Source organism: Paenibacillus radicis (ex Gao et al. 2016) (assembly GCF_014641555.1).
GTDB classification, from domain to species: domain Bacteria; phylum Bacillota; class Bacilli; order Paenibacillales; family Paenibacillaceae; genus Pristimantibacillus; species Pristimantibacillus radicis.
The window spans coordinates 1-45,914 of the sequence record NZ_BMHY01000020.1; the positions used below are offsets into that span (position 1 = coordinate 1).

The 45,914-nt window shown below is 44.2% G+C and carries 43 protein-coding genes; 29 read left to right on the top strand and 14 right to left on the bottom strand.

Features of this window, described 5'->3' with window-relative positions:
- The first annotated feature begins 656 nt into the window (after nt 1-656).
- From IEX98_RS26825 to IEX98_RS26855, 7 genes are all read left to right on the top strand, one after another.
- Entirely contained in the window at nt 657-1,844 is a 1,188-nt protein-coding gene (locus IEX98_RS26825) for a carboxylate--amine ligase (RefSeq protein ID WP_188892767.1), read from the top strand.
- A gap of 38 nt (nt 1,845-1,882) precedes the next feature.
- Nucleotides 1,883-3,424 carry a UDP-N-acetylmuramoyl-L-alanyl-D-glutamate--2,6-diaminopimelate ligase gene (locus IEX98_RS26830; RefSeq protein WP_188892768.1) on the top strand — a complete coding sequence of 514 codons (1,542 nt, stop codon included), beginning with the start codon at nt 1,883-1,885 and terminating at the stop codon, nt 3,422-3,424.
- Between the two features lie 2 nt (nt 3,425-3,426).
- Nucleotides 3,427-4,212, top strand: coding sequence for an aspartate/glutamate racemase family protein (locus IEX98_RS26835; protein ID WP_188892769.1), 786 nt, complete (start codon nt 3,427-3,429; stop codon nt 4,210-4,212).
- A 249-nt stretch (nt 4,213-4,461) separates the two neighbouring features.
- Nucleotides 4,462-5,235, top strand: a complete 774-nt coding sequence (locus IEX98_RS26840; protein WP_188892770.1) for an SDR family NAD(P)-dependent oxidoreductase — start codon at nt 4,462-4,464, stop codon at nt 5,233-5,235.
- Nucleotides 5,236-5,308: 73 nt separating this feature from the next.
- Entirely contained in the window at nt 5,309-6,121 is an 813-nt protein-coding gene (locus IEX98_RS26845) for an SDR family NAD(P)-dependent oxidoreductase (RefSeq protein WP_188892771.1), read from the top strand.
- A 172-nt stretch (nt 6,122-6,293) separates the two neighbouring features.
- Nucleotides 6,294-6,869 carry a TetR/AcrR family transcriptional regulator gene (locus IEX98_RS26850; RefSeq protein ID WP_188892772.1) on the top strand — a complete coding sequence of 192 codons (576 nt, stop codon included), beginning with the start codon at nt 6,294-6,296 and terminating at the stop codon, nt 6,867-6,869.
- Nucleotides 6,870-7,040: 171 nt separating this feature from the next.
- Complete coding sequence (locus IEX98_RS26855) at nt 7,041-7,946, top strand: NmrA/HSCARG family protein (protein WP_188892773.1); 906 nt, start codon at nt 7,041-7,043, stop codon at nt 7,944-7,946.
- Nucleotides 7,947-8,073: 127 nt separating this feature from the next.
- Here the strand turns inward: IEX98_RS26855 and IEX98_RS26860 are convergent, their stop codons facing one another.
- Both IEX98_RS26860 and IEX98_RS26865 read right to left on the bottom strand, forming a co-directional pair.
- On the bottom strand, nt 8,074-9,465 hold the full coding sequence (locus IEX98_RS26860) for a sensor histidine kinase (RefSeq protein ID WP_188892774.1): 1,392 nt from the start codon (nt 9,463-9,465) through the stop codon (nt 8,074-8,076).
- Nucleotide 9,466: 1 nt separating this feature from the next.
- On the bottom strand, nt 9,467-10,177 hold the full coding sequence (locus IEX98_RS26865; protein ID WP_188892775.1) for a response regulator transcription factor: 711 nt from the start codon (nt 10,175-10,177) through the stop codon (nt 9,467-9,469).
- A 177-nt stretch (nt 10,178-10,354) separates the two neighbouring features.
- On the opposite strand from IEX98_RS26865, the gene IEX98_RS26870 reads away from it, so the two are divergent.
- The 3 genes from IEX98_RS26870 to IEX98_RS26880 are packed head-to-tail and all read left to right on the top strand — an operon-like array spanning nt 10,355 to nt 12,771.
- Nucleotides 10,355-11,266, top strand: a complete 912-nt coding sequence (locus IEX98_RS26870) for an ABC transporter ATP-binding protein (RefSeq protein ID WP_188892776.1) — start codon at nt 10,355-10,357, stop codon at nt 11,264-11,266.
- Nucleotides 11,266-12,015 (top strand): ABC transporter permease, encoded by a 750-nt coding sequence (locus IEX98_RS26875; protein ID WP_188892777.1) that lies wholly within the window; start codon nt 11,266-11,268, stop codon nt 12,013-12,015. The genes IEX98_RS26870 and IEX98_RS26875 overlap by 1 nt, the downstream gene beginning before the upstream one ends.
- 24 nt (nt 12,016-12,039) lie before the next feature.
- Nucleotides 12,040-12,771 (top strand): ABC transporter permease, encoded by a 732-nt coding sequence (locus IEX98_RS26880; protein WP_188892778.1) that lies wholly within the window; start codon nt 12,040-12,042, stop codon nt 12,769-12,771.
- Between the two features lie 25 nt (nt 12,772-12,796).
- On the opposite strand, the gene IEX98_RS26885 is transcribed toward IEX98_RS26880, so the two are convergent.
- The 6 genes from IEX98_RS26885 to IEX98_RS26910 form a co-directional block, all read right to left on the bottom strand.
- Nucleotides 12,797-13,906, bottom strand: a complete 1,110-nt coding sequence (locus tag IEX98_RS26885; protein ID WP_188892779.1) for a GerAB/ArcD/ProY family transporter — start codon at nt 13,904-13,906, stop codon at nt 12,797-12,799.
- Between the two features lie 26 nt (nt 13,907-13,932).
- Nucleotides 13,933-14,175, bottom strand: a complete 243-nt coding sequence (locus tag IEX98_RS26890) for a hypothetical protein (RefSeq protein ID WP_188892780.1) — start codon at nt 14,173-14,175, stop codon at nt 13,933-13,935.
- Between the two features lie 2 nt (nt 14,176-14,177).
- Nucleotides 14,178-15,350, bottom strand: coding sequence for a Ger(x)C family spore germination protein (locus IEX98_RS26895; RefSeq protein ID WP_188892781.1), 1,173 nt, complete (start codon nt 15,348-15,350; stop codon nt 14,178-14,180).
- On the bottom strand, nt 15,350-16,894 hold the full coding sequence (locus IEX98_RS26900) for a spore germination protein (RefSeq protein ID WP_188892782.1): 1,545 nt from the start codon (nt 16,892-16,894) through the stop codon (nt 15,350-15,352). The genes IEX98_RS26895 and IEX98_RS26900 overlap by 1 nt, the downstream gene beginning before the upstream one ends.
- Before the next feature lie 184 nt (nt 16,895-17,078).
- The gene (locus IEX98_RS26905) at nt 17,079-18,038 is read right to left on the bottom strand and encodes an ABC transporter substrate-binding protein (RefSeq protein ID WP_188892783.1); all 960 of its coding nucleotides are present in this window, start codon (nt 18,036-18,038) and stop codon (nt 17,079-17,081) included.
- 105 nt (nt 18,039-18,143) lie between these two features.
- Entirely contained in the window at nt 18,144-19,685 is a 1,542-nt protein-coding gene (locus IEX98_RS26910) for a helix-turn-helix domain-containing protein (RefSeq protein ID WP_188892784.1), read from the bottom strand.
- Between the two features lie 267 nt (nt 19,686-19,952).
- Between IEX98_RS26910 and IEX98_RS26915 the strand changes: the two genes are divergently transcribed.
- The 8 genes from IEX98_RS26915 to IEX98_RS26950 all read left to right on the top strand — a co-directional run bounded on the left by IEX98_RS26915 (nt 19,953) and on the right by IEX98_RS26950 (nt 29,693).
- A complete protein-coding gene (locus IEX98_RS26915) occupies nt 19,953-20,663 on the top strand; it encodes a response regulator transcription factor (RefSeq protein ID WP_188892785.1) in 711 nt (236 codons plus the stop codon).
- A 3-nt stretch (nt 20,664-20,666) separates the two neighbouring features.
- Nucleotides 20,667-22,076 carry a sensor histidine kinase gene (locus IEX98_RS26920; protein WP_188892786.1) on the top strand — a complete coding sequence of 470 codons (1,410 nt, stop codon included), beginning with the start codon at nt 20,667-20,669 and terminating at the stop codon, nt 22,074-22,076.
- Nucleotides 22,077-22,139: 63 nt separating this feature from the next.
- Nucleotides 22,140-22,679, top strand: coding sequence for a hypothetical protein (locus IEX98_RS26925; RefSeq protein ID WP_188892787.1), 540 nt, complete (start codon nt 22,140-22,142; stop codon nt 22,677-22,679).
- Between the two features lie 119 nt (nt 22,680-22,798).
- Complete coding sequence (locus IEX98_RS26930) at nt 22,799-23,917, top strand: FtsW/RodA/SpoVE family cell cycle protein (protein ID WP_188892788.1); 1,119 nt, start codon at nt 22,799-22,801, stop codon at nt 23,915-23,917.
- 26 nt (nt 23,918-23,943) lie between these two features.
- Nucleotides 23,944-24,966: an LCP family protein gene (locus IEX98_RS26935; protein WP_229692417.1), complete on the top strand. Its 1,023-nt coding sequence runs from the start codon at nt 23,944-23,946 to the stop codon at nt 24,964-24,966.
- 141 nt (nt 24,967-25,107) lie between these two features.
- Nucleotides 25,108-25,629, top strand: coding sequence for a hypothetical protein (locus tag IEX98_RS26940; protein WP_188892789.1), 522 nt, complete (start codon nt 25,108-25,110; stop codon nt 25,627-25,629).
- Nucleotides 25,630-25,658: 29 nt separating this feature from the next.
- Nucleotides 25,659-28,802, top strand: coding sequence for a GNAT family N-acetyltransferase (locus IEX98_RS26945; protein WP_188892790.1), 3,144 nt, complete (start codon nt 25,659-25,661; stop codon nt 28,800-28,802).
- Between the two features lie 12 nt (nt 28,803-28,814).
- On the top strand, nt 28,815-29,693 hold the full coding sequence (locus tag IEX98_RS26950) for an amidohydrolase family protein (protein WP_188892791.1): 879 nt from the start codon (nt 28,815-28,817) through the stop codon (nt 29,691-29,693).
- Nucleotides 29,694-29,812: 119 nt separating this feature from the next.
- Here IEX98_RS26950 and IEX98_RS26955 read toward each other — a convergent pair whose 3' ends face one another.
- Complete coding sequence (locus tag IEX98_RS26955; RefSeq protein ID WP_188892792.1) at nt 29,813-30,304, bottom strand: hypothetical protein; 492 nt, start codon at nt 30,302-30,304, stop codon at nt 29,813-29,815.
- 481 nt (nt 30,305-30,785) lie between these two features.
- On the opposite strand from IEX98_RS26955, the gene IEX98_RS26960 reads away from it, so the two are divergent.
- Together IEX98_RS26960 and IEX98_RS26965 are read left to right on the top strand one after the other, a co-directional pair.
- Nucleotides 30,786-31,859, top strand: a complete 1,074-nt coding sequence (locus tag IEX98_RS26960) for a hypothetical protein (RefSeq protein ID WP_188892793.1) — start codon at nt 30,786-30,788, stop codon at nt 31,857-31,859.
- A 196-nt stretch (nt 31,860-32,055) separates the two neighbouring features.
- On the top strand, nt 32,056-32,934 hold the full coding sequence (locus IEX98_RS26965) for a DUF6414 family protein (RefSeq protein ID WP_188892794.1): 879 nt from the start codon (nt 32,056-32,058) through the stop codon (nt 32,932-32,934).
- A 221-nt stretch (nt 32,935-33,155) separates the two neighbouring features.
- Here the strand turns inward: IEX98_RS26965 and IEX98_RS26970 are convergent, their stop codons facing one another.
- The 4 genes from IEX98_RS26970 to IEX98_RS26985 all read right to left on the bottom strand — a co-directional run bounded on the left by IEX98_RS26970 (nt 33,156) and on the right by IEX98_RS26985 (nt 35,714).
- A complete protein-coding gene (locus IEX98_RS26970; protein WP_188892795.1) occupies nt 33,156-33,812 on the bottom strand; it encodes an AfsR/SARP family transcriptional regulator in 657 nt (218 codons plus the stop codon).
- A 27-nt stretch (nt 33,813-33,839) separates the two neighbouring features.
- A complete protein-coding gene (locus IEX98_RS26975) occupies nt 33,840-34,361 on the bottom strand; it encodes a hypothetical protein (RefSeq protein WP_188892796.1) in 522 nt (173 codons plus the stop codon).
- Nucleotides 34,362-34,539: 178 nt separating this feature from the next.
- Nucleotides 34,540-35,400: an IS3 family transposase gene (locus IEX98_RS26980; protein ID WP_188892836.1), complete on the bottom strand. Its 861-nt coding sequence runs from the start codon at nt 35,398-35,400 to the stop codon at nt 34,540-34,542.
- A 23-nt stretch (nt 35,401-35,423) separates the two neighbouring features.
- Nucleotides 35,424-35,714 (bottom strand): transposase, encoded by a 291-nt coding sequence (locus IEX98_RS26985; RefSeq protein ID WP_188892797.1) that lies wholly within the window; start codon nt 35,712-35,714, stop codon nt 35,424-35,426.
- Nucleotides 35,715-36,245: 531 nt separating this feature from the next.
- Here IEX98_RS26985 and IEX98_RS26990 point away from each other — a divergent pair.
- The 7 genes from IEX98_RS26990 to IEX98_RS27020 all read left to right on the top strand — a co-directional run bounded on the left by IEX98_RS26990 (nt 36,246) and on the right by IEX98_RS27020 (nt 41,796).
- On the top strand, nt 36,246-37,319 hold the full coding sequence (locus IEX98_RS26990; RefSeq protein WP_188892798.1) for a YecA family protein: 1,074 nt from the start codon (nt 36,246-36,248) through the stop codon (nt 37,317-37,319).
- Between the two features lie 160 nt (nt 37,320-37,479).
- A complete protein-coding gene (locus IEX98_RS26995; protein ID WP_188892799.1) occupies nt 37,480-37,665 on the top strand; it encodes a hypothetical protein in 186 nt (61 codons plus the stop codon).
- A 15-nt stretch (nt 37,666-37,680) separates the two neighbouring features.
- Entirely contained in the window at nt 37,681-38,217 is a 537-nt protein-coding gene (locus IEX98_RS27000) for a hypothetical protein (RefSeq protein WP_188892800.1), read from the top strand.
- A 155-nt stretch (nt 38,218-38,372) separates the two neighbouring features.
- The gene (locus IEX98_RS27005) at nt 38,373-38,891 is read left to right on the top strand and encodes a hypothetical protein (RefSeq protein WP_188892801.1); all 519 of its coding nucleotides are present in this window, start codon (nt 38,373-38,375) and stop codon (nt 38,889-38,891) included.
- A 35-nt stretch (nt 38,892-38,926) separates the two neighbouring features.
- Nucleotides 38,927-39,124 carry a hypothetical protein gene (locus IEX98_RS27010; RefSeq protein WP_188892802.1) on the top strand — a complete coding sequence of 66 codons (198 nt, stop codon included), beginning with the start codon at nt 38,927-38,929 and terminating at the stop codon, nt 39,122-39,124.
- 329 nt (nt 39,125-39,453) lie between these two features.
- Complete coding sequence (locus tag IEX98_RS27015) at nt 39,454-40,440, top strand: helix-turn-helix transcriptional regulator (protein ID WP_188892803.1); 987 nt, start codon at nt 39,454-39,456, stop codon at nt 40,438-40,440.
- 177 nt (nt 40,441-40,617) lie between these two features.
- Nucleotides 40,618-41,796, top strand: coding sequence for an MFS transporter (locus IEX98_RS27020; RefSeq protein WP_188892804.1), 1,179 nt, complete (start codon nt 40,618-40,620; stop codon nt 41,794-41,796).
- Between the two features lie 139 nt (nt 41,797-41,935).
- Here the strand turns inward: IEX98_RS27020 and IEX98_RS27025 are convergent, their stop codons facing one another.
- Nucleotides 41,936-42,742, bottom strand: coding sequence for a lipase family protein (locus IEX98_RS27025; protein ID WP_188892805.1), 807 nt, complete (start codon nt 42,740-42,742; stop codon nt 41,936-41,938).
- Between the two features lie 309 nt (nt 42,743-43,051).
- On the opposite strand from IEX98_RS27025, the gene IEX98_RS27030 reads away from it, so the two are divergent.
- Together IEX98_RS27030 and IEX98_RS27035 are read left to right on the top strand one after the other, a co-directional pair.
- Nucleotides 43,052-44,218, top strand: coding sequence for a hypothetical protein (locus IEX98_RS27030; RefSeq protein ID WP_188892806.1), 1,167 nt, complete (start codon nt 43,052-43,054; stop codon nt 44,216-44,218).
- Nucleotides 44,219-45,120: 902 nt separating this feature from the next.
- Complete coding sequence (locus IEX98_RS27035) at nt 45,121-45,684, top strand: hypothetical protein (RefSeq protein WP_229692418.1); 564 nt, start codon at nt 45,121-45,123, stop codon at nt 45,682-45,684.
- The last annotated feature ends 230 nt before the right edge of the window (nt 45,685-45,914 follow it).

Here is a 45,914-nt window from a genome sequence, read left to right on the forward strand (position 1 = left end):
TGAGCTTTTCTTCAAGCACCTGTTATTTGTAGGGTAAAACTCCGGATTACGGGGGCCTAACCGCTTTTGCATTTTGAGGGCTGTTTTGGGCAGTTTGCGGCTGATCAAAATGCACTTTTGCATTTTGTTCCTCATTAACGCAGGCAGGGGTATGGTGAATGGTTACTGGTTCGTGACATCATGCGTATCGTATGTCGAGCGTGTTGAATTGTCCCAGACTTTTAACATCACAATATGATGTGTAAACCCTCCACAAAGTCAATTTGAGGAGGGTTTTTTATAGTTAATGGGGAGCATTTTGGCGTTTTCAGACCATTTCCTTCAGTCTGCCATCCATCTTTTAACCTCCCTCTATGCCCGGGGGTTGCATCACTTTCGGATGCCAAACGATAAACGGGATAAACTAAGCAGAAATCTCTCTTCTCGTGTATCCTCACAGTTCCAAGCACATAAGCCAACACACGCGGTGTAGCGTCGCAGATCGGAGGCAGCCTCTCCGGTTTCTTCTTTTTTTAAGTCCTTAGTCACTTGCGCAACAAATTTACATTGTAGATACAAGTTTGAAATATGTATCTGTTTAAATACATACAGGACCAACAAGCGATGCCGGTCAATCACGCGGGATACTTATTTAGATGAAAATAGGATGTGCTTACATGAAACATAAAGCGGTCATTTTGGGCTGTAATTATTATATAGGCCTTAGCACGATTCGCTGCCTGGGTCTACACGGTATTCATACGGTAGCGGTGGACTATTCCAGCAAGCAGGCTTACGGTGCCAAGTCGAAGTTTTGCTCGGAGCAGCTAATCGCTCCTCATTACAAGGAGGACAAAGAAGGCTTTGTCCGGTTTTTGATCGATTATGCCAGCAAGCAAAGCCACCCGCCAGTTCTTATTCCTTGCCATGATTCCTATGTTGAGATCGTGGATGAGCATTTGGCGAAGCTGAAGCGCTATTACTTGATTCCGCAGACGGAACAAGGGCTGTATACGAAGGTCATGGATAAAGGGACGCTTCATCTTCTGGCAACACAAAACAATGTTCGTGTACCAGAAACGGTGAAGCTGAATGACGAGCATTTTTTCGAGAAAATTGAAAATATTATTCAATATCCCTGTATCGTCAAACCGGTTGATTCTCCGGCCTTTGTTGCCCACTTCCGGCGCAAGCTCTTCAAAGTACATAACAAGGTGGAGCTGATCAAGGCATTGGATGAGGCAGAGCAGGCCGGGCTGGAAGTGATCGTGCAGCGCATTATTCCAGGATTCGACGATCATATGTACACCTTTGACGCTTACCTTAATCAACAATCTCAGGTAACGAATTGGGTAAGCTGCCGCAAGCTTCGCCAGTATCCGGTTAATTTTGGAGCCTCGGTCTATACCGAGTATAAGAAGACACCGGAATTGTATGAGATTGGTGCGAAATTTCTGGAGCACATTGGATGGAAGGGGTTCGCGGAAATTGAGTTCAAGAAGGATGCGGAAACCGGTCAATTTTATTTAATTGAGATTAATGTCCGCATTACAAATTTGAACGTCTTGCTCCAGCAGGCGGGGATGAATATTCCGTACCTTACTTATTGTGAATTGACTGGAAACGTTCAGCGCCAATCCGCAGAAGCAAGAGCAACAAAGCGTGTATTCTGGTACGCCTACGAAGATCTGCTCGCGATACGCGATTATTGGAGATCGGGACAGCTGACACGCACCCAAGTTGTTCGTTCGTTGCTATTCCGGCCTAAGGCTTATGCGATATGGGATTGGAAGGATCCGCAGCCAGCCCTCGCATACATGGGGATACTGTTAGGCAAATTTCTTAGGAAAGCACGCAAAGGCTAACCCATATGACACAGATGCTTACAGAGGAGGTTCGCTTTATGTTGTTGTCATCCATCGTTGCCAGTCTCGAACATACCCTTATGCAAGGTGATCCGCAAATTGAGATAACTGGAATTGCCTTTGACTCGAGGGAAGTGAAAAAGGGTAGTCTATTTGTTGCTATCACAGGCTTCGAAACAGACGGGCACCAGTATATTGATCAAGCTATCGAGCGTGGAGCTGTTGCCGTCATAGTTGAAAAGAAAGTCGAGGTTAGAGCCGGAATTCCGATTCTAATGGTGCAGGATGCTAGAGAAGCCCTTGCCAAGCTCTCGGCTGTCTTTTACGGGAATCCCACTGCGGATATGAATCTTATTGGTGTTACGGGGACGAATGGCAAAACCTCCATCACGTATCTCATTCAAGCGATATTGGAGCAAGCAGGCCGTTCGGTAGGACTGATTGGCACAATGGGCAGCCAGATCAAGGGCGACGCGGTTGAAACCCGGAATACAACACCTGAATCTCTTCATTTGCAGCAATTGTTTGCAACGATGAGGGAGTCGGGAGTAGAGGATTGCGTCATGGAGGTCTCTTCCCATGCTTTGCACTTGAAGCGTACGGCGTACAGCCGGTTCAATACGGGTATCTTCACGAATTTAACGCCAGATCATCTGGAGCTTCATCAGTCCATGGAAAATTATTTTGAAGCGAAGGCCCAATTATTCGAGCAAACGACCGAGATGAACATTATTAATGCAGATGATCCTTACGGTCTGCTGCTCATCAAGAGGCTGAATGATCGCAACGCTCCAGTCCTTTCTTACGGCATTCATCCTTCATGCGACATCTATGCCACTCATATTCAATGTTTGGAAAACCGCTCTGTATTCACCGCACATACTCCGGCTGGGGAGATTGCCATTCAGATTCATTTTCCGGGGATGATCTATGTTTATAATGCATTGGCGGCGATTGCCTATGGGGTCAGCCAAGGAATCAGTCTCTCCACGATTCAGCTTGGACTCCATAACCTAACCGGTATTCGAGGAAGAATGGAGACCGTGTACGAGGACGCAGCCAATAAAGTAGTCGTCGATTTCGCTCACACGGAAGACGGTTTGGAGCAGGTGCTTACAACGATTCGTTCTTTTGCAAGCGGCAGAGTTATTCTAGTATTCGGCGTTTACGGAGCGGATGGCATTCATGGGGAACGGAAGCGCAGAGCGATGGGCAAGGTGGCTGGAACATATGCGGATATATCTGTCGTTACCTCGGATAACCCGAAACGTCAAAATCCTGTGCGTCTCATTCATGAAATCACTAGAGGAGTTAAGCAGGCGGGGGGCAGTTATCACTCCTTCGTTGACCGTAAGGAAGCCATTCATTTTGCATTATCTCAATGTCTGCCGGGAGATATCGTCCTCATTACGGGCAAAGGCCATGAGACAACTCAGCTATTAGGAAGCACGCTAGCGCCCTTTAATGAGAAAGAAATTGTCAATGCGTTTATGACAGCGAAAAATCTGGCTGGATCTGCAATTATCCATTCTATTCATGCAGCAGAATTGGACACGCTAGAAATTGTCAGGGGGAAATAAGGATGTCGATACGGGGGGTAGCAGCGGTTACGGCACGTCAGCGGTTAGGCGTACTTGGCGGAATGGGGCCACAAGCTACGGCTGTATTTATGGAACGGGTGATCGCGAGAACGGCTGCAAAGCAAGATCAGGAGCATATTGATATGATCGTTCTGAATCATGCTTCGTTGCCTGATCGAACGGACGCCATAACGAGCGGCGATCATGTTGCTTTTATAGAGGCGGTTCGTAAAGATCTGGAGCTGCTCGAGCTGGCGGGAACGGCAAATATCGCGATTCCTTGCAATACTTCGCATTTCTTCTATGAGCAAATGCAGCGGTTGACGTCTGTTCCGATCATTCATATGGTCAATGAAACGGTTCAGGAAGTAAGCAAGTCGGGCGACCCGGTTAGTCGTGTTGGTCTGCTCGCTACGGACGGTACGATCAAGAGCGGCGTGTATGCCGAAAGCTGCGAGCGCTATGGCTTGGAATATGTGATTCCGGCACAATCCCTTCAACGGAAGGTATCGCAAATCATTTATGAGCAAGTCAAACGAGATGGAAATTTAAATGCTGTTGAATTGATAAAAGTTGTGCAGCAAATGAGAGAGACGTATCGCTGTGACCGGATCATTCTGGCATGTACGGAGTTGTCTTGCATTCCGCTGCCGCTGCAAATAAGAAGCTATGTAATAGATGCGATGGATGTTCTGGTCGAGCGTGCGATTGAGCGGTCCGGAGGAGCTTATTTGGCCAAAGGCAATTTCCGCGAGAGAATTAAAGCCTATGAAGCCGGCATCATTTGACTATTGAGAACAATCGGTAAAAAATAATTATTTACTGATCGTTCTCAATATGTTATTATCGAAATTGTGAGAAGGATGACGGCCTTCGCGGCCAAAATTTCTCTAATAGATCTAACAAGTTTTGAAGTGGTCCGGTAGAAATTTTTTTACTCTTTTTAGAATGATCGTTCCCAATTGAGGACGATGGATACAACAGGTTCATTAAGTACAACAGTTGTTCACTAATAAAAGCAAAGGGAGCGGATTAGCATGGGAAGACTGAATGGAAAAGTAGCATTAATTACAGGCGGAAATAGCGGAATTGGACTCGCGACGGCCAAGCGGTTTGTAGAAGAAGGTGCAAAGGTTATTATTACAGGACGGAATCAATCCACGTTGGATGCAGCCGTTCAACAGCTTGGTTCGAACGTTCTGGCCGTCCAAGCAGATGCTACTGATCCGGCAAGCGCAGAAAAAGCGGTAGCTGCGGCAGTCGATACATTCGGCGGACTGGATATTGTGTTCGCGAATGCTGGTATTTCGGCTCAAACACCGGTGGGAGGGACGGAGTTATCCGTTTTCGAAGAAGTGCTCAAAGTAAACGTAACTGGCGTATTCTTTCTTGTTCAAGCAGCAGCAGCACATTTAAGATCAGGTGGTTCCGTCATATTGAACACATCCGTTCTGGCTAAAGCGGGCAGCCCGGGCTATGCGGCATATGCAGCTAGCAAAGGTGCTATTAGCAGCATGGCACGAGTGTTGGCATCGGAATTGTCACCGCGAGGCATTCGTGTGAACTCCGTTTCTCCTGGCGCAACACGCACCCCAATCTGGGGACAGTCGACAGATGAAGGCTTTGCGAAGCTGGAGTCCGTACTTTCGCGCAGCATTCCGCTGAAGCGATTGGGTGAGCCTGAAGAAATTGCGAATGTCGCATTGTTTCTGGCGTCGGATGAATCCTCATTTGTCCAAGGTGCTGAGATCAGCGCAGATGGAGGCGCAGGGGCATCTCCACTGGGCGCTCCGATTTATCGCCAAGGGTAACATGGATCGGCTGATCCGCAACCATTAACAACAACATGAAGTAATATTTTATTATAGAATAGGATGGTTATTAATGAGTAAAGTATGGTTTATTACAGGGACATCTTCAGGATTTGGCCGTAAGTTTGTCGAGCAATTGCTGGATACCGGGGACAAAATTGTAGCAACCGCACGGAAGCTGGAGGACATTGCCGATCTGAAGGCAAAATCACCTGACAATGTCCATCTTGCGGTGCTGGATGTAACGAATAAGGAGCAAATTCAAGCTGCGGTTCAAGAGGCGGTAGCCAAATTCGGCACGATTGATATTGTCGTCAACAACGCAGGCTATGGGCTGTTTGGGATGCTAGAGGAATATACCGACGAGCAAATTCGTCATCAATTTGACGTCAATGTATTTGGAATGCTGGACGTCATCCGCGAGACGCTGCCGGTCTTCAAGAAACAGGGCTCCGGCCATTACGTAAATATCTCATCCGTGTTCGGCGTGTGGGCCGTACCGGCATACAGCATTTATGCAGCTTCTAAGTTTGCTGTTGAGGGCTTCTCCAAAGCGATGTCCGCTGAGCTTGCTCCATTCGGCATCAAGACAACGATCGTGGAGCCAGGTGTGTTCGAAACGGAATTTATGGGACAATCCCAAAAACAGTCCAACCCGCTTCCGGAATATGCTCCAGTCTATGAGGCTTTCTACCAAAGCTACAACTCGCTTCAATTAGGCAAACAGGACAAAGCGGTGGAAGCAATGATCGCGATGATCAACAGCGACAATCCTCCGCTGCATTTCCCAGTCGGCTCGATGGCTACCTACAGTATCAGCGATGCTCTGAGCAAACGGATCGAAGAAGTGAAGGAATGGGAGAACGTCTCCCATATTGCAGAATAAGTTGAATGATTGCTGGCAAATGGCCGCTCCGTTACTACGGGGCGGCTGTTTTTGTTACTGGAAGGGATACATCTCATTAATACCATAAACATAAAAAACCTTACTACGGTTATGTGCTACTTTTTCATGGTCACATGTTTTATAATATGGACAAAGGAGCTGGGAGCATATTATGAGTGCAAGAGGTGCAACCAAAGAAGCCATTTTGAATGTAAGCATCAATTTATTTAATAAATATGGGTTCGATCAAGTCACGATCAATCAAATTTGTAAAGAGATCAGTGTGACCAAAACTGCGTTTTACTACCACTTCAAGTCCAAGGATCAGTTGATAACCGAATTATTTTCCTTTGACAACATGATATCCAATGATGATTTACTGGATATTCTGTCGGTCAACGATTATGCAGACCAGGCCATGAAAGTCATGGAGATTTATGTGAAGCACAGCGTTCGCTTGGGCGTCGAAATGACGAAGGAAAACTACAGAGTTCACCTTCGGAACCAAATACTCCCTCTAGATAAGAGCAAATCATCCTTATTGGGCAATATTATTCCCACTCTGATCCAACGGGCCAAAGATGAAGGCCAGATTAGGAATCCAGCGAGTGCCGAGGATTTGCTCGATTCGATGTGCATTATTGCCAACGGTATTATTCTGAATTGGGCGACTATGGGTGGCAGCTTCGATATTCTGGAAGAAACGAAGAAGCGATTCGAAATTTTGTTGGTTGTTAAAGCAGAATAGGTGAATCAATTTGGAACGCTCCGCACAGCAGTTGTGGAGCGTTTTTTTTAATTTGTATGTTCCGTGTCAGCTCATCCTCCTGAATTACATTACCATAGTGTTGACAAAACTTTACCTCGGTAATATAATTCGATTGTTCTATAAACGATATTTAGACGGGAGAGGTTCGATATGGAGTCCAACAAAACAAAACCAATATTGGTTATAGGAGGCACAGGAACCCAGGGAGGAAATGTAGCCCGTGAGTTGCTGAAGCATGGTCATCATGTGCGGATCCTGACCAGAAATCTGGAGTCTTCAGCTGCCAAGGCGATGGCTATCCTGGGGGCGGAGATGATACAAGGTGACATGGCCGATCCAGCATCGTTGGAACCAGCCATGCAGAATGTATCGGCGATTTTTTCAGCGCAGTACGCCGACCCCTATGATCCAACGGTCGAGCCGCGTAATGCTGCAAACATTGTACAGGCTGCAAGGAAATTCGGAATTGAACAAATCGTACACACCTCGGTCGCCGGCAGCAATTTATTTCCTTGGTGGGATAAATATGAGTTAATGGTTCAGACTTGGGAGAATAAATACGTCATCGAAGAGCTTGTACGTAATGGCGGTTTCCCATATTGGACGATTCTACATCCTTGCTGGTTTATGGAGAATTTTTTGGAGCCTAATTCAGTCTATATGGCACCGGAACTTAAGAACGGAGTTTTGTTTGGCTCGATGAAAGCAGATACCCCGTTGAAATTGAATTCCGGGGAGGATACAGCCCAGTTCGCTCGTGCAGCTTTTGAGAATCCGGTGAAGTTTAATAGAAAGGACATTAATATCGCAAGCGACGAGCTTTCCATGACTCAGATTGCTCAAACGCTGAGTCGTTTTCTTCATAAGGAAGTGGTTTTTGAAACGCTTAGCGCTGAGGAAACCGTGAAACGCGGCATGCTCGAGGGAACAGTTAATTTCATGGAGTGGTTAGAGGTCGTCCCCGGTTACGGATTTGATATAAATGAAACGAGGGAGTATGACGTGCCGCTTAAGTCCTTTGAGGTGTGGGTTGAAGAGAACAAACATCGGTTTTAAATGAACCGAGAGGAGCTTTAAGAAAATGGATATTCTGCTTTCAATGCGGAATGGTTAAATGGTCTGATTTGAAGTGCCGGCAATAAGCCACAATTCGCATGACGACTTGTGGCTTATTGCCTCACTTTTAAGTACAAGCATCCGCGGCTGGCAGTTCAATGATGACTTCCAAGCCTTGTCCGATTTTACTCCTCAAAATGAGCTGTCCTTGATGTGCTTTAGCAATTCTTGCGACCATCGGCAATCCTAGCCCATGACCGTTGTGTACAGGATGTTTTCTTCTTGAAGAATAAGGCAATTCGAGCAAATCGGGCAGGACGCTTGCGGACACGCCTTTCCCGTTGTCGGTTACAATTAACCGGCAAACTTCCCGATCCGAAGAAGCCTGCGTTTGCAGCTTGATACGGCATCCTTCCGCGTTGTGGGCAACGCTGTTTTGCACCAGGTTGGTGATGGCGCGCAACAGCAGCTTTTCATCCCCGTTAACTTTCAACTGCTCATCTGCAAATTCCAGCTCCAAGGAGAATCGTTCATCCAAACCGTTGTTCATAAAATCAGCGGCAGCTTGACGCGCTAGTGCAGATAGCCGGATCGGCTTGATATGCAGCGGCTGCATTTCGTACTCCAGCATGGAGACTAAGTTTAAATCATGAATAAGAGAACGAAGCTTCTCTCCCTGTTGCCGGATAATGCCGGCTTTCTGTTGTTGTTCGGAAGGGAGCGAGTCGCTCTCCTCTAATTCACTAGCGTATCCAAGCACCATGGACAGCGGCGTGCGAATATCGTGGGAGATGCCGGCAATCCAGTTCGAGCGTGCTTCATCTCTGGCTTTAAGCGCAACGTTCTGCTGCTGCAGCAATTCCGATGTGTGGTTAATGCTTGCAGCCAGACTGCTCAAAACTCCCTTAGGCTCTACATGTGCACTTTGTTTATCAGCCAGAGCATGAATGCCCCGAATAAGCGGCGCTATCGATCTGATGAGACGAGAGCCGATGAAGAGAGAGAGCAGCAATGCCAAAGCAATATTTCCAACGAGTAAAATAAAAGAGCGGAAAGGGATATCCTGTATCCAGCTAACCGAATAATTAAATTGATATTTCACGTAGCTGTCCTTGGGATAACCGATGACAGCAAGTCCGCCTTCATGCTCCCATACGTACACCGGATAATCCATTAAATAATGGCGGGAAAACTTCGCTACATCGGTAAGGGAGTAAGAGCGGGGCAGCTCATCCGGCAGAGCGTAGCTCCACATCACCTTTCCATCCTCGTTAAGGAGCATCGTCCAAACCTTATTTTGCTGCAACAGCTCTTCCGCTTCGGGATCTAGCGTGATGCTTCCGTTATTCAGATGCAGATGTTTCATCATGCTTTGGGTAACGCTTTTGGGAGATGGCGATTCATTCATGCCATTAAATACCCAGGCTCCAAGTGTAATCAGATTGAGGACGAGCAGGAAGATAGAGATAAGAATAGTCGATCCTACGAAACGCCGTAAAATGCGGACGGCTCCGTCCATATTACGCCTCCTTCACCATCAGTTTATAGCCAAGTCCCCGTACCGTAAGCAGGTGTTCAGGACTGGAGGGAGCCGCCTCGATTTTTTCCCGTATCCGCCTGATATGTACCATCAACGTGTTCTCATAGCCGTAGTAATCGTCACCCCACACGGATTGACATAATGCATCGCTCGTCACAATACGCCCCCGGTTCTCATAAAGCTTCTTAAGCAGCGTATTTTCTTTCGCTGTTAAGCTTTGCTCCCCTGAGCTGCTATGTACGACTGAGCCTTCGAGATCGACGGTATACGTCCCCAGTTTAAATTGCGGCTGTGGCTCATGCCTTGGCGGAGCATATACCCTTCGTAATATGATCATTAGCCGAAGTACAAGTTCCCGCGGCAGAAAGGGCTTGACCATATAATCATCTGCGCCTAGTCCGAGGCCTAGCAGCCTATCTTCGTCTTCACCTCTAGCGGACAGAAACAGAACCGGTATTTGTGAAAATTGACGTATAGAAGAAAGGAGGGCAAATCCGTCGCTATCCGGAAGCATAACGTCTAGAATCGCGATATCGGGCTTGTTGGTAACAAGATTCGCCATCGTTTCCTGACCATTGGCCGCATGATAGATACGGGTAAAACCTTCCTTGCGCAGAAAACCGTCAATCATCGTACGAATTTCAAGCTCATCATCTACGATGAGAATTTTTTTATGCTTCAAATTGTCCATACCAATCACCCCTATTCATTATACTAGGTACTTCCTGTCATTCCACATTATTCACGTCTTTGAAGATCATTTAAGGTTATCGTAAGGCTCGTTTAAGTTGGCTGTAGGGTCGCTTCCTTACACTCTAATTACGGAATAAGAGAAGCCGAATACAATCCACTAGGAGTGAGCAAGACGATGAATACGATTATTTCCACGCAAAATCTATCCAAGCGCTATGGTGATGCCTATCGGGTTAACAAGGTGAACTTAACGGTATATGAAGGCGATGTATATGGTTTCTTAGGTCCGAATGGAGCGGGAAAATCGACAACTTTGAAAATGCTGCTGGGACTTGCCAAGCCTTCTGGCGGTAAAGTTGTAGTCTTTGGCAAGGAGTTTAATCGAAACCGCCGGCTGATTCTGAGCCAAACCGGATCGCTGATTGAATCCCCCTCTTATTACGGTCATCTGACCGGGCTGGAGAACATGCGTATTGTACAGCGTCTGCGCAATGTGCCGGATAAAAATGTGCATGACGCCTTGAAAATCGTCCGGTTGGATAATCAAAAGAACAAGCAAGTCGGGCAATATTCGCTTGGCATGAAGCAGAGGCTTGGCATTGCGATGGCACTGGTATCTTTTCCAAAACTATTAATACTTGATGAGCCGACCAACGGCCTTGATCCGGCTGGCATTGGTGAAATCCGCGAGCTGATTCAATCTTTGCCGCAGCGTTACGGGATTACCGTCTTAATCTCCAGTCATTTGTTATCCGAGATTGAGCAAATTGCCACTTCAGTTGGCATTATAAGTGAGGGGCAACTGTTGTTTCAAGGCAGTATGGACCTGCTTCAAAGCAAAAGCCAGTCATCTATCGCGATGAAAACAACAGATAACGCGGCAGCGCAAAAACTGCTTTATCGTCATGGACTGCAGCCGGTCATCAGCGACGATTACTTGACGCTCCAAGCTCTGAATGATGTCCAAGTAGCGGAGGCGAACAGGATGCTCCTTGGGGCTGGGCTGGATGTTATTCGAATCGAAGAGCATAAGAAAAGTTTAGAGCGCATTTTCCTTGAGCTTACGGGAAAGGAGAGAAGTCTCTAATGAAAATGATTGGGCTTGAGTTTTTCAAACTGCGACGCAAGCGTCTGTTTCTCATGATTAGCTTGTTTCTATGCGTGGAGCTAGCGTGGGCTTTCATGGCATCCAGTATGTCGATGTCCCGGAATCCGGACAATGCGGGGTGGGAGGTTCTGATTATGCTGCTTGCCTCGATGAATGGACTGTTTCTGCCTATTATTTCGGCGGTAGTCGCTTCACGCATATGCGATATGGAGTACAAAGGCAGTACGTGGAAGCTGTTGATGGCTGCCTCTGTCAAGCGAAGTCATATTTATGCGGCTAAATATAGCTGCGCTTGCATATTGATGTTATTTGCTATACTGCTGCAATTCTTGGCCATGTTAGGCTTTGGTGTTATGCATGGCTTCGAGCCTTCTATTCCTTTTGTTCTGTTGATCCGGTTTTGGGGCGGCACGATGATAACAACGATGGTTATTATCGCCTTGCAGCAGTGGATCTCTCTAGCTGTCAAAAACCAAGCCTTTGGGCTTTGTCTGGGGATGATTGGCGGCTTTATCGGCATCACGGTGGATTTCTTTCCGGCGGTGGTACGCCGTCTCTTTATTTGGTCCTATTATACAGGGCTGAGCCCCGTAGCCAGTCATTATGCAGACAATACGATGGAGCTTGTTGTCCGGGACATCGGAGCAAGCTTGCCCCTTACGCTTGTTATCATGGGGGCAGTGGTGTATTTCGCGGGAAGCATTCATGTATCCCGGCAGGATGTTTAGGTGGATGAGAAGGAGGAATTAGAGATGTTGAAAAGATGTATTCAGGCAGAATGGCTGAAGCTTCGTCATTCCCGTATGTGGCTTATACTTGTGGTGCTGCCTGTATTTAGCGTTCTGATCGGCTGCGCCAACTATTATTTTAACCAAGCGGTTCTGCAAAATGGCTGGTACAGCCTGTGGACGCAGGTAAGTCTGTTTTATGGGCAGTTTTTTCTTCCTGTGCTTATTGCGATCTGCAGCGCCTATGTCTGCAGGCTGGAGCATATGAACAGAAACTGGAATGCGGTGATGACGGCGCCCGTATCCGTTGCCTCTATTTTTGCTTCAAAATTGGTGATCGTCGGTTTACTTCTTCTTTTTGTGCAGCTATTTTTTATCGCTCTTTATTTCGGAGCCGGGAAGCTGTTTGGATTGCAGCAGCCATTTCCTCTGGAGACGGTCGGATGGATCATTCGCGGCTGGTTTGCATCGCTTGCAATCGGCGCTATACAGCTTCGGCTTTCCATGCAAATCCGCAGCTTTGCCATACCTATTGGTATTAGCGTATGTGCGGTATTTATCGGCTTGGGCATGTATGTAATGAAGCTGGGCCTCTATTTTCCCTATTCGCTTCTAACAATCGGCATGGGCGTTATAAGCCAGGAGAGTCTGTCAGCTAGCGATAGGATCCGATTCTGGACGATGTGTATCCTGTTTATCGTTATCGTTGCCGGAATGACGATTCGCCGACTGAAGAAGGTGGACGTAACAGCTTGACTGGCTGATTAATCACAACGTACAACTATTGCTCTTTACTTCCCTTGCTATGATGTCTTATAACGGTGACCAACAGAATGAGAAGAACGGGTATGGTATAGGCGAGAGTATTGAGCAGCGGCCAGGTCACATTGACGAATTCCTCCAATTGAGATTCCTTCGTATAAGTGGTCACGGACAGTAATAGGCAGATGAAGGCAACAGGGAATACGACCAAGCGCTCATTTTTCAAGCCTAGCAATTCTTTCAATAGTTTAATCAGGATGAGCAGGAGGATAGAGGCTTTGAAATAAAAGCCGACGATGAGCGAGAATCCGATGACGGATTCGATTCGCTCGATCACCTCCTGAAACGAGATTAACCTGGCTAATTGGTACAAAGAGTATTTCAAATCTCCAGACAGTGGTCCAAGCACCATAATGCTGCTGATGACCGAAGCAATTAACGTCAAGGAATTGATAATAAGCGCGACGTACATATGTTTGCGCAGCTGAGCATTCTCGTCCTTACGTACAAACGAGAAGATGACCGAGAATACGACCAACTCAGAGTAAGGGAAACCATATACCACGTAAGAAGCGTTTAGGATGGGGCCTATGCCGTCTGGCATCACGGGTAGCAAGTATTGCGGGTGGTACAGGTTAGCAACCAGAATCCAGATCAGGACAATACAGCCGAACATCAGGAACATGAATACAGCAGCCATCCGGGCAATGACCTCGATTCCTGCCATTGCGGTTAGTCCGATCATAATAAAAAACAAGGTGCTTACAGCGTAAGTAGGAGTTTCTTTCAGCATCGTGTTCTTGAAGAAGATTCCGATCTCAATCACAACGCCTGAAATATTCCACAGCAATACGCAGCTGAAGGGGATCAACAACAGGAAGGTAAGTCCTTTTCCCATTGCGGACCGGCTTTGTCCGACCAGCGAGAGCTCGGGGGCCAGCCGATTTAGATAGAGAACAGCAGCCAGCAGAAGCATTCCTATCGCTGTGGCAAGGAGAAGAGAAATCCACGCTCCATTGCCTGCAATGTTCGTTAAGGGCGCAGGGACGATGACGATGGAGGAGCCTGTCATGAAAAAAAGGAACAGCATGGACATTTGAATCGAACTGACGCGTTCTTGTTGTTTCATGGGGTCTCCTCCAACTGTTATAGAGCTTACGTATGCATGGGATTGAGCCAGCGAATGAATAATTTAGCCGGCCCGGTAAACAAATTGAAAATCCTGTCGAGGTTAGGCCAAGGCTGGGCTGTTAGAAAGACAACAGCAAGATAGAGGAGCGGCGCCAACATCGCGATGTACACTAGCCGATCCCGATTGCTGGCGGCCTTCACTTTCGGAATGTCATGGATCAGCATCGCGGAAGCGAGCAGTAGGACGCAGATGGTTTTTCCTAACACAGTTAATTATTCTCCTTCTTCCCAAATATGGTGCCTGCGTTCATGCCCGTACTTAACACATGAACTTGGACATGGGTTTGAAACTGCATTTGGGCAAGCTTGTCATTCCAATCGGGCTCCAGCTGTTTCCAGAGCTTCGGATTGTTCCGGTAAATTTGATTGCCGATTCCGAGCACATCCACTTTTTTGGCTTTAAAGGTACGAATAGCATGTTGAATCTGTTGCTCCACCTGATCCTTAATCGTCTGTTCGAAACGCTCCATATCTTGCTTGGTTTTTAGATTAGAGCATCGCAGTTCACCGGTTGTACCTTCAATCGACATATGGACGTCGACGGTTACCTTATCATTTTTCACTTTGGAGACCAATTGACTGTTGAAATTGATAATCTCAAGCGATTCTTTATTATAGATCTGCTTCTTCTCATGATTCATGCAAGGGAATTCAAACACCCCATACTTATATTTATCTGTCAGCATCATCAGCGTTTCGGTATCTTTCTCCTTAAGAAGCCCTACCATTTTCCCGTCTTGAATTAATGCAACCCCGGATATTGCCGCCTTATTATCTAAGCTGTTCTTATGCAGGTAAGGCATAGCAGAGGTTTTGGAGGGACTGCTTAGCTGTATCGCGAGATCATAAAGCGGAAGACTAGATGTCTTTGCGGAATAAAGAGATCCGGTCGTCTCCATCTTTCTATACTGTTGACCGATGGTCTGCTCGATAAATGGTTTGATATCCAGAAAATCTGCCGCCGATTTCTCAGCAATGATAGGAAGAATTGTGCCCCGCGGTTCATGGTCTCTTGAGAAAAAATCAAGCACTTCCCGGATGTTCAACGTTCTAGCCAATTTCTCTCCAATGATAATGACGCGCATATGATCCCACTTGGCCTTACGCCCGAATTTTGTAGGGATCTCACGCATCGCTTCAAAAAAGGTTTCTCCCGTTGTACGAATATTAATTCCTTGAGCTGCTGCGCTCGTTGCCATATCGGATTGCATTTTACTGGATGGGTTGTAAAAGTGGGTTGTAATATCGATAAAGTCACCCTCGCCTTGATCAATCGATATCGCTTGCACATAGCCATATTCATCCAGTTCATTATTATCCCAGCATCCGGTAATCACGCAAAGCACAAGAAATGAAGCGAGAAAGGAGAAGAGTGGCTTCACTATGATTTCTTCCTTCCCGCAGATTTTTTATGCAGATGCCGGCTTCGAGGCGAATGAACTAACAAACGTCTGGGCAACACGAAAATCGTGTCTCGCAGCCTTTTTACATCCAGTGGAGCTAACGAATCCAGATAAGGCTCCCCCAAGGAGCGCAGCGTAGCCAGGTGAAGGTAAATGAGAATAAAGCCTACCATGATGCCTAGTCCGCCAAACGTCGCGGCCAGAAACATTAACGGAAAGCGCAGAATTCGCAGTGCGACGGCCATATTGTATTGAGGAAGCGCGAAGGAGGCAATGCCCGTCAAGGCCACGACAATGACCATAACCGGAGAAGCAATCTGTGATTGAATAGCGGCTTGGCCGATAACCAACGCTCCAACGATGCTAACGGCCGAACCGATCGGCCGGGGCAGACGAATGCCTGCCTCCCGCAGCAGCTCAAAGAAAAACTCCATAATCAATGCCTCGATCATAGCCGGAAAGGGGATTCCTTCCCGCGTATCTAATATGGCTAGCAAGAGAACCGTCGGTATGAGTTCGGAGTGGAACGTTGATAACGCAATGTAGGTGCTGGGCAGCATCAGCGCTATGAGGAACGCAGCCAGACGAATCAATCGGATTAGCGAAGAGAAAATCGTCCGGTAGTAATAATCCTCACTGTTTGTAAAAAATTCAATGAATTTGCCCGGACAGATTAGCACCGCAGGGCTTCCATCGACTAAGGCAATGATTTTGCCATCCAGCAGAGAGGTAATTGCCGTATCTGGGCGTTCTGTATACCGGACTTGCGGAAAAGGAGAATAATTCGAATCATTAACCCACTCTTCCAGATAGGAAACTTCAATAATTTCCTCTTGATCAATACCCTTAATCTTTTGTTTAAACACTTCTAATGTCTCCGGCTTGACGACGCCATCCAAATAACCATAGGACACGGTTCTATGAGCTTTCTCCCCGGATGTGAAATACTCAAATTTAAGATCATGCGATTTCAGCAGACTTCGAATAACACCGATATTGCGGTCCAAGCTTTCAATGAAGCTGACATGCGGACCTTGAACGGTAGGCTCCGTGATGGGCTCGGAGGTTTGGCGCTGTTCGACATCAAGGGCGAAATAGGCGATTGCTTTAGGCCATCCGTTGAAAAAAATGACGACTTTACCGTCTAGAATGCCTCTGACGGCTTGCTGCATATCGCTCATAAGCTCCACGTTAGGGGAAGCTATGCCATGATTTTCAAAATAATGGACAATATCCTTAATCGTAACCGTCTCGGCAGGCCCCAGCTCATGCGGGACCAGATTTTGCAGCGTATCCTTTGCAAAGTTCGTAACGGTCGTTTTAGTTAACGTATCAAAGTAAACGGTAAAGGCCGAATGCTCCAAGCCTTGTCCATAATTCCATGGGTAGATTTTTAAATCTTTGCAGTTGGCAAAAAAGCCTTCGATCGACTTCAAGTTTTCTTCCAGGCGGGAAGAAATGTCCGGATAAGAAGGCTTGTCGGATGTAGGGTAGTCAGGTGAAGGATTAGGCAATTTCCGCATGCGAGTCTCCTGTCCGAATTGAAATATCGATTCATTTACATCTTTTCCCTGATGAGGGAAAGATATTCGGCAGCCATTGGAGCAGAGGAGCGGGGGAGCGGGCGGACTTTGTTCTGCTGGCTATAGTAGAATTAATAAAGCCGACTCCCATAGAGAAGTCGGCTTGTTGTTGTATGAAGCTATTTTATGGGTTTGCCAGCAGTTTTTGAACATCATCTGCGATCTTTAGGTTCGCATTAAGGCCCGTGTTGATCCAATAATCCCGGTCAACGCTGTAGACATGTCCAGACTTGACTGCATCAAGATTTTTCCATACGGAAGTGTTATAGATCGTTGAAAGCTCCGTGTTCTTCAAAGGATCGGCGCCATCCACCTGCATAAGGAAGATGTAATCGGCTTTCAACTCTGGCAGGTTTTCCAGAGAAAGCTCCTTCCAGTCGTTGCCCTCTGCTCCTGCCGGTACTTGCATCCCAAGCTCACCGTATACGACTTTGCCGCTGTACGTATTCTCCTGCATCAGCGAAAATGACTTGTCCGAGATGAGCATGATGGCTGCACGTTTGCCGGCTGTCTTGTCTTGTAGTGCTGATTTGATTTCAGCCATTTTGGTGTCATATTGCTTAAGCGCCTCATTCGCTTGATCTGTTTTGTTCAGCAGGTCAGCAAGGGTTAGCAATGTTTTTTTCCAATCCTTCGTTGCATCTTGGAAGACGTAGGTTGGAGCGACATTGGCGTACTGATCGTAAGCGCCATTCTGAACCCGTGCAGCGAACGGTATGATAAACAGATCGGGAGAGAAGCTTAATACGGCTTCGGGATCCAGACTGACGAAGTCCAGCTTAGGAACATCCTTAAGTTGAGGCTGCAAATAATTGAGCAGCAAATTGCCTGCCGACCATTGTGCTGCCGGTGTGACGCCGAGTGCCAGCAGAGCATCCTCCAGGTAAGGAGCAACGATGCGTTGAGGGTTGGCCGGAATCTTGACTTGGTTGCCCAGATCATCATTGACCGTTCGGGGTGAAGCTTGTGGCGTTGCCGTTTCATTGGCGGCGGGCGCAGTATTGTTCGCACTGCTGCAGCCGTAAAGCGCCGTAGCAAGAAGCAAGATTGCGGCAATAAGACGATATTTTTGTACGTAAAACATGGTTGCCCTCCTGAGACTGAAATTGAGAATCAATATTACTTAAGCTAGCATACTCGCTGCAGTAAGGGCTGACCATAGTCAATGCTAGGGATTAGAATGGACGATTTAAGGAAAAAGCCGAGCAACCTCACGGAGAATCCGCTCATGTCCCATCGCAGAGTATTCGAACCAGGGGTCCGGTTGAATCCGGTGCACCTTGCCGTTACGGACAGCGGACATCCATTGCCATTCGGGTCTTCCAGTCATATCCTTCCAAAGCTGCTGCGAGAGGGGATCGCTGCTGCTTGCTATTAACAGATGATCGGGATCGAGAGTGAGCAACTGCTCGGCAGTCAATGGTTCATAGACTTGTCCTGCAATATGATTGCCGGGATCCCGGAGCTGCAAATCCCCGTATAGTACGGTTCCAAGATTGCGGCTGCCAAACCGATGAATCTCACCATTTAGAATATAAATAGCCATAATCGTACTCTCGCGGAGCTGTGCGTTCAGTTTGCCCCGCAGCTTTGCCGCCTTGACCTCATAATGGTCAAGCCAGCGTTCTGCCTGGGTCGTTTCGCCAAGAAATTCGGCCACAATGAACAGATGCTGCCGCCAATCTTTATCCCACCAAGGAACGTAGAGCGTAGGAGCGATTCCGTCCAGACCGCTGCGATCGCTCTCTGGCAGCCAGTCCCCGGCGACAATGAGATCCGGTTTGGATTGTTGCAGCGCTTCAAGATTGAAGTCTCGATTCTCCTCCATGGATGGGTCGCGCAGATGAACCGGTATTTGCAGCTCGTATTTTTGTTTATAGAAAAGACAGAATTCCCGGTCCAGCGGAGCAGCATAGGGAATGTTCTGAAGTGCCAGTATTTGTCCCGTTATGGGGTAGTGAAAGGAGACAATCCGTTTATTGTCTCTTCTGGCATAGCGGGAAGGCGACATGCCTGTCGCTTGCTTGAACTGGCGGCTGAAATAGAAAGGGTCCCGATAGCCGACCGCTTGAGCAACTTGACGGGCCGGCGCATCGGTATTCTCAATGAGCCGGCGGGCGGCAGCAATCCGGACAGAGGTCAAATATTCGATGGGACTTTGGCCTACCAGCTTTTTGAACAATTCCATATAGTAAGAGGGACTGATGCTGGCCATGTTAGCCAGGCTTTGTACCGTCATTGCCTCATCATAATGAGAATTGATATATTCCTTCGTCTGCTCCACGGAGGTTCTGGCGTCAAGAGCAACCTGCCCACTGGATATCCGGTATAGCTCGTACATTAGTTCTTGAAAGTGAATCTGGGCACGGAAACGAACTAGAGGATCATCTGATCTGCTTAATTCTAAGACCTTATCGCAAAGCCTTACAATAGAAGCGATGTCAGAAAGCAATAGCTCTGCAGCTTTATGAGAACTCTCATGTTCCATTAGAAACAGATAGCCCTCTACACGTTCCGTCTCCGATAAAGCTTGTACGCTTTCTATATTATTATGCTGTGCTAAAAAATAGGCTGTGCTGCTCCGCCAGCGGGGCGAATGCGATCTCGTTACGATAAAAAGCATATCAGTGAAAGGGATAGCCGGCGTTGTAGGATATCCGGCACCATCCTTTAGCTGGAGTGAATCGATTAACTTGCGTATTACAGGCTTGAGAGTAGAGGCTTCCTTCATGCTGGTTGCTGGCTCCGATCAAATATATGACGTAATAGAAAGGTGAACACAATGTTCTTTTAATAAATGATAATATTTCTCAATTGGATCTGTCAAAGCGGAATTAAAAATACCTGTTTTAAAACGTATCTAACCGCTCTGGATTTTGACAAGTCCATCAATTTAGAGTAATATCCACATGTAATAATTTCGTATGGTATCAGAATGTGAAGCTCTCTTTAGTAGGAGAGCTTTTTTGCATTTCTGCTTGATAGAAATCCGGTTAGGATGGTGGCAGTCATAGTTAAAGCGAATCGGAATCAAGTGCTTATTGTTGAAGACGATGCTAATATTAGACGGTTTATATCGATTAATTTGATAAACAACGGATTCGTGGTGAGTGAGGCTGCAAGCGGGGAAGAGTCATTACAGCGTTTCACCGAGCATCGGCCGGGTGTTGTCGTTCTGGACATTATGCTACCTGATGCGGATGGGTTTGAGATCTGCCGGCAATTAAGAGAGCGGGAGCCCTCGGTGATCATCGTGTTCTTAACGGCGAGGGGACAAGATTTGGACAAAATCAAAGGGCTGGAAATCGGTGCGGATGATTATATAGTGAAGCCATTCAACCCGCTTGAGCTTGTAGCCCGAATTAAAGCGATATTGCGCCGGACAGAAACGGCTCTAAAGCCTGTAAGCTCTGTCATCGGCTCCGGTCCGATCCGAATGGATCTGAATGCGAATCAAGTATTCAAGCATGACAGCATGATCGAATTAACGCCGAAGGAATTTCAGCTGGTCCGAACGTTTCTCGAACACCCCGATACTGCACTATCCCGCAATGAATTGCTTAATCTCGTATGGGGAGAGGATTTTGTCGGAGACCCCAAGACAGTTGATGTTCATGTGCGGAAATTACGAGAGAAGATCGAAGAGGACAGCTCTAATCCGCAGCGGATCGAGACGGTATGGGGATTAGGGTACCGGTGGAGGAATTGAACAGTGAGTATTCAGAAACGATTAGTCGGAAGTTATGTGGCGGTTATATGTATTACTGTCCTCATTCTTGAAATTTTTCTCATTGTGTACGTCCGGTATTATTACCTTCATAATGTAGAGCGGAGTCTGATGAATCAAGCAGAGCTTTCTGCTTCCTTCTACGAGCAATACTTTGCGGATGCAGATCTCGAGGAGCAAGCGGAGCGATTGTTGAAAGGCTTTGCCCATAATTCAGATGCGCAAGTTCAGATTATTAACGCTTCGGGCCGGCTCCTCCAGGACTCAATAGGACTCCCTCAAGGCGACCTGACCATGACGAACTATTTAGATGTAAGAACCGCACTTCAAGGACATGCCGGAGCTTGGAGAGGGAAGGATCCATCCACGCAGGAATCGATATTAGCGGTATCTTTTCCATTGCGGTCACATGATGTTATTGTGGGGGAAGTCCGATTCGTTACATCCTTGACGGATACGATAACAACGGTTAAACATATTGCTGTTGTATTAATCAGTGTCGGGCTGCTAGTTATCGCTATCGTCACCATTCTTGGCCTGTTGTTGTCTTGGACGATCACAAGATCCATTAAGGATCTTAAGCAAGCTGCAGACCGGATGACCGAAGGGGACTTTAGTATAAGAGTGCATAAGCGCTATGAGGATGAACTTGGTTCTCTGGCAGACACCTTAAATATGATGGCAAGCCGCATTACAAAGAGCGAGCAGTTGAAAAATGATTTTATTTCATCCGTATCTCATGAACTGCGTACACCATTAACCTCAATTAAAGGCTGGATGATTACGCTTAAGACAAGCGGGAGCGACAATAAGCAGCTCCTTCATGAAGGGCTTGATATTATTGAATCGGAAGGGGACCGGTTAAATCACTTGCTGGAGGAGCTGTTGGACTTCTCTAAGCTGGATAACGGCCGGATTGTCATTCAACCTGCACCCGTTCATCTCGCACAGTTACTGCACCATGTCGGCAAACAGCTTTCCCCTAGAGCTGCCCGTCAAGCTGTCTCATTGGAAGTACAGACGGCTGATAATCTCCCTGTTCTTCATGCAGATGAGAATCGGTTGAAGCAAGTACTCATTAATTTAATTGATAATTCACTTAAATATACCGAGTCCTCGGGTCGGATTCTGCTTCAAGCTCATGCAGCTCCAGAGCAAGATCAAGTCGTTATTACCGTCGAGGACACAGGAATAGGCATTGCGGAAGAGGATCTTCAATACGTGCTGCAAAAGTTTTACAAAGCAGATCAGCATGCAACGGGCAGCGGTCTCGGTCTATCGATCGCAAATCAGATCATTAAGCTGCATCACGGCGAATTGCGTATCATGAGCGAGGCAGGTAAAGGGACGACTGTCCAAATTCACTTGCCGGTAAAAAATTTAACTATTTCATAACCAATTCGAGCTCATTCGAGGCTAGAATAGTAAATAATGTTGTCAGGAGAGTAGGGAATTATAATGCTCAATAAACACATTAAAGGCGGTATACTGTTGTTCGCGTTAGTGCTGCTTGGAGGGTGCGGGATTCCGACTACTCCTGCAGATACGATCAAGCCTCCTGTGTCGGAAGCGAGTATTCAACGTGACCAAATGAACCGTGAATTTATGAAGCTGCTGCCTAACAAGGCTCAGTTAATCGTTCCGATGCAAGGAAACGAAGGCGATAATATTACGTTTGGAGACATGGACGGGGACGGAATTAATGAAGCTGTCGTCGTATATGAAGAGAAGAAAGGAACAGGCAGGACGTTGAAGGCCGCACTATTCAAGCAAAACAATGCGAATGCGCAGTGGAAAAAGATTTTCGAAGTGAAAGGATTTGGCTATGGTCTGGATTTTGTCGGATTTCCGGATCTCAATCATGACGGCATGTCCGAGCTTGCACTCGGCTGGTCATTAGGCGCTGCAGGCAATGGCCTCGATATCTATGAGTTGAGTAAAGACAAGCTCGAATTATTGTCCAAGAAGGAGTATCAAGATACTCTCGAGCTGGAATAGGCCTTCTTAACGTATGCAGTCACAAAAGGAAAATATTGTATAGTCCGTCCGTAGCCCTGTGCGCTTATCGGATTATTTGTGATGCCCATTTTATAGAAAACAATAGATATAGAGGTTGAATGATGATTACTCGCTTTGCTGCAAAACTCGATAAATTCACTCTTTTCATCATGATATGCCTCGTCGCGATTGGTACCATTGCTATCTATGGAGCCACATCGGATACGAAATTAGATGGCTTGCATATTAGTTATTTATATTTATTTGGCGCTTTTTGCGTGCCGCTTCTGCTGCTCGCTTGGTTAGACTATCGAATTCTGGTAGGCAAACTATCCTACTTTTTCTATGCATTTGGCATTGGGATGCTCGTCCTCATTAAGTTTACTGGAGAGCACATCAACGGTGCAGTCCGGTGGCTCAGCATAGGCGGCTTTCAGCTGCAGCCTTCAGAATTGGTTAAAATTTTTACGGTGATGCTGATTGCACATGTATTAGGCAAACAAGAGGGGCGCCGGCTCCGCCTCATACAGGATATCATTCCGATTAGCATTATCTTTATCATTCCGATTCTCTTGATCATGCAGCAGCCTGATTTAGGCACAGCACTTGTTTTTATAGGGGCTCTGGTTAGCTTACTGTGGATGGGCAACATTCGTGCTATCTATTTAATCTCGTTAATTGGCGTTATAGCCGTTATTATCGGCACCGTCTTGTGGCTCTACACGGCTAACTTTGAACTGTTGTCCAAGCTTGTAGAACCCCATCAATTGTCGAGAATTCAAGCTTTTCTTGACCCGGCCAGCGATCCTGATAAATCATGGCATGTGAAAAATGCGATGTATGCAATTGGTTCGGGAGGAATGATAGGCAGTGACGCACATTTTGTCCGAAAAGGGTTCATTCCTTACGCGTATTCCGACTCGATCTATGTTGTGATAGGTGAGCAATTCGGCTTCATCGGCTCGGCTTTACTTCTGCTGCTATATTTTCTGCTTATTTACCGCATGATTCAGATTGCGAAAGCCAGCAGAGACCGTGAAGGTTCGTATCTCGTTATCGGACTCATGGGCATGTTAGTTTTTCAAATATTCGTCAATATCGGCATGCATGTGGGATTGGTGCCTTTGACCGGGATTTCCTTGCCTTTCATTAGCTACGGAGGAAGCTCGCTGCTTAGCAATATGGTTGCGATAGGCCTTGTTCTAAGTGTAAACGTACATAAAAATGATTTGTATTAGACGAAATGAGTGGAGTGGAGGAAATAATGTCTACCGAACCGAAGAGACCGAGAAAGAAAAAAGCAAGCCGCAAACCTATGCTGATTATTGGCCTGACCGTTGCGGCGCTCCTGCTGGGAGTTGGCGTTTATGCAGGTTATATTTATATGAAAGCGAATGATGCGATTCAGAACATTGCTGCTCCTGCGCCGGAAGACGGCCCGGATGATTATGTAAAGAAGGATACCTTCGAACCTATGACCTTCCTTCTTGCCGGCGTAGACAGCCGGGATGGGGGCGATGGCATGATGAATGCAGATGTACTGATGGTAGTCAGTTTCAATCCGCAAACCCATTCTGCAAGCATGTTGTCGCTGCCGCGCGATCTGCTGCTAAAGCCATCGGGCTTGCCATCCCGTAAAGCTAATTATTATTATGCGCATTACTTCATCAAGGACAAGGATCAGGTCATTCCGAATACGAAGCATTTTTTCTCTGATTTGCTAGGCTTCCCGCTTGATCATATGGTCGTCGTCAACTTTGACGCGCTGCGGCAGATGGTTGATGTGCTTGGCGGACTGCAAATCGATGTTGATATGGATATGAGATATCGAGATACAGTAGACGGAACGAATATTAATCTCAAAAAAGGTCTGCAGAAGCTCAATGGTCAACAAGTGCTAGACTATGTCAGATACCGCAAATCCAATCAAGGCACGCAGGAGTCCTCTGATTTCGCACGTAACGACCGGCAGCAGCAGGTTATTAAGCAGATCATTGAGAAGCTCGGCAACTTTCAAGGGATCTCCCAATGGGGCAAAGTATTGGACATTATCGGCGACAATGTGAAGTCGGATATTCCACAGCCGGAGCTTCAACAATGGATTTATAGCTTCAATAAAATTAAGCCCAATGAAATTCATACTTTGCAAATGGATTCCGTATGGAAAAGTCCTTTTGTCTATGTAAAGAAAGAAGATTTAGAACAAGCGTTGCTAGAGTTGGGGAAAGAAGCGGGGGTTCAATCGGATATTTCGTTCAAAGAACAAAATTTCGGTCTTATGGATTAATTGTAATAGAGCAAGCTGGGGCGAAGTTTGATTTCGCTCCGGCTTGTTTTTTTTTCATGAAGGATGAGAAGAAGCGTTAGATAGATGCTTCCATTATATGGTATGATAGGTTTGTCTCTATTTTTTTGGAGGAGGTGAAGCATGAAATATTGTCTTGATCGTGGCGACACAAATTTTATTGCACTAGTCAATGCAGATCAATATGAATCATTCGTAGATGAAGATTGGCAATTTGATGCGCTGCTGCAACATTTCTCAGATGAAATGCAATTAGGCCGCTTATTGGTTTTTCAAATGACGGAAGAAGGAATTGAACATTCCTGGACGATAGAAGTTCGATTTGGAGCCAGCTTGGACGGTAAAGAGTGCTTTAGGCGAGTAGAAGGATACATTGAAGTAACGGCTAATACTTTGTACATAGCCGATTATGATGGTCTGACGATGGCTGCGCAATTTAGAGATGAAACGATTCCTGACGCTAGTAGCGCCAGCCGCGTCATTGAATTGAACAACGGCTTCTATCAGGTCGAGGTCTTACAATTCTATAATGCCGATCAAAATGAATATGTAGGCGAAGATCAAATCGATATGGTCATAAATTTGAAGGAAGTACCTGAGCTTGGAGCGAATCCGGACCAAGTCATTTGGTGCAGCTATTTGTAATAGTTAGTTGATAATAAGGAGATGAGAGCATGACGACGAATACCGCTGCGGAGCAAATCCGCATTGTTGAATACGACCCTTCCTACGCTGGAGCGCTCGCGGATATGTGGAACTTGAGCAAGGAAAGCTGGGGAGGCGGCAATGATCAGAGGACGGAGGACACCGTGCGACGGGAGATGGAGACTTCGTCGAATCTTCATGCGTTTCTCGCTGTCGATGGCAAGGAGGTTGTAGGCTTCTGCAGCTTCGCCCACTATCGCCAAGACGAAGGGGCGCTCTATGTACCGCTGTTGAATGTGCGCCCAGATTATCACGGCCACAAGATCGGACGTAACTTGATTCTGAATGCGGTAAGCAAAACAGTAGAAGCGGGATGGCCGCGTCTAGATTTGTTTACATGGGCGGGCAATACGAAAGCAGTGCCAATGTATAAGAAGTGCGGCTTCTTCTGGGAAAAGAATGAAGATTACGTTCATCTGATGAACTTCATTCCGACTATTCTGCAGACGGAAGCGCTTGCTCCATATTTCGAAGAACTGGACTGGTATGCAGACAGCACCCGTGAGCTCGTCATCGAACCGGATGGCAGCCGGGAGCGCGGCTTCGACTTCATGGAGTATACCTGGAGCAAGGGAAATATCGCCGTGAGAGCGGAATTTGAGAGATCCGGCCGCGGGTTAACTGCGCTGGATACGCCTGACTATAGCATCTCCACCGAAGTTGACAACCATGGTCTCGTATTCGGATCAACCTACCCGGTCCGTTATGGGATTACGAACAAGTCTGCTTCCGAGCTAGCCATTGAAATTAAAGGCGAGGACGATAAAAATATCCGTTTTGCACTGGCTGCTGCAAGAACGCTCGCCCCTGGAGAAACCGTCATCGTGGACGGAGAGTTCGCGCTTGATCCGATCCGGGAAGAGCAGAATAACAAGAAGACCCATCCTGTTGTCAGAAGCCACTGGGTTATAGGCGGCAAACGGGCCGAATTCCGTACTGGTGTCGCTCCGAAATTCCCGGCCAAAATGAATGTAGAGCTGCCTGGACAGGCACTTCATCCTGGCGCTCCTGCAGAGCTTTATTTGAACGTGGAAAACAACTATTCCACAGAAGCGGAGTTCGCTTTTGTGCTGCCAGAAGAAGATTGCGTAGAATGGACTGATCGGCATGTGCGATTCACTGTTCCAGCCAAGGGCAAAGCTTCGATTCCGGTCGCTTTTATTTTGCGGACATATGGGCTTTACTCGACAGAGGTTGAGGTGTCGGCAACTCCGGGGGACGGGGAATCTGTTTCCTACACAAGCAAGTTGTCCGTCTTATTAAAGGGGACACATGGACGCTTCGGAGGGGAACATGGAGGACAATGGGTCGCCGTGAACGGTGCATTCTCCGTCCATCTCAGCAAGCATGATAACATGATGTGGGTCGAATATCCTGGCTCGCATCATAGCTTCTGGTACACCTATCCGAAGCTGGGCAAGCCATTCGCAGAGGAATTTTCCAAGAAGCAAGCGAAAGAAGTGAAGGTCTACCCTGAAGGGGAAAGTCAGATTCTTGAAGCGCTCTACGAATCAGAAGATTTCCCCGGTATCGAGATCAAATCGATCGTCAAGCTGCTTGCAAGCGGCGTTGCAGAGTTTTATTATGAAATATGCAATGCCGGGGGACGAGAGCTGGAAGATAATGTTTATTTGCTGACGAACTTCGGGTTTTTCGGCAACCGTCTCATCCTACCTTATCAGGGCAGTTATGTAGATATGGGTAATGCTTACACCGGTGATCCGAGTCTGTGGGACAGTGCCCAAATTACAGAGAACTGGCTGTTTAGCAAAGAAGCTAACTGCGCATGCGGCGTCTGCTGGGATCCTTCCTTGAAGCTGCTGCGTCCAGAATATACGTTAGGTCTGGAGCAAGATCTTGGCACACTCTCTGACGGAGCTGTAGTGCGGACCAAGCCGATTGTATTTGCGCTGAACACATTCGCGAAGTGGTGGGATTTCCGTACTTTCGCGCAGAAGCAATATGATCGGATAGTACCGGTGCTGGACAACCATCTTGAATTTAAGCTTGGCGGCGGCAATCCGTTCGAAGCAGGTCCTCTGCAAGCAGAATTAACGGAGAGAAAGATGATTCCGCTCACTGGCAGCTTGGAGCTGTATGTTCAGAACGGTGAGAAAGCAGAGCTGAAAGTTGCGGATATGGTAATTGAACGAGCTCAGGATTTGCGTTCAGCAGGCTTTGAGTTCGATCCTGAGGAAGGCCCGGCTTCTGGAGACGATCAATCGGGCTGGAAGGTACGGGCCGTTTATCGCGGTGAAGATTGGATTCAGGAGCGGTCGGCGTTGTGGTTCCCGCAAACGGAAGCAAGCGTCGTTCGTGAGATAGAGGAAGGGCCGGCAGGTGCTGTCTTTACAGTGAGCAATGGAGTCCTTTCCATAGCCGCTGCTCCCGGATTCGGAAGCGTTGTGCACTCCTTGAAGCATCAAGGGGAAGAATGGCTGGACAGCTCGTATCCAGAAGCAGCCCCTAATTCATGGTGGAATCCATGGTACGGCGGACTTGGCGTCAACATCTCCGGCTTGAACGGCTTTACCCGTCAGGAGGAGCCGAGAAGTGCCGCATGGGCAGAGCGCACCGATGTATACGGAAACGTCTGGAAGGGAATCCGATTAACGACTGCCATCGAGAAGCAGGAAGCGAATCGGGGGATTAAGGTCCACCAGCATTATTTGATGCTGCCTGGCGTACCTGTTCTATGTATCCTGCATTCGGTAACCAACGAAAGCGGCGTCGTATTGCCGCATTATTCACTTTCGGACGATCATTTCCTTAAGCCTGCGGCCATCTTCTCTGATGGATGGCTGGAATTGCCTGGTGAAGAAAGATTCCTTGCCGGGCAGCTGTCCGCCCATCTTCATTCCAAAGGAGTTTTGCGAATCGGCGGGGCTTCGCGTCAGAACCGTCTGCATGCCGTCAGTAATCCAGACAATCACAATCAGTCGGCGTATGTGAACAATAAAGTATGCAGCTATGGAGTGAATCATCATGTTACGCTGCAGAACGGAGCAACGGTCTGGACACAGCCGACATTTCTAATTTTAGGTCGCATCAATGTGTTGCCGGAGGATGTCCGGGACCTTCTGAAGCTGACCTTTCCAAGCACTTCCACATAAAGGAGACCTTACATGCCTATCATCGACATTCATATCCATCTGTCGGATATCGACAAATTTCATTACACAGCGAGAGAATTAGCCAAAGTCGATTACAGCGTCGCCGGACTCAAGGCGGAGTTCGACAAGAATGACGTTATCCTTGGTATCGGGATGGGCGTGACGGAGCAAACGAAGGGAGCTTTCCCAGACGCCAGTTCACCTAACCCGATGGGGCTTAACCTTGCGGAGAGCGTTCCGTCGTTTCTAATGGAGTGTGTTGGTATCAATCCGAATAGGCTCGATGGAGAACATGCACAAGAAGAGCTGGACCGGATTGAAGCGCGGCTGAGAGCGCCAGAAGTAGCCGGAATTAAGATTTACGCAGGATATTATCATCATTACGTCTACGACAAAATCTATACACCGGTCTATGAGCTTGCGGCCAAGTACAATGTGCCTGTAGTTATTCATACCGGCGATACCTACTCCATGAATGGCTTGCTCAAATATTCGCATCCGCTCACCGTAGATGAGCTGGCCTACCAGCAGCGCGGCGTGAACTTCATGATCTGCCATCTGGGTGATCCTTGGGTCATGGACGCAGCGGAAGTGGTGGCCAAAAATCCTAACGTCTATGCTGACTTGTCAGGTTTAGTCGTTGGAGACCGGCCTCATTTCGAACGATTCATGAACGAACCGCTATACATGGATCATTTCCGCCGGGCGCTGATCTACTCGGATCATTACGAGAAAATGCTGTTCGGCACCGACTGGCCGCTCGCGCCGATCGGACTGTATGCGGAGTTCATCCGCCGGCTAGTGCCAGAGCAGCACCACGAGAAAGTGTTTTATGAGAATGCGTTCGGAGTGTTCCCTAAGATTAAGGAGCGGATCGCTGGGCTGAAGTAGAGCTTTGCAATAGCGTGATTGTATGAGGAATAAGCCATCCCTTGATGAGTTGGGGGATGGCTTATTTTTTGTGAAAAGTGGCTATTTATGATCAATGATAGGGACAGTATAGGCCGCGGTTATGTATTCCTTTTGGACGGATTGGCTTTCTTGATCAGTTTGCCGCCATCATAATGGCGTCCGTATGTTTTTACATAGGAGGTGATATGCTCCGATGAGGGGATTGGCCCGGTATACTCCCAGGTTAAGAAATAGGATTGTACAGAGCCGCTATAAAATACCCAACTGAAAAATTTTCGGGCAAAATTATGCGAGCCACTCGTCCGAAAACGATTCATGCGTTTGCTATCTTTCCAAATCGTCAGTGTTTGTCCTGTTCCGCCTTGCAATTGACCTGTGAGCTCCGCGAATAGCAAATCCTCGTTTCTTATCATAGCTTTCATAATAAATTGATTAATGGCTCCATTAATAAGCAATCTCGGTATATTGAATTGTTCTCCTCTTGTTACAGAGATTACAGCTCCTTCGGGAACTGAAATACTTCTGTCTCCTAACGTAAAGGCAGCCCCGTATTTGTTATCGGGGTCTTGATGTTTTATCCATTTTCTCAAAGCAACTCCTCCTGAGGATGAAATGACTTGTGCTTCTTGAAAAGATTCGCTTGTATGTATGTATGTATGTATGTATGTATGTATGTATGTATATGATAGCGGGATGGATTTAATTATTATTAAGGACTTGGCGGGTGTGGAGGTTATTCAGCTACATGAACATTCCATTGATGGGGTGTTCGTGTGAATCAATTATTTAAACAAGCTTCTGCTGATGTTTTGGCGGGAGTTATTTTGTTTGAAAGTATAAGATTAGTGATCGTCATATTCTTCCATTTAATAGTATAATAAAAACATGCTTCAAAAGGCTATTTAAACACGATGATTTCGTTTAATCAATTGTATTCCTTATATTTACGAACATCGTGAATATTACGTTATCGGGACAGACTTAAAGCTAATTGAAGTCACAAATTGCAATAATATAAAAAGCATTAAATATGTGTGTATTTATATTTTACTGGGAATTGGAGATTGAAAAATGACTTCTGAAATTTCATTTGGTGTAGGATGTTTTAATTTTGGAATGAAAGCAGGAACTACTACTACTATAGGTGGATATTTTAATGAACTCCAAAATACATTTGAAGCTATATCAAATATAAGTGAAATAAAAATTGAATTAGATGAAGAGGATTATGATTTTACAGCAGAAATTAGTATTTCGACTTATGACAATATGTCTGTAGGAGGAAGAATTAACCCTAATGTAAGGAATGTGAGAATTTCATTTGATATATTTATTCCAAAGAGAATTCAAGAAGACTTAAAGCATGACCCTAAACTTTTCAAGACAGAAAAATTCAGGGTTGTAATTAATTATACCTATTATTTTCCAGTTGTAATTGTACAACCTTTTGAGCCGTATGGAGGAGATGTTGATCCTTCCAGTGCTGTTGTTCTAGTACGTGAATTTCTAATAAAAGAGTTTTTAAAAATAGAATCATTTATTGATTTTCAAGTTCTTGGACCAAGCCCATTTCATGGAGATTTTTTTGTTAAAGAAAATAATCAGTTAGAAGAAAAGTTCCAAATTTCAATTATGGAAACGAAAGCTTATGATGAAATTAATATTTATTATAACGGATATACTGATGTAAATGAGGCGTTTGAAGATATAACACTTGAAATTCTTGAGGAGTTCGGATTTTTTTATGAATTAATGCATAAGAATTTGTCATCAAGCATGGAATGGAGTTTTATTGAACAGAATTTAGATGTGCTAATAAGCTTAAAACAAGAAAGAAAAAAATCCAAAAACTTATTTTTAATTAACAGAATACTTAATGATCTCTTTATCAATATTAGTTATTTTGAAAAAGATCAAATTTTTTATAAATCTTATCTCCAAAAAAATAGAAGAAATATTATTCACTTTTCTTCATATATAGATAGGGAAATTAATGAACAAGTAAATTATCCTACCAGTCAAGTAACTGAACTCATCAAGCTATATGAAAACCAAAAACTTAATGTAAATGTCATTTTGGCAACAGTAATAGCAGCTATTTCTGGTGGGGTAATGGGTGCAGTGATTACTGCATTATTTACTTGATTTTACACATGATAGATGACTCAAAGAAGGCAAGTCCGTCCGATAACATCATATTCACGCTGCGGGCATACGCCCTTGGCCCGGCATTTGCTGGACACTCAGCACATGCTGGGTCGTTTGAAATATCAGCAAAGACTGTTATATAGATAAACTTGCTGAATTGTTTTACCAATTTAGATTATTGGAGGAGTAGAACATGGAAGAAAGAAAATTGGCTATACCTATTTACTTAAATCAAAGAATCGTATTCGACTTGTTAGCAATTGTAGAAGAAGGCTTTTCACAACTACAAACTATAAAAACTTCTGAAAAAAACGAAAAAGGTACGAACGCTGATGTTTCAGGGGAAATAGGTACAAAAAATGTATTTGCGTTTTTAAACCTTGGATTAAAATCAGCAATTGGCCGCAAAGACTCAAAGTTAGCGGAGAAAGAAGTTCAAGAGGAGCGAGTATTTACTCCGGCATCTCTTTTTTCGAAACTAAGAGATAGTTTAATAGAAAGAAAAACATTAAACGTATTAGACGATAAATTAGATCCTAGTAAATTAATGCCAGGCGCTTTTGTAGAGTTCTCAGGAATTTTAAAAAGAAACCCCATGATTGCGTATATGGAAGGCATGATTCAAATGATGGAGATGGCAATGCTCTTCACTTCTCAGCCCAAAAAACAAAAGCCAAACACCGACCAAGAAACTGTTACACAGATGAAGAAGTTCACAGGAATGCTAAAACAAGCAGGTTCACTTGATCTTATATCCGAAATAGTGAATGTTCCTGATATGAAAGCTGTAATACCCGTGCAATTAGAGTATTTTTCTAATGAGAGTCCCGCAGATATTATTGATGGTCAATTTTTTGTTCTAGGTAAAGTAGTAAGATTTATACCGGAAGAATCAAATGGTTTTGTGAATTTACTTAGAGGGACGCCCCTAGCTTATATTCCTGAAGAAGCTTTGACTCAAGTAACTAGTGGCTTTCGTGAAATGTCTTCACAATTAACAATGGAAGACGATTTTACAACTAAAGTGCATGGTCCTGTATTATTAATAGTTCCAATTGCTATATATGCATAGATTGCAGGCATTTCATTTTTGTATTGCGAAACATTTAAATAGTATTAGATTATTCAATGTAGGCAGATGCATCAGATAAAATCATATTCACGCAGCGAGCTAATGCCCCCGATTTGAGGAAAGTGAATTAGATCTTTCACATAAATTAACTCCCACTGCTAAAGGAGTGGGAGTTTTACTATCTTTCTAATGAAATTTTGTTGCTTTAATTACTTCATTTGTTACACCTGCTCCAATTTACTATACCTCAAATACAAATCCCCAATTCGCTTCAACATCTCTTCATTATCTGGTTGAAAGAGAACCGCCCATTCCATATATTCAATGGCCTTGCTTAATTGCTCTGATTCCAAACAAACATCAGACATGAACTGACTAAGCGTAAAAAGTTTTTCTTCCCATTTATTACGCAAGCCCAATATCCAATCATCGGACAATGTTCTAAATGAGTTCTTATGAAGTTGCTTAAACAATTGCGTACAAAGTTGCTGTATATGTATGGAATCCTGTTCAATCCAAGCTTCATCTAGCAGCTTGCTAAATGTGGTTAAGTCACATTCAATATTTTCACTTAAGTAGATATGTTCCTTATCCAACCTAAGAAAATGGTATTCGTCGTTCCTAATGAGCTTTCGCAGATGCGTTAAGTACATCCGTAAATTGTGCCGAGCTTTTCCTGTCGAAACATTCTCCCATAGATCATCACATAGTTGTTCTCTTGTTACAGAGGGATTCATGACCAAATAGATGAGAATTTGCTTGGCGTAGCGCTGATTCCAGCCTTCAACAATTTGCTCACTATTGACGAATACTTGAAAATGATTTAATAAATCGACTTTTAATATGTTCTCAGATGTAACTTGGTTCTGTTCATCCAACCTTTCAAATAGTTCACTATGGAGAGCTTAAAGAAACGCATCTTCACTTTTGGGTGATGCATTGCCATTCTGAAAAAAGTGATGGATTTCCTTGTAGGTTTCTTCAGGCTGGTCATAAAACGTCATATTTGATGAATTGATAATCGTCATACATTGCGAATTCGGAATATAAGTAGTTTGTAAACCGAATAAATAGGTCGGATAAATGGGGTCAAGATCACCTGAAACGATGACTACAGGTTTGGTATTTCCTTTAAGCTGGACAAAAATTTCATCATGAATGTCTACAAAAGCTTCCGAAAGCTCAAAATAGGTTTCAAGTGAAACCTTATAGAAGCCTTCATATAATTGTGAATTCTCAGGACTGTCTGATGTATAAAGAGTGATGTTTGGAATGACATGATCAGCTAGTAGCTCTATTGAGTTATTTTGAACTAACGATCTTCGGTGCTCTATGAATTTAGCTGCTGTGCTTTTTGGGAAAAATAATGGAATTGAGTGCAAGCTGCAACCTAAAACCATTTCCGGTTTAAAAATCCCAAGCAGCACGGCACATTTGCTTCCTGCTCCATGACCAACGGCGAAAAAAGAAGTAATATTGAGCTTTTCTACAAGAAAAAGTGTGTCCTCGAATAGCGAAGAATATGATAGTGTTGCTGCAAATAAGGAACAATGGAGTTGTCAAAAAAGTGCAGTTTGAAAATACCCTCATCCAGAAATCCCGTTGCTAAGCTGCTTGTGACAGCATTCTTTCGCGATAAATAGCTGGGGGCCAGCCCCCTGGATTAGAGGTGTAGATCCGCCGCCTGTTGTAATAAACCATAATGTATCTAAAGATGATCGATTTTATATCGGCCATCGGATAGCGCTCCGTGTTGATCTTGTACAGCTTCTCTTTCTTTAGCGTAGCAAAAAAGCTTTCCATCCTTGCGTTATCATAACAACGACCCGTGCCGCTCATCCTCTGAATGGCGTTACGTTTAGCCAAACTCTCCCGGAAAGCATGACTCGTGAATTGGCTGCCTCGATCGCTGTGAAAAGTCATTCCGCGAGCATTTCTCGCTTTGCAGGCGTTCTCAAAAGCTTGGATGCAGAGTTCCTTGCGCATGTTGTCGTCCATGGCCAGGCCCACGATCTCTCCGTTGAAACAATCCATGACCGCGGACAGATAGAGCTTGCCGTCTGAACAAGGGACTTCGGTGATATCCGATAACCATTTTTGGTTGGGTACTGAGGCTTTGAAGTCTCTCTGGATCAGGTTCTCGCTCTTTTGAGCTGCGGCATCCTCGCGTGTAATGCCGTTTGGATAACGCTTGGCTTTCTTCAGCAGGTCATGCTTCTTCATGATTCGGTAGACGGTGCTGTAGCTGGTTGTGATCTCGATTTGTGACAGCGCCAGCAGAATACGCTGGACACCGTAGTTACTGTTGTCTTCATGTTCGCCAATGATGTCTTTGATCTTGACCAGAAGAAGTTGCTGCCGCTCCTGTTTGGGTATGGGCTTCAAGCTACGGTAATAGCCCGATTCACTGACAGCAAGCACCTCGCACATCTCCTTGACGGTCCATTGATCCCGTCGTTCACGGATGTATGCATAGAGCTGGCATGCCTTTACCGCTTCCGGTCTTTTGCGAAAAAACCGAGTGCGTCCTTGAGAATTTCATTCGCTCGACGCAACTCGCCGATTTCTTTTTCTAATTCGATTTCACGTGCCGTCTTATCGGCAGATGCATAAGCGCGTCCGCTCCCGATATGCGCGCCGTCGCCGTGCAGGGTTCTTCGCTTTCTCCATTCCTGCAGCGTATGGTAGGGCACGCCTAACTGCTCGGCGGCTTTCTTTGATCCCATCTCATCGCTCAATCTTACGGCTTCTTCTTTGAATGTTTTGTCGTATCGATTCATTGTCACTCGTCCCCTCGTTTGCTTTCATTTTATTTCATATGAGGGGGTTTTTCGACTGCATTTTTATCGTAGCACTCCATTGAGCAATCTGTTAAAATAATTGGAGGATATTGTAAGGTGTTTGAGGAATGTTATTAGCTGTCAGAGACAACATGTCTCCAGCCAGAAGTGTTCCCGCAACTGTTCGTTGATCCTGTGGACTTGTTTCTAATTGGAGTCTTGTCGCTAGTTCTATACTTCAGTCGTAAAGTAATTGCTGTTCAATCTAAGGAGGAGATGCTGATGAATCTCAGGCTTCTGGTAGCGTCTTTTTTGGAGACCGCGTGGGCTACAGCGATCAGCGCAACAGCAGGAACACTTCTGTCTCTGTGAGTCAATAACATCATTCATGTACGTGAATTAGAGAGATTGTTTATCATGCACGTATCTATTCAAATAGGTTGTTTAAACAATCCCAAGGAATGAAATGTTTGTGCTTTTATCTTACAAGGAAATGTTCAAGTTAAAGTGATGGCAGCAGGAGGGACGTTATTGAATAAAAAGATAGGTCGAAATGACCACTGTCCATGTGGAAGCGGAATCAAGTACAAAAAATGTTGTCTGGGTAAACATGACAATGAAGAATTTTCAAATCCAGTTAATTTTCTAAACAGTTTCAAGACTCTTAGAAAAGAATCGAAGATTAAGCAATGCCTACATCCAGATAGGCCAGCATGCTCCGAAAAAATAATTGGAGCTCATTCTATTCAAAACAACAAAATACTAAAACGACTCTCTAGTAATGGACATGTTTATATGCCATGCCCTAAGCCAGACAATCCATTTGCAGTTATGACTAAATGGGGACGCAAAGAAGCGACTGTGTTCACCGGTTTTTGTGGTCATCATGATAATAAGTTGTTCGAGCCTATTGAAGATGGTCTTTTCGATGGGAGTGAATTACATATCTTCTTGTACACATATCGTTGTTTCGCTGTTGAATACCATAAGAAAATGGAAGTAGTTAATATGCAAAAAAATGCGTTTAGACGTAAGCCTTCGTTGATTGGAATTTCAAGAGATGAAGATCCATTTGGTGGTATGCTTATGTCTATTGATGATTTCCAACCTGTTAAGAGCCTGTTCGATAAATCACATCTTACTGCTCAGTATAATATTCTATCCAGTGTAGTTTGGGAAATGCCGTTCTCAATCAATTTTGCAGCTTCAGGTTTTGAAGCACCAACTACTGATTTACAAGGAAATAAATTGCAAAATTTACTAGATGTCAGGACGTTAGCTAAGCATACTTTTGTGATTGTCTTTTCTGAAGAAAGTAAGACCTATTGTATTATTTCATGGCTCAAAGATAATGATGAACTCTTTTTTGGATATCGCCAGCAACTAGAAGCGTTAGATCAACAGCAGAGACAGAATTATATAAATAATACCCTGCCGATTATAAGCGAGAACATCGCATTAAATCCTGAATCATGGGATAGGATGGAACAGTCAAAGAAAGATGAATTTGGCATGCTTTTATGGGGGATGGCAGAGCTATCTGAACTCAGTGGACATTCTTACAATCGCTTAGAAACTCCTACATTCGACTTGTTCTCGCTATGATAGCTATTAAAGGGATTGCTAACCTTTACAATTAGGTAACTGCAGCCCAGCGCTGCAGATACCTTTTTTATGCCAATAATCACAACTAAAACAATAAGAATAACTTCAAATAACGACAAAAGAAGCTACTATATAACAAACTTCCAAGGAGGCGTTGCCCATGTCCAAGCCCATCCACTTGTACCAACTCGATATCAATCCCGCCATCGAGCAACACCTGCTCTCGCTCACTCAGCGTCATATGAAGCTGGCAGTCGAACACAGTCGCTGCCAGACATCACATGTGGTGGTCGTAGTAGGAATGCAACGAATAGAACTTAGAAATCCTTTGTTTCCAAGACTTTAAGGGGGATAAGAAATAATGGCGCTTCAGGCGGAAACTCTGGTAGAGGAGTGGTTAAATAGAAATGGATATTTTACCATTCGGGGCATTCGAGAAAAGTTGAATGAGATTGATTTTCTGGCAGTTAAGAACAATGGTGATGCGGGTTGGGAGTATATTCATTGTGAGGTGCAGGTCAGTGTCCGACCTATAGCGTATATTAGCAAGCTGACGAAGTCGCAGATGGAGGAATTGGGCGTGAAATCGAAGACAAGTGCCAAGGCCAGAGACTCTGAGAATATTAAGAACAGCGTAAAAGCCTGGATTGAGCTTAAATATACCTCCGATAAAAAAAAGAGGCTCAGGGATGCAGTCGTAGGCGAAGCGAATTGGGAGTATTGGTTTGTACACGGAAAGGTGAAGGATATTAACGAGTTGAACTCTATAAGAAATGAAGGGGTAAAGATTGTGCCGTTCAAAGATATTTTGAACGAGCTCACGCTGAATACAACAGAGCATGGCTTCGCGGCAGCTTCTGCGGGTGATATAATTGAACTGATTAAATTGCTTAAGTAAGGTAGTATATGTAATGAAAAGTCGGAATGGAGGGATGCGATATTCGATTACAAAAGTACACAGTTATTATGTCGTCATTTTTTTGTATATTATGTTTATTGGTAGGTATATTTATTCAATTTTGTATAAACTCAACTGATGCTAGTGTATTTATTTTGAATATTATGTTAGGTTTGTTTTCTAGTAGTTTCCTAGTTTTAATAGTATCCCTGCTAGCATATTTTCATGAGAAGAAAAAATACTACTTGCTTGTGCTTGATGATATTAGGGGAGTTTTATTTAGCTGTCTCGCAATTATTAATGTTCTCAAAAATAGGGATTCATCGATTAGTACAGCAGTATTGTATGGGCAAATAACATCTAAACTAGGCTCAGTAAAAGCTTTAATGTTGGAGTATGAGTATTTCATACGAAGAAATGAAAAAGATAAAATTATTGATAGCTCGCTAGTGGAAGTCATAAGATTTCAGGGTTTGTATGATATTATTTTGGAAAAAACGATTGTTTACCAAAGAAATGAGGTTTCCTTGAAGGAATATGAGATATGGTTTAATAATATTTCTAAAGAACTCATTGGTTTTGAGAGCATTATTAATAGTTGTCAAGAACTACTTCTTAACAACTCCAAATCATTAATCAAAGACAGAAAACTTGAGTCAGTCTTTGATAAATAAATTCATGAGTTCGTGAATTTGGTTGCAGACGTATTTTGAAAAGCAAAAGAGAGCATCCTTCACCAGATGCTCTCTTTTCATATAGATATTTTTTAAAAGCCGATTACCCTGAAATTCAGCGTAGTTGGCTTTTTACGTTGAAGGGAGGATATGAAATAACCAAGGTAATCGCCATCGCCCTAGCTAATCAAAAGGGCGATGTTGGCAATACGACAATGGTAGTGAGTTTGTAAGTTTGCTTAGGTTAAGTAGAGCAAAGGGGGCTGACTTGCAGATGCGTATGAAGATTTGACTGATTTCCTTTGTTGGAAGAGGCTCTTGAAATCGCCAAGTGCGAAAATAAGTCTCTCTTCTTATCTATTGGTATAGCTAGTTGTTGATTCACACGTACCTGTCATTGATGGGATGTTTGCCAACATTGTGTAAAAACTCTTCCGCCAAGTCCAACGGCAGAAGAGTTTTTTTCGAATAGCCATATGAATCCCATTTTTGCTATACTTAACTGATAATCATTATCAATATTTCTGCAATAAATAAACCATATCAAAGTGTGGGGTAAAAGATGACAGACTTTCATCAAAACTTTAATCTCTTTCTCGATGGGATTGAGATATCACGGCAACAAGCGAATCGTTCGGAGCAGATGCAGATTCATTCGCATGCAGGTGAGGGAGGCATTCGCCGTCTTGTGCCTCGGCCTGATATCGAGGTGATCATTTCCGACTTCACCCTTCACAGAAATCGGAAAATGCCTGTAGCAACAGAAACAGCCATGGTAGAGCTTAACTTCTGCTTGCAAGGCACCAGGGAGATAAGTGTTGAGGGTGTGCAATATGAGTTTGTTCCGGGACGCTGCTCCTTGCAGCTCATAAATGAAGTGAAGGTTGAGTTTGAATTTAACGAGAACGAGCCTTATCTTATGCTTGGCATAGGAATTCCCATCGTAACATTTCATCATTATATGGAGGCGATTGACGGGGAAAGGGCAGTCGACTTCTTTCGGCTCCTCAATCAGCGATCTTTTAAAATATTTCAGGGAACGACCGATCCTGCAGCTTCTGTCACTCTCCAGAGGGTGATACAGTTAGCTCAATCCAGTGGCACGAAAAACTTCGAGATTGAATGTAGGGTCCTGGAACTATTATCGATGGCGTTTCAGTCTTTTCTGGTGGAAGACCCTTCAAAGCATCGGAAGCTGCCCCATCATGATAGGCAAAAAATTCAGGAAGCAAGAGACATTATGCTGGAACGGATGACCGATCCGCCGACCTTGATAGAACTGTCACGTATGATCGGGCTGAATGATTGTAAATTAAAGACTGGGTTTAAAGCGTTGTACGGAACCACGGTATTCGGTTATTTACGAGAGAAGCGATTAGAGAAGGCTTTTCAGTTGCTGCAGCAGGGAACATTGAACGTAACGGAAACCTCACACGCTGTTGGGTACTCCAATTCAAGTTACTTCTCAGAGGCATTCCGAGATAAATACGGGGTTAATCCTGGGAAAATCATTCATCATTCTTCCATTTTACTGGGTGCAAATCGATGAATGGAAACGATTTTTACTTAAGCTGCTCCTCTTCGGAGCAGCTTTTGTTGTTTGCTCCCGCTAACCAGTAAAGTACTCCCGGTGCTGGTAGTGGGCGTCTTGCACGCATAGTACCATGAGATCAAAGATTATGAATCTAATCTTATCGCGGTCGTGCTGCATGAGGGGAGAAGAGAAATGTTGAAGTATAGATTTAGTATTATGTTTCTTATTTTGTTAGGCGGGATGATTTCAATTGCCGCATTTAATCCTATTATTGGCCCGCTATCACGTAATTTGGGGCTGAGTGATTTTCAATCGGGATGTTTGGTATCCATTGCGGGGTTGTGTTGGCTTCTAGGCGGATACTTCTGGGAGAAGCAGACGTTCTTAAACCGGAAAATGCTGCTGGCTTCGATTGTGCTCGTCTATTTAGTGACACTCATCATCTTTGCAATGCTGGCAGATTACGCGGTTCATGCAGCGGGCAAGTCGAGCCTCTTCTGGAGTTTCTTCCTGCTTCGCGCAATCGCGGGGTTTTTCTTCGGAGGTATCCCGGCTTTAGCACAAGCCTATGTTATGGGATGGACGACTCAGGAAACTCGCACGCGGGGTATGGCCTTGTTCGGTGTAGCTAATGGCCTCGGGTTCGTATTAGGCCCTGCAATGAGTGGCGGCATGGCATCGATTGGGCTCACTGCTCCAATGTACGTGGCAGCTATCTTGCTTTTCCTATTGGCGATTCTCTTTCTAATTTATATTCCGAATGAGCGGAACAAGGAGATCAACCGGCAGTCGATCTCACTTTCACCTAATGATTCACGAATCCGCCATTACTTATGGATTGGACTGGTGCTTTCTTTCGCGTTGAATATTGTGCAGGTTACGATCGGATTTTTCGTACAGGACAACTTAGGTTATGATGCAAGGCAAGCGACTCAGCTGATTGGGATTGGTCTGGCTATTTCAGGTGTGATGGTTGCTTTATCCCAAGTGGTCATTAGCAAATATCTGAAATGGCATCCTAAGCAGGTGCTTCGCGTCGGGTTATTATTCGTCGCTTTAGGGTTGCTTGGGTTTTTACTATTCATCCGTTTTGCGTACGTCGATTTTGCGATCTTGGGTATCGGCATCGGCTTTACGCTGCTCGGTTATAGTGCTGGGGCATCTATGGCCGTTCAAGATCATGAGCAAAGAAGCGTTGCTTCCTTTATTGCCGCTTTGCAAGGCTGCGGATCGTTCTTGGGGCCAGTTGCCGGTACAGCCTTATATACCGCTAATGCGGCGTTTCCCTATTCATTCTGCGTATTGCTGATCTGTGTCTCGAGCATTATTGTTGTGAAGAAAAGGTCAGCTGCTGTAAATCTAACTCGTTGAGAAAAGAGGAAGAAGAAAAAAGCCAAAATACTGGCCCATAAAGGGCTTTGGTATTTTGACTATAGGGGATAATCTTAGCCAAGTGCAGCAATTGCTTCAGTTGTGATTTGTTCCTGCTTTTTCATCAGCTTTAAGTCAGTTATTTCTCCGGGATGATCTCAACGTTCGGGCAGAAACCGGGGTTCGCCGTACACAATTCAGCAGTAAATATCGGCTGGAGCTTAGAGAGTTCTGCGAAATAGCTGCCGACCATATGATTAGCTTTTATCGATCCATGCTGGAATGACAGGGATACTAAAGTCGGAACATGACTGTAGTAGTACTTTTTTTCCTGCATGGGCAGCTTGTAGACGGCAGGAGGGGCATACGTAACGATGTCATAAAGATTCGCTAAGCGATAGCTGTTCGGGACATAGGTTGTGAATACTGTTGCGAATTCTGGATCACCTACGCGGGGAGAGCCATATGTAAATAGCTGCGGGGCAGTGTGGTTGGTGTTGGCAGCAACATCGACAGCACACAAAGTTGAGAGTGCTGCACCTAAGCTGTGGCCAGTAATGTATAGATTCTTGTCTGGAGACAGATCTCCTAGGCAAGCTACAACCTGCTCACGTGCCGAAGAATAGATCTCTGTAAAACCATGATGAGTAAGACAATCTTCTTCAGGAAGGTAAGGGAACTTTATTTGGGAGGCAAGAACATCTGCAATCCAATCGTTTGTCGAACTGGTGCCCCGAAAAGCAATAATGATGTCATTCTCGGATTCCAGTATAAAACCAAAACGTTCCCACACATGACTGATGGATTGCGCATGAATGGTATCGACGAGCGAATAGTTGGAAGGGACGACGAAGAAGCCGTCATTATTCGTATACTGGGCATAGGTTTGCTCACAGATTGCAGCCAGAAAGATAGCCCATTGCTCCTGAACAGCATTGTTGGTCATAGGTGTCCCGCCTTTCACTCCTACACTATATTAGCGGGATGAGGGCGGGGTGCTAATTTTGTTATCGGTTGTATTTTTTCTTGGATGATGGGGGTAGCTTTTAGGCTGTCCTTTTTTTTGTTGGAGGTTTAACAGCGTTATTATGTCGATGGCCTTTAATCCTAGAAACCTGGAGCAAGAAGTTACAACAATAGACAAGCCTTTTGGACTATGTTCTGAATTTTTATATGAAAATTGTCCCTATTTTGGTGTAGTATATATACATGCAGAAAATATATATATTTACATCTTAGGAGGCTGTTTAAGGAAATGAATGCTAGAAAGTTATTACTCAGTACATTAATTGCTGTTTTGTTGCTGGTGCCCACACAAGCTTTTGCACGAACATGGACAAGTATCCCGGAAGCGGAGTGGAGCTATACCGATCCTAAAACGGAGGACTACTATAGATACATTAGTCTATCCGCTTCGGAAATTCGCAAAAATAATTTATATTATTTCTCCAGTGATAAATTACATATCATCAATACAAATACAGGAAAACATAAAGCGACCATTGACTATTTGAAAAACTCAAACGTTAATTATTCCTTTTTTGGCTCGTTGGCTCAAGTCGATAATAAAGGCAACGTATATGCGATGACAGCTACTAAAAATAGCTCAGGCAACTATGCATACAAGCTTACTGCCTATAATGATGCTGGCACGAAGTTATGGGAGAAACCATATAAAGAAAAAATTCGATCGATTGCAGGTGTACTCACATTAAACAACGGCAATATCGTGACTTACTTGGAGACCGCATCTGAAAAATTTGTTACCTATACGTATGATGCTAAAGGTCAACTGAAAGAGAAGAAAGAATGGAAAAGCTTTATAAACGGATATCAAAATGGTTATTTCGTAACCGTTAATATTATTGGAAAACAAGCTTCCCGGTTTTCTTTCTATGATGATTCCATGAAATTAAAATTCTCGCTTAATGTTAATTTCAAAGATGGCTACTACTCTGGCATTACCGCTGAAGGGCTCATTATTTTCTATAAGTATAATAGTGCTACCAATAAAACGACATACTTTGCAAAAGATCAAAAGGGGAAAACGGTCTGGAGTAAGGAGCTGACAGGGCAAGCTGGCCGAGACACTTTGTATGATCATCACCATCATGGAGAGGGTACGTTTACCAAATGGTATGGCGGAAACGTGGGGGACAAATTCTTTTTAATTGATCGTAAGGGCAACACAAAGCAGCTGACCGTTGGTGATTTTGAATTCCAGACAGCGAGTGATGAGACCGTTATGCTGAAAACCAATAAGAAAGTAGTTATTTATAAAGCGTCCAATTTATCCGTTTTACATTCTATTACTTTGACCGAGGCTAATAAAGAGGATCAATTCTTATACGCTGGCGGCGGCATCGTCTACCGAATTGATGAGAAGAATGTGATTTCTAAGATGGATTTGGGGAAGGGTTGAGATTGGGGGGTTAAACTCAAAAACATAATTAATATTACCTATACTCAGTGGAAAGAAGAATAATTAGAGTAGGTTTTTCATTTTGACGACGGATATTTATTGCTACTTTCGAGGTGGGCAAACAGTTTGAAGATTGGTGTGTAGTATGATGAGGCACGTGTCATTCTTAATCTTTTCTTAGAATAAAAGAACAGTAGAGGAATCGAATATATTTATAGCTTAGGTTAATACATTACTGAGGACAGAAACCGTTCAGGTTATTGTAGTTTCGTATTTCTTCAATATATTATTGGAAACTCTCAAAAGAAAGGTTAAAGAACGTGGAACCAAGGAACGAACGAATCAAGAGAAGAAAAAGAGAAATGCGAAAGAAGACCCGAAACTTACAGATGTTTATCATTATATGTAGTAGTCTTTTATTTTATAGGTTTACTTTAGAGCTATGGGGTAAAACACTTCATGGAACCATATATTTTGATCTTTATGAACCTGTTAAGAAAATAAATCTTTGGACAGTCATTTTATTTATGGTTTTGGGATATATGAATTTTAAATTTCTAATTGTTACCATTAAGTCTTTATTGAAGATAATATTTACAGTATGGGTAGTAATAATAGTCCAGTTCTCACCGATGGGACAGATTGAACAAAATGTGTGGGTGTTACTTTCAGCATTCTTTTTTGTTTATTTAGAAGTTTTGTTAGATATCAATGATAGTTTTTTTCTACTTAAAGATAATTTTAAAATCCCCAAAATAAACTTTATTAACTCTACTTTTATAAAGGATAACTCAATTGCGCTATCTATATTCTGTTTAGGAGTTATAAACACCATCTTGTCATATTATATTGTTGATTTATTAAAAGTAATTACAGAGTTTAGTCTTGGAGGTAGGTAATTCTTGGAAGATGATTTGAAAGTAATCAAAGAGAAAGTCAACAATTCACTATTAAAGTTAGATGTAGCGGATAAATATTTACTTCAGAACGACTTGAATGAACGTACAATTGCTCATAAACTTGCTAACTATCTTCAAGAGGAATTTAATGAGTATAATGTGGATTGTGAGTATAATAAAAATGTTGATGAAGAAACAGGAAACAAAAATATTTATTTTTTAAAGATGGACTGCCTAGAATTAAACAAAGAATTCGCTAAAGTTACTACCATTGATGATGTAGAATATATGAGAAAATCAATTTATCCTGATATCGTAATTCATGAAAGAGGGACGAATACACGAAATTTATTAATTATCGAAATTAAGAAATCAACAAATAGAACAGATAGAAAGTTTGATTTTAAAAAAATGCAATGTTATACAGATAGTTCACGGCACAATAAACTTAGCTATACCTGGGGCTTATTTATTGAATTTAAGATTGGTGATTCTTCTCTTTTATCTCCTGAATTAATATGGTATACAGCTGGTAAAGAAATAACATCAGATGAGGAAATATATTGACACAAATGAATGAATTGTTGTCATCATGTTGAAATTCAAAGAGGAATTCAATTTTATCGTAATTAAAGCTGATGAAAACGTTAAAAATGTCTTATTTGGTCTTATATCATGAATCATTAGGAGCCTTTCGAATATCCCCCTAACATACACCCCAAATACACCTGGTGGACACATCTAAATTATATACTCTGAGTATAAATTGACTTGGAGGTAACAACATGACAAACATC

Bases quoted from the DNA above. Each gene is read 5' to 3' on its own strand.
- IEX98_RS26885 (WP_188892779.1), bottom strand. From the start codon at position 13,906: ATGAAACAACAAGAACGCGTCAGTTCGATTCAAATGTCCATGCTGTTC.
- IEX98_RS26930 (WP_188892788.1), top strand. From the start codon at position 22,799: ATGATGATTACTCGCTTTGCTGCAAAACTCGATAAATTCACTCTTTTC.
- IEX98_RS26850 (WP_188892772.1), top strand. From the start codon at position 6,294: ATGAGTGCAAGAGGTGCAACCAAAGAAGCCATTTTGAATGTAAGCATC.
- IEX98_RS26965 (WP_188892794.1), top strand. From the start codon at position 32,056: ATGGAAGAAAGAAAATTGGCTATACCTATTTACTTAAATCAAAGAATC.
- IEX98_RS26825 (WP_188892767.1), top strand. From the start codon at position 657: ATGAAACATAAAGCGGTCATTTTGGGCTGTAATTATTATATAGGCCTT.
- IEX98_RS26840 (WP_188892770.1), top strand. From the start codon at position 4,462: ATGGGAAGACTGAATGGAAAAGTAGCATTAATTACAGGCGGAAATAGC.
- IEX98_RS26960 (WP_188892793.1), top strand. From the start codon at position 30,786: ATGACTTCTGAAATTTCATTTGGTGTAGGATGTTTTAATTTTGGAATG.
- IEX98_RS26940 (WP_188892789.1), top strand. From the start codon at position 25,108: ATGAAATATTGTCTTGATCGTGGCGACACAAATTTTATTGCACTAGTC.
- IEX98_RS27020 (WP_188892804.1), top strand. From the start codon at position 40,618: ATGTTGAAGTATAGATTTAGTATTATGTTTCTTATTTTGTTAGGCGGG.
- IEX98_RS26905 (WP_188892783.1), bottom strand. From the start codon at position 18,038: ATGTTTTACGTACAAAAATATCGTCTTATTGCCGCAATCTTGCTTCTT.
- IEX98_RS26925 (WP_188892787.1), top strand. From the start codon at position 22,140: ATGCTCAATAAACACATTAAAGGCGGTATACTGTTGTTCGCGTTAGTG.
- IEX98_RS26880 (WP_188892778.1), top strand. From the start codon at position 12,040: ATGTTGAAAAGATGTATTCAGGCAGAATGGCTGAAGCTTCGTCATTCC.
- IEX98_RS26910 (WP_188892784.1), bottom strand. From the start codon at position 19,685: ATGAAGGAAGCCTCTACTCTCAAGCCTGTAATACGCAAGTTAATCGAT.
- IEX98_RS27000 (WP_188892800.1), top strand. From the start codon at position 37,681: ATGGCGCTTCAGGCGGAAACTCTGGTAGAGGAGTGGTTAAATAGAAAT.
- IEX98_RS26875 (WP_188892777.1), top strand. From the start codon at position 11,266: ATGAAAATGATTGGGCTTGAGTTTTTCAAACTGCGACGCAAGCGTCTG.
- IEX98_RS27025 (WP_188892805.1), bottom strand. From the start codon at position 42,742: ATGACCAACAATGCTGTTCAGGAGCAATGGGCTATCTTTCTGGCTGCA.
- IEX98_RS27030 (WP_188892806.1), top strand. From the start codon at position 43,052: ATGAATGCTAGAAAGTTATTACTCAGTACATTAATTGCTGTTTTGTTG.
- IEX98_RS26835 (WP_188892769.1), top strand. From the start codon at position 3,427: ATGTCGATACGGGGGGTAGCAGCGGTTACGGCACGTCAGCGGTTAGGC.
- IEX98_RS26900 (WP_188892782.1), bottom strand. From the start codon at position 16,894: ATGCGGAAATTGCCTAATCCTTCACCTGACTACCCTACATCCGACAAG.
- IEX98_RS26935 (WP_229692417.1), top strand. From the start codon at position 23,944: ATGTCTACCGAACCGAAGAGACCGAGAAAGAAAAAAGCAAGCCGCAAA.
- IEX98_RS26855 (WP_188892773.1), top strand. From the start codon at position 7,041: ATGGAGTCCAACAAAACAAAACCAATATTGGTTATAGGAGGCACAGGA.
- IEX98_RS27015 (WP_188892803.1), top strand. From the start codon at position 39,454: ATGACAGACTTTCATCAAAACTTTAATCTCTTTCTCGATGGGATTGAG.
- IEX98_RS26845 (WP_188892771.1), top strand. From the start codon at position 5,309: ATGAGTAAAGTATGGTTTATTACAGGGACATCTTCAGGATTTGGCCGT.
- IEX98_RS26995 (WP_188892799.1), top strand. From the start codon at position 37,480: ATGTCCAAGCCCATCCACTTGTACCAACTCGATATCAATCCCGCCATC.
- IEX98_RS26945 (WP_188892790.1), top strand. From the start codon at position 25,659: ATGACGACGAATACCGCTGCGGAGCAAATCCGCATTGTTGAATACGAC.
- IEX98_RS26985 (WP_188892797.1), bottom strand. From the start codon at position 35,714: ATGAATCGATACGACAAAACATTCAAAGAAGAAGCCGTAAGATTGAGC.
- IEX98_RS26865 (WP_188892775.1), bottom strand. From the start codon at position 10,177: ATGGACAATTTGAAGCATAAAAAAATTCTCATCGTAGATGATGAGCTT.
- IEX98_RS26870 (WP_188892776.1), top strand. From the start codon at position 10,355: ATGAATACGATTATTTCCACGCAAAATCTATCCAAGCGCTATGGTGAT.
- IEX98_RS26860 (WP_188892774.1), bottom strand. From the start codon at position 9,465: ATGGACGGAGCCGTCCGCATTTTACGGCGTTTCGTAGGATCGACTATT.
- IEX98_RS26950 (WP_188892791.1), top strand. From the start codon at position 28,815: ATGCCTATCATCGACATTCATATCCATCTGTCGGATATCGACAAATTT.
- IEX98_RS26915 (WP_188892785.1), top strand. From the start codon at position 19,953: ATGGTGGCAGTCATAGTTAAAGCGAATCGGAATCAAGTGCTTATTGTT.
- IEX98_RS26830 (WP_188892768.1), top strand. From the start codon at position 1,883: ATGTTGTTGTCATCCATCGTTGCCAGTCTCGAACATACCCTTATGCAA.